Below are 55,969 nucleotides of genomic sequence, written 5' to 3' on the forward strand. Positions count from 1 at the left end.
GCTGTGCACCCTGCGTTTTTTACCTTCACTCATTCGCTGTCATCCTTTCGCGGACGACAGCTTAAACCACCGTCTCAGATTCGGGGTCCACTATAGACACCCGGCAGCCCGTGCGCTTCTACGTGTATGGCGATGGAAAGCTGTTGGCCGAAAGCGCGCCGGTGGCGTTTGGCGCCAGGGCGCCGCTGTTGAAGGCGGACGTGCGCGGCGTCAAGCTCATTGAACTCGTGGTGCGAGGATCACAGGCAGCCGATGCATCGCCTGTGGTGGCGACCTGGGGGGATGCCCGGTTGACGCATGCCGCCGGATCCCCGGCTACTGTCCAACGCAGATGATCCTGGTGTCGTATTCGTGGGCGTTGCCTTTCTTCCTGGCGGCCCAGTCGATGACTTCCTGAGCGTCGGCCACCGTCATGACGGTGGCCTTTTCTTTGTTTCTGATAAAGGACACGCCTTCGAACTTGCCCTCTTTGCTGCGCATTACCTTGGCGAATACGGGCGGCTTTCCTTCCTCGGTGCGTTTTTTTTGCTGGACGAGGTAACGCTGGTCGATGGTTTCCATGTGATGTTTTATACGTGGTGGATCAAGACCGCATTTTACGGCGTGTGGTTGGCGAGCGGCTGAAAGACCGGCGCCGTTAACGTCGATACTCCAGCGGTCACATCATGACGGACCATCGTTGCAACGTGTTCCGATGGCCCTGCCCTCCCCTCGCCCGTCCGCGACGGAGCAGCACATTTACACATTTTTGATAATGAGATATCATTCTCATTAAGGAGGCACATCGTCCTGACGGCCCTTGTGCGTCTCCGATTCCCGCATCCCGGCGCCCCGCCTTCACCATCACACCCCTATGATCAGAATCGACCACCTGACCAAACGCTACGGCGAGCGCACCGTCGTCAACGACCTCAATCTGCACGTGCGCGCGATTCCGCATGCCGTCATGCTCACCTGCGCGCTGGCCGCGCCGGCGCTGGCGGAAGACATGGCCGCCGCCGCATCCGCCGACCCGGCCCAGGTCGTCGAAGTCAAGGGGCAGCGCAGCGAGGACGAGCGCCTGGCGCCTGGCACCGGCGCCAGGTCGCTGCCCGGCGGCGTCACCACGGTGACGTCGGAAGACCTCGCCACGCTGGACATCGGACGCGATATTTCGAACGTGTTCCGGCGCGTGCCAGGCGTGGTCGCCAACAATATCGACCAGGGCGACACCGGCAACGGGTTTCGCATGCGCGGCTTCGCCACCCAGGGCACGCACGGCGCCGACACCGCGATCTACATCGACGGCGTGCCGCAGAACACCCCGTCCAGCCAGGGCGGCGCCGGCCACGGCCCGGCATTTCTCGAGTGGATGACCGGCGACATGATCGACACGATCGACGTCATCAAGGGACCGGTCTCGGCGCTGTTTGGCGACCAGAACCGCGCCGGCGCGGTGGCGATCCGCACCCGCGAAGGCGGCGCCGCCACGCCCTCGAGCGCCACGGTGACCGTGGAAAGCTATGGCGGGCGGCGTGGCTCGCTGGTGCTCTCGGGCGAGCATGGCAAGCTGCGCTCGCTGGTCGTGGCCGACCGCTACAGCCTCGATGGCTTCCGCCACGGCGCCTTTACCGATCGCAGCAACCTGTTCTGGAAACTGTCGACCACGATCGGCGACGGCGTCTACAGCCTGCGCGCCACGTACTACAAGTCCGACTCCGCCGGCGCCGGCTACCTGTCGCTGCCGGCCATGCAGGCCGGGCTCGATCCGCATTCGACGATGTACGACCTGCCCGGCTTCGGCGCCGCGCAGCGCAAGACCCTGGTGTTCAACCGCCGCCCGGCATCCGGGGAGGCCGGCTGGTTCGCCACCGCCTACGCCGAGGACTTCGAGCGCAGCCGCGCGATCCAGACCAGCACCACCCAGCACACCTACGGCTACGACGACCGCGGCATCTACGGCGCGCGCGGCGGCAACACCTGGGCCTTCGGCGACGCCGCCGTGCTGACGCTGGGCGCCGAGGCGCGCAAGGACAAGGGCGACGCGTATCGCCAGCAGTACCGCGAACGCCAGCCGACCGCCAACTACGTCAACAACCAGGACCTGGACCTGCTGACCTACGGCGTGTTCGTGCAGGGCCAGTACCGGGTACTGCCCACCGTCAAGCTGCATGGCGGCGCGCGTTACGACCGTTTCGACTACGACCTGGTCAACCTCAAGCTGCCGGCCGCGTCGACCGGCTACAAGGGTTCGGTGATCACGCCGAAGTACGGCGCGATCTGGATCGTCGCGCCCGACCTGGAACTGTACGCCAATATCGCGCAGGGCTTTCGCTCGCCGGCCGCCGAGCAGATCAGCACCAGCGGCAGCCTGGGACCGTTGGGCGCTGCGGGCGGACGCATCAACGCCGGCATCGATCCGAGCCGGGTCCGCTCGCACGATGTCGGGTTCAACGCCAGGCCGCTCGACGGCCTGAGCGTGTCCGGCGCGTTCTACACCATCCAGAACGACGACGAGATCGTCAACACCGCGCCCGACGTGTTCGTGGCCTCGGGCCAGACCACCCGCCGCGGCGTCGAACTCGACCTGCGCTACCAGTTCAGCAGCGCCTTCAGTACCTACCTGAACTATGGCCGCATCCTGCGCGCGCGCCTGGACAACCCGGCCCCCGGCGCCGGCGCCCGCCTGTCGGTGCCGGAGCATACCTGGAAGGCCGGCGTGCAGTACCGCAGCGCACTGGGACCGGGCCGCCTGACGCTGGCCGGCGACGTGTATGTCACGGCCGGCAATCCCTACTACATGGGCACGCCGCTATACGAACGCGATATGCCGACCTATGTGCGCTACGACGTCAAGGCGACCTACGACATCGGCAAGTTCCAGGGCGCGCTGTTCGCGACGCTGCAGCCGCACAGGTTCGCCAGCGACATCGCCTATGGCACGGCGGCCGGACTGGTGGTCACCACGGTGCCAGAGGCCAGCGGCGGTGCATCGCTGCGGTATTTCTTCTGACGCGGCGATAAAGAAGCGGGCGCGTGGCGGGCCGTAGCCCGGGTTCTGGCACATAAATTGCGTTCCGGGTTGGAGAACCCACCATTCCTCCGCCCATGAGCGCATCCGCCCCACACCCCGGCAAGCCGGGCGCCCAGCCGGTCCAGCGCATCGTCAAGATCCGGCGCGACTACAATACCTGGGTCGCCGACGAGACCATCGAGGATTATGCGTTGCGCTTTACCCCGCGCGCATTTCGCAAATGGTCGGTGTTCCGGGTCGCCAATACCGCCTTCGGCGCCATCTCCTTCCTGGTGCTCGAAGCGATCGGCGGCACCATCGCCCTGCAGTACGGTTTCATCAACGCCTTCTGGGCGATCCTGGCGGTGGGGCTGATCATCTTCCTGACCGGCCTGCCGATCAGCTACTATGCGGCGCGCCACGGCGTCGACATGGACCTGCTCACGCGCGGCGCCGGCTTCGGCTATATCGGCTCGACCGTCTCGTCCTTCGTCTACGCCTCGTTCACCTTCATCCTGTTCGCGCTGGAAGCGGCCATCATGGCCTATGCGCTCGAACTGTACTTCGGCCTGCCCCTGTGGCTCGGCTACCTGGCCAGCGCGCTGGTGGTGGTGCCGCTGGTGACGCATGGCGTGACCCTGATCAGCCGCATCCAGATGCTGACCCAGCCGCTCTGGCTCGGGCTGATGGCCCTGCCCTTCATCGCGATCCTGGTGAAGCGCCCGGAGTTGCCGGCCGAGCTGCTGCACTTCGGCGGTGCACAGGGCGGCCATGGCGGCTTCGACATGCTCGCTTTTGGTGCCGCGACCGCCGTCGGCGTGGCCTTGATCACCCAGATCGGCGAACAGGTCGACTTCCTGCGCTTCATGCCGCCTCAAAGCAAGCCCACACTCGGCTGGCACCTGGGCGTGCTGGTCGCCGGTCCCGGCTGGATCGTGCTCGGCATCCTCAAGATGCTGGCCGGAGCCCTGCTCGCCCTGCTGGCGATCGAGGGCGGCGCCAGCCTGGCCGATGCCGTCAATCCAACCCATATGTACCTGGCCGGATTCGGGGAGTTCTTCGACAGCCATGGCGCGGCGCTGCTGGCGACCGTGCTGTTCGTCGTGGTCTCGCAGATCAAGATCAACATGACCAACGCCTATGCCGGTTCGCTGGCCTGGTCGAACTTCTTCGCGCGCCTGACCCACAGCCATCCCGGGCGCGTGGTCTGGGCCTGCTTCAATGCCCTGATCGCGGTGCTGCTGATGGAGATGAACGTGTTCCAGGCGCTCGACCTGGTGCTGGCCCTGTTCTCGAACGTCGCCATCGCCTGGATCGCGGCGGTGGTGGCCGACCTGGTGATCAACAAGCCGCTCGGCGTGAGTCCGCCCGGCATCGAGTTCCGGCGCGCCTACCTGTACGACATCAATCCGGTCGGCGTCGGCGCCATGCTGCTGGCCTCCGTCCTGTCGATCGCCGCCTTCGGCGGCCTGTTCGGCGCCACCGCCCAGGCCTTCTCGGCCTTCATCGCCCTCGCCACCGCCTTCATCGCGGCACCTGTCATCGCCCACGCCACCCGCGGCCGCTACTACATGGCGCGCCAGCCGCACACCGACCCGCCGCGCAGCACCGTGTGCAGCATCTGCGAGAAGGAGTACGAACCGGAGGACATGGCGCAGTGCCCGGCCTACGGCGGCGCGATCTGCTCGCTGTGCTGCTGCCTCGATGCCCGCTGCGACGACGCCTGCAAGCCCCAGGCGCGCATCGCCGTGCAGTGGCAGGCGGCCATGCGCTGGCTGCTGCCGCGCGCCAGCTGGCCCTACCTGGGCGGCGGGCTCGGTCACTACCTGCTCTTGATGACGGTCACCGTGCTGTTCCTGGGCGCCCTCCTCGGCACGCTCTACCTGCACGAAGCCGCCGCCCTGACGAGGAGCGGCGACGTCCGCCTGCTGGCGCCGCTGCAGCTGGCGTTCGTGAAGCTGTTCGGCGCGCTGCTGCTGGTCAGCGCCATCATCGCCTGGTGGCTGGTGCTCAACAGCCAGAGCCGGCGCGTGGCGCAGGAAGAAGCGCAGCAGGCCAAGAAGCAGGCCGACCAGGCCAATCAGGCCAAGAGCCGCTACATCGCCGGCATCAGCCATGAGATCCGCACCCCGCTCAACAGCATCCTCGGCTACGCCCAGCTGCTCGACGACGACCCGTCCATTCCCGACCACCGCCGCCAGGCGATCCGGGTGATCCGCGGCAGCGGCGAACACCTGCTGTCGCTGATCGAGGGAACGCTCGATATCGCACGCATCGAGGGCGGCAAGCTCAGCATCGACATGCGCCCGCTCCGCTTCGACGCTTTCATCGGCCAACTGGTGCGCATGTTCGAGCAGCAGGCCGCCGGCAAGGGCCTGGCCTTCGTCCATGCATGCGACGGCGTGCTGCCGCCGCTGGTACGGGCCGACCGCAAGCGGCTCAGCCAGATCCTGATCAATCTCCTCGGTAACGCCGTCAAGTTCACGGCGCGCGGTGCGATCGTGTTCCGCCTGCGCTATGCGCGCGACATGGCGTACTTCGAGGTCGAGGATTCCGGGCCCGGCATCCTGCCCGAAGAGGTGGAAAGCATCTTCGAGCCGTTCACGCGCGGCAGCGCGGGCAATGCCGGCGACAGCGCCGGCACCGGACTGGGCCTGCCCATCAGCAAGCTGCTCACCGAGCTGATGGGCGGCGAACTGACGCTGCGCCCAAGCGCCGGCGGCGGCAGCGTGTTCGCGGTGCGCCTGCTCCTGCCGCGCGTGCATGGCGACGCGCACAGTCCTGCTACTGGTCAGACCGATGCGCCAGCGCGGCGCCACGGCTATGCCGGCGCCCGGCGCCGCATCCTGGTGGTGGACAACGAGCGCAACGATCGCGAATTCCTGGTCCAGTTGCTGGCGCCGCTGGGCTTCGTGGTCGGCCAGGCGGCATCGGGCGCCGAATGCCTGCAGCGCCAGGCCGGCTTCGCCCCCGACCTGATCCTGATGGACCTCGCCATGCCGGGCATCGACGGCTGGGAGACCAGCCACCTGCTGCGCACCGAGCACGGATGCCTGGCCCCGATCGCGATCGTCTCGGCCAACGCCTACGACAAGGGCTTGCCGAATCCGGCCGGCATCGGCGCCGACGATTTCTTCACCAAGCCGGTCCAGGTCGACGAGCTGCTCGACTGGATCGGACGGCGCCTGCGGCTCGACTGGCTCGGCGCCGCCCCTGCACCCGCACCCGCACCCGCGACCGCAGGCGCCCCGCCTCGCCCGCCTGCGCCTGGCGCACTGGCCGCGCTGCGCGCCCAGCTCGCGGCCGGCTACGTGCGCGGCGTGCGCGCCGAACTGGATCGCCTCGCCGCGCTCGGCGCGGCGCACCACGACTTCGTCGAGCTGATGCGCGGGCATGCGGCCCGCCTCGACCTCGACGCCATGACACGCCTGATCGACACCGGAGAATCCCATGCCGCAAACGATTGAACGACCACCGGGCCCGGTGGTGCTGGTGGTGGACGACGTCCCCGACAACCTCGCCGTGCTGCACGATGCGCTGGACGAATCGGGTTACGCGGTGGTGGTGGCCAACAACGGCGCCACCGCGCTGGAGCGGGCGCGCGCACTGCTGCCCGACATCGTGCTGCTCGACGCCGTGATGCCCGGCATGGATGGCTTCGAGGTCTGCCGCCAGCTCAAGGCCGACCTGCGCACGCGCGCCATTCCCGTGGTGTTCATGACCGGCCTCACCGAGGACGAACACATCCTCGCCGCATTCCAGGCCGGCGTCGCCGACTACGTGACCAAGCCGGTGCGCCAGAGCGAAGTGCTGGCCCGCATCGGCGCCCACATGCGCACCGCCAGCCTGGTCACCCAGGCGCGCAGTGCGCTCGACGCCTTCGGCCACGCGGTGCTGGTGGCCGGCCTGGACGGCCGCATCGCGTGGCAGACGCCGCTGGCGCGCCAGTGGCTGCAGGCCTGGTTCCCGGAGGGCGCCGGGGCCGGCATGCCGGCGCGCGTGGCGCTCTGGCTGCGCGAGGCCGTCGCCGCCCGCGAGCAGGGGCAGGAGCCGGCGCCGCTGGTGCTGGCGCAGGGCACGCGCCGCCTCGGCTTCGAACTGGCCGAAGCGCTCGAGGGCGGCTGCTACTCGATGGTGCTGCGCGAGGAGTCCGACGCCGCCCAGGTCCAGGGCCTGATGGCCGGATTCACGCTGACCCGGCGCGAAGCCGAGGTGCTGCACTGGGTCAGCAAGGGCAAGACCAACCGCGACATCGGCGACATCCTCGGCACCAGTCCGCGCACGGTCAACAAGCATCTCGAGCACGTATTCGCCAAGCTCGGCGTCGAGACGCGCACGGCGGCGGCCTCGCTCGCGATGTCGCGTCCGGCGGCGGCAGGACGGTCCGCTAGACCGCCAGGTGCCGCCTGACCTCGTCGCTGTCCATGGTCGCGCGCGCGCCGGCCGCGACCACCGCGCCGCGCGACAGCACCAGGTAGCGGTCGGCCAGCGCATGGGCGAAGTCGAAGTACTGCTCGCACAGCAGGATCGCCATGTCGCCGCGCGCGCGCAGCAGGCCTATCACGCGCTCGATGTCCTTGATGATCGACGGCTGGATGCCCTCGGTCGGCTCGTCGAGGATCAACAGGCGCGGGCGCTGCAGCAGCGCGCGCGCGATCGCCAGCTGCTGCTGCTGGCCGCCCGACAGGTCGCCCCCGCGCCGCCGCAGCATGTCCTTCAATACCGGAAACAGGACGTACACCTCGGGATCGATGTGGCGTGCCGCGCGGCCCGGCAGGCCGGCCATGCCCATGCGCAGGTTCTCTTCCACCGTCAGGCGCGCGAAGATCTCGCGGCCCTGCGGCACATAGGCGATGCCGGCGGCGGCGCGCGCATGCGGGCTGAGGCGCGTGATGTCGCGGCCGGCGAGCCGGACTCGTCCGGAGGCAACAGGCAGCACGCCCATCAGGCATTTGAGCAGCGTGGTCTTGCCCACGCCGTTGCGGCCCAGCAGGGCCAGGCACTGGCCCTGCGCGAGCGCCAGCGATACGCCGCGCAGGGTGTGCGAAGAGCCATAGTACTGGTTCAGGTCATCGGCTTGCAGCATCATGGTCAGCGTCCCAGGTAGACTTCGATCACACGTTCGTCGGCCTGCACTTCGTCCATGCGGCCCTCGGCCAGCACCGCGCCTTCGTGCAGCACCGTGACCTTGCCCTGGCGGGCGATCTCGGCGACGAAGCCCATGTCGTGCTCCACCACCATGATCGAGTGCCGTCCGCGCAGCTCGTCGAGCAGTTCGGCGGTGCGCGCGGTCTCGGCATCGGACATGCCGGCCACCGGCTCGTCGAGCAGTATCAACGCCGGCTCCTGGATCAGCAGCATGCCGATCTCGAGCCACTGCTTCTGGCCGTGCGACAGCAGGCCGGCCGCGCGCCAGGCGTGATCTTCGAGGCGGATCTGGCGCAGCACCGCGCCGATGCGGTCGCGCTGTTCGCCATCGAGGCGCGCGAACAGGCAGGCGCGCACCCGCTTGTCCATCCTGAGCGCCAGCTCCAGGTTCTCGAACACCGTATGCGATTCGAACACGGTCGGGCGCTGGAACTTGCGGCCGATGCCGGCGCGCGCGATCTGGTGTTCGCTGAGCAGGGCCAGGTCGTGGCGCTGGCCGAACCACACGCGCCCCGAACCCGGTCGCGTCTTGCCGGTGATGACGTCCATCATCGTCGTCTTGCCGGCGCCATTGGGACCGATGATGCAGCGCAGCTCGCCCACCGAGATGTCGAGCGTCAGCCGGTTCAGGGCGCGAAAGCCATCGAAGCTGACGCTCACATCCTCCAGGTACAGGATGGCGCCGTGGCTGGCGTCTAATGTGTCGTCATGGGCGACTCTCATGCCGCTTCCTCCAGTGTTGGCGCCTCGTGCGCGGCCGGCGCCGGCCGCCGGCGCGGAAGGCGCAGTCCGAGCAGGCCCTTCGGCATCAGGAGCGTGACCAGGATGAACAGCAGGCCGAGCGCGAACAGCCACAGGTCGGGAAAGGCGGCGGTGAACCAGCTCTTGAGGCCATTCACGGTGAATGCGCCCAGGATCGCCCCCAGCAGCGTGCCGCGGCCGCCCACCGCCACCCAGATCACCATCTCGATCGAGTTCGCCGGCGACATCTCGGACGGATTGACGATGCCGACCTGCGGCACGTACAGCGCGCCGGCGATGCCGCACAATACCGCCGACAGGGTCCACACGAACAGCTTGAACCACAAGGGGTCGTAGCCCAGGAACATCAGGCGCGGCTCGGCGTCGCGCACACCCTGCAATATGCGGCCCAGGCGCGAGGCGACCAGCCAGCGGCACAGGCACAGCGCGCCGACCATGAAGGCCAATGTGGCCAGGTACAGCGCGGCGCGGGTGCCTGGCGCCGTGATGTCGTAGCCCAGGATGCGGCGAAAGTCGGTGAAGCCGTTGTTGCCGCCGAAGCCGGTATCGTTGCGGAAGAACAGCAGCATGCCGGCATACGCCAGGGCCTGCGTGATTATCGAGAAATACACGCCCTTGATGCGCGAGCGGAAGGCGAAGTAGCCGAACACGAAGGCCAGCACACCCGGCGCCAGCACCACCAGCGCCATGCAGTACCAGAAGCTGTCGGTCATGGCCCAGAACCAGGGCAGTTCCTGCCAGTCGAGAAAGACCATGAAGTCGGGCAGCGCGCTGCCGTACACGCCGTCGCGGCCGATCGCGCGCATCAGGTACATGCCGTGGGCGTAGGCGCCCAGCGCGAAGAACAGCGCGTGGCCCAGCGACAGGATGCCGGTGTAGCCCCACACCAGGTCGAGCGCCAGCGCGGCCAGCGCGTAGCACATGAACTTGCCGACCAGCGCCAGCGTATAGCCGGAGACGTGCAGCGCATGCTCGGGCGGAAACGCCAGGTGCAGCAGCGGCAACAGCGCCGCCAGCAGCGCCAGCGCGGCGATCGATACGCCCGTGAAGGTCCTCGGCTTCGTCATTCCACGCTCCTTCCCTTGAGGGCGAACAGTCCCTGCGGCCGCAGCTGGATGAAGACGACGATGAACACCAGGATGCCGATCTTGGCCGGCACGGCGCCGGCGAGCGGCTCCAGCAGCTTGTTCAATTCGCCCAGGCCGAGCGCCGCGATCACGGTGCCGGCCAACTGGCCGACGCCGCCCAGCACCACCACCATGAACGAATCGATGATGTAGGCCTGGCCCAGGTCGGGACCGACGTTGCCCAGCTGCGACAGCGCCACGCCGCCCAGGCCGGCGATGCCGGAACCCAGGCCGAAGGTCAGCATGTCGATGCGCCCGGTGGGCACGCCGACGCAGTCGGCCATGCGCCGGTTCTGCATCACGGCGCGCACGAACAGCCCGAGCCGGGTGGCGTTGAGCAGCAGCCAGACGGCGGCCGTCACCAGGATCGCGAACACGATGATCGCGATGCGGTTGTAGGGCAGCACCAGCGAGCCGAGCACCGTCACCCCGCCCGACATCCAGGCCGGATTGGCCACCTCGACGTTCTGGGCCCCGAACAGCGTGCGCACACCCTGCATCAGCACCAGGCTGATGCCCCAGGTGGCGAGCAGGGTTTCCAGCGGACGGCCATACAGCCAGCGGATCACTGTGCGCTCGATCGCCATGCCGGCCAGGGCCGCCACCGCGAAAGCGGCCGGCAACGCCGCCAGCAGGTACAGATCGAGCGCGTCCGGCAGGTAGCGCCGGAACAGGGTCTGCACCAGCCAGGTCGTGTAGGCCCCGATCATCAGCAGTTCGCCATGCGCCATATTGATCACGCCCATCAGGCCGAAGGTGATGGCCAGCCCCAGCGCGGCCAGCAGCAGCACGCTGCCCAGCGACAGTCCCTGGAACAGGTGGCCGGCCAGGTCGGCGCGGCGCAGGCGGCCGTCGAGGACGGCCAGCGCCCGGGCCGCGGCGACCCGCACCGCATCAATCGGCTCGGCGCCCGGCTCCAGCAGCGCCTGCAGCAGCGGACGCTGGGCGGCGCCGCCGAGCTCTCCCAGCTGCTGCGCGGCGACGCGGCGTTGCGCCGGATCGTCCGCGCCCAGGCCGGCGCGCGCCACCAGCAGCGCCAGCAGCGCGCGCACCGCGTCATCGGTTTCCGCGGCCAGGGCGCGCCGCGCCAGCGGCAGCTGGGCCGGGTCGGGCTCGGCGGCGAGCATGGCGCGCGCCGCCGCCAGCCGCCGCGCGCCCTGCGGCGCCATCAGGTCCATTCCGGAGAGCGCCGCCGCGATGGCGGTGCGCAGGCGGTTGTTGACGACGATCGTCTCGGCGCCCTCGGGCATCTCGCCCTGCGGGCCGGCGATGCCGACCTGCCCGTCGGCGGTGGCGTACAGGGCGTCGTTTTGCAGCGCGCGCAGCAACTCCGCCGCCTGCGGCGTCGCCAGCGCGCCGAGCGCCGCCACCGCCTCGACCCGGGCGTCGGGATCGTCGCCGGCCAGCGGCTGCAGCAGCGCCGGCGCCACGCCGGCCGGCGCGGCCAGGGCGGCGCCGGCCGCCAGCCAGAGCCAGAATGCGGCAGCGCCCAGCAGTGCGCGTAGCAGGTGAACCATCATGCGGCTTCTCCCCGGTCTCGGCGTTGAAAGTCGGCGCCGGTCACAGCTTCTGTTTGCTCTCGTTGCCCTTGATATAGGGGCTCCAGGGCTGGGCGCGGATCGGCGCCTTGCTCTTCCAGACCACGTTGAACTGGCCGTCGGCCCTGATCTCGCCGATCATCACCGGCTTGTGCAGGTGATGGTTGCTCGCATCCATGGTCAGCGTGAACCCGGACGGCGCCTTGAACGACTGGCCCGCCATGGCCGCGATCACCTTGTCGGTGTCGACCGACTTCGCCTTCTCGACCGCCTGCGCCCACATGTGGATGCCGACATAGGTCGCTTCCATCGGGTCGTTGGTGACCGCCTTGTCCGCGTTCGGCAGCTTTTTGGCGGCCGCGTAGGCGCGCCACTTTCTGGTGAAGTCGGCGTTGACCGGGTTCTTCACCGACCCGAAGTAATTCCAGGCCGCCAGGTGGCCGACCAGCGGCCGGGTATCGACGCCGCGCAACTCTTCCTCGCCGACCGAGAACGCCACCACCGGCACCTCGGTCGCCTTCAGGCCGGCGTTGCCCAGCTCCTTGTAGAACGGGACGTTGGAGTCGCCGTTGATGGTCGAGATCACGGCGGTCTTGCCGCCCGCCGAGAACTTCTTGATGTTGGCGACGATCGTCTGGTAGTCGGCATGGCCGAACGGCGTATACGCTTCCTGGATGTCGCTGTCCTTCACCCCTTTGCTTTTCAGGAAAGCGCGCAGGATCTTGTTGGTGGTGCGCGGATACACATAGTCGGTGCCGAGCAGGACGAAGCGGCGCGCCCCGCCGCCGTCCTTGCTCATCAGGTATTCGACCGCGGGAATCGCCTGCTGGTTGGGCGCGGCGCCGGTGTAGAACACGTTCTTCTCGAGCTCTTCGCCTTCGTACTGCACGGGGTAGAACAGCAGGCCATTGAGTTCCTTGAACACCGGCAGCACCGACTTGCGCGACACCGAGGTCCAGCAGCCGAACACCGCGGCCACCTTGTCCTTGGCGATCAGCTGGCGCGCCTTCTCGGCGAACAGCGGCCAGTTCGAGGCCGGATCGACCACCACCGGCTCGAGCTTGCGGCCCAGCACCCCGCCCCTGGCGTTGATTTCCTCGATGGCCATCAGGGCCACGTCCTTGAGCGTGGTTTCCGAGATCGCCATGGTGCCGGACAGCGAATGCAGGATGCCGACCTTGATGGTGTCGGCGGCCACGGCCGGCAGGCTGCCGCCCAGCACGGCGGTGGCGGCGGCGATGCGGGTCAGGCTGGCGATGAAACGGCGGCGCTGTTGCATGGGGAGTGCTCCTGGTGGATGAGGAATGCGAAAAGCTTAGCGAGGCGCACCAGCCCCGCCCATACGTCAACTGACGTAGTGGCGCGACCGGCGCCGATCTACGTCACTTATCTACGTCACTTATCTACGTCACTTAGCGTATTGAGCCCGCGTGGCCGGCCCGGGATACTGACGAGGCAGCGCACAGCGTTCTCGCAACTGACCGCCAACCCCACAGGCATATCATGGACAAACACCCAAGCGCTCCTCCCCTTTCCACCGCGTTCTGGACGCTGGCCGATTGGGCCGCCGCCTACCGCAACGGCGCCGAGCCGGCCGCGCTGCTGGCGCCGCTGGTCGCCGCCCTGGACGACGCCGACCCGGCCTGGATCACACGCCTCGATCACGCCGCGCTCGCCGCGCGCCTGGAACGGCTGGCGCAGCAGCGTGAAGCGGCAGGGGACGACAGTCTTGCGCTGTACGGCGTGCCGTTCGCGGTAAAAGACAATATCGACGTGGCCGGCCTGCCGACCACCTGCGCCTGCCCCGATTTCGCCTACCTGCCCGAGGCCAGCGCCGCCGTCATCGAGCGCCTGGAAGCGGCCGGCGCGGTGGTGATCGGCAAGACCAACCTCGACCAGTTCGCCACCGGCCTGGTGGGCACCCGCTCGCCCCATGGCGCGGTGCCCAACGCCTTCGATCCGGCCTACATCAGCGGCGGCTCGAGTTCGGGCTCGGCCTCGGTCGTGGCGCGCGGCCTGGTGCCGTTCGCGCTCGGCACCGACACCGCCGGCTCGGGCCGGGTCCCAGCCGGCCACAACAACCTGGTGGGCTTGAAGCCGACGCGCGGACTGGTGTCCACCCGCGGCCTGGTCCCGGCCTGCCGCTCGCTCGACTGCATCACCGTGCTGGCCCTCGGCGTGGACGACGCCGCCGCGGCGCTGCGCATCATGGCCGGCTACGACGCCGACGATCCCTATTCGCGCCGCGCGCCGCCACGCCCGGCGGCGTGGCCGGCGCGGCCGGTGCTGGGCGTGCCGCTCGATCCCGACTGGTTCGGCGACAGCCACGCGCGCCAGGCGCACGAGGACGCGCTGCGGCGCCTCGAAGCCGATGGCGTGGAACTCAAGCCGGTCGACTTTAGCCCGCTGTTCGAGACGGCCGCGCTGCTCTACGAAGGGCCATGGGTGGGCGAGCGCTACGCCGCGATCGAAAGCCTGATGCAAGACCATCCCGAGTCGGTGCATCCGACCGTGCGCGCCATCGTCGCCGGGGCCACCGGTTTCAGCGCGGTCGACGCCTACCAGGCCGAGTACCGGCGCATGGCGCTGGCGCGCCAGGCCGAAGCCCTGATGGCGGGCCTCGACGGCCTGCTGGTGCCGACCGCGCCCACCATCCCCACGATCGAGGACGTGTTGGCCGACCCGGTGGCCCTGAATTCGCGCATGGGTGTGTACACCAACTTCGTCAACTTGCTGGACTGGAGCGCGATCGCGGTGCCGGCCGGGATGCGCGCCGACGGCCTGCCGGCCGGCCTCACCCTGATCGCCCCCGGCTGGCACGAGGCGCGCCTGCTGGAGTTCGGCCGGCGCTGGCAGGCGGCCTCGCCCTGGCTGCGCGGGGCGTCGAAGCGGCCGCTGCCCCTGCCGGCGGCGCCGGCGCCGGCGCTCGAAGGACAGGTCGTGGTCGCGGTGGTCGGCGCGCACCTGTCGGGCATGCCGCTCAACTGGCAACTGGCCGAACGCGGTGCGGTATTGCTGGAGACCGCCCACACCTCGCCCGCCTACCGCCTGTACGCGCTGCCCGGCACGGTCCCGCCCAAGCCGGGCCTGGTGCGCACCGGCGACGGCGCCCCGATCGCGCTCGAACTGTGGGCGATGCCGGTCGAACGCTTCGGCTCTTTCGTGGCCTCGATCCAGGCGCCGCTGGGCATCGGCACGCTGGAACTGGCCAATGGCCGCAGCGTGCAGGGCTTCGTGTGCGAAGCCTGGGCCACCGCCGGCGCCGAGGACATCACGGCGCTGGGCGGCTGGCGCGCCTATATCGCCCGCCGCTCACCCGCCGACCATCCGCCGCCACCCTGAACGGAGTACGCCACCATGTTCCATACTGTTTTGATCGCCAACCGCGGAGAAATCGCCGTGCGCATCGCCCGCACGCTCAAGAAAATGGGTATCCGCTCGGTTGCCGTCCATTCGGACGCCGACCGCGACAGCCTGCACGTCGCCGCCGCCGACGTGGCCGTCGCCCTGGGCGGCGACAGCGCCGCCGAGAGCTATCTGCGCGGCGAGCGCATCATCGAGATCGCACGCGCCACCGGCGCCCAGGCCATCATCCCGGGCTACGGCTTCCTGTCCGAGAACACCGCGTTCGCCGAACAGTGCGCGGCGGCCGGCATCGTGTTCGTCGGCCCGACGCCCGAGCAGGTGCGGCGCTTCGGCCTGAAGCACACCGCGCGCGAGATCGCGGCAGCCGCCGGGGTGCCGCTCGCGCCCGGCACCGGCCTGCTGCAGGACATCGAGCAAGCGCGCACGGCCGCCCTGGAGATCGGCTATCCGGTCATGCTCAAGAGCACCGCGGGGGGCGGCGGCATCGGCCTGTCGCGCTGCGACGACGAGGCGGAGCTGGAAGCGGCCTTCGCCTCGGTGCAGCGCCTGGGCCAGAACTTCTTCAAGGACAGCGGCGTATTCATCGAGCGCTTCGTCGCCGACGCCCGCCACGTCGAAGTGCAGATCTTCGGCGATGGCCGCGGCCGGGTCGTGGCGCTCGGCGAGCGCGATTGCTCGGTGCAGCGCCGCAACCAGAAAGTGATCGAGGAGACCCCGGCCCCGCACCTGCCGCCGGCCACCCGCGCCGCCATGCTGGACGCCGCCGTGCGCCTGGGCCAGGCGGTCGACTACGTCTCGGCCGGCACCGTCGAATTCATCTACGACGGCGCGCGCGACGCCTTCTACTTCCTGGAGGTGAACACCCGCCTGCAGGTCGAGCACCCGATCACCGAGGCCGTAACAAGCCTCGACCTGGTCGAATGGATGGTCCGCATCGCCGCCGGCGAGCCGCCTTCGTTAGACGACCTGGCGCCGCCGCAGGGCGCGGCGATCGAAGTGCGGGTGTATGCCGAGAACCCGGCGCGCGACTTCCAGCCGGCGCCGGGCGTGCTGACCGAGGTGGCTTTCCCGGAGCACGTGCGGGTCGACACCTGGGTACGCACCGGCACCGAGGTATCGGCGCACTACGACCCCATGATCGCCAAGATCATCGCCCATGGCGCCGACCGCGAGGATGCGCGCAAGAAGCTCCTGGCGGCGCTGGACGCCACCCGCCTGCACGGCAGCGCCACCAATCTCGACTACCTGCGCGGCATCCTGGCCAGCCGCGCCTTCATTGAAGGCCGGGTATCGACCGCCTTCCTCGACCGCTACACCCACGTCTCGCCCCTGGTCGAGGTGCTCAGCGGCGGCACCTACACCACGGTGCAGGACTACCCGGGCCGCGCCGGCTACTGGGACATCGGCGTGCCGCCCTCGGGCCCGATGGACGACCTGGCGTTTCGCCTGGCCAACCGCATCGTCGGCAATCCCGAAGATGCCGCCGGCCTCGAATGCACGCTGCAGGGCCCGACGCTGCGCTTCCACGGCGACGCGCTGATCGCGCTGACCGGCGCGCCGGCCGAGGCCACCCTCGACGACGGCGCCCCGCTGGCCTGGTGGCAGCCGATCGCGGTGCGCGCCGGCCAGGTGCTGCGCATGGGGCGCGCGGCGAGCGGCTGCCGCAGCTACATCGCCTTGCGCCACGGCCTCGACGTCCCCGACTACCTGGGCAGCAAGTCGACCTTCGTCCTCGGGAAATTCGGCGGCCACGCGGGGCGCACGCTGGGCGTGGGCGACGTGCTGCCGATCTGCCGGCCCGGGGCTGCGCCCCTGGACGCGCCGCGCGCGCTGGCGCCGGCGCTGGCGCCGGCCTACGGCAGCCACTGGGACATCGGGGTGCTGTACGGCCCGCACGGCGCGCCGGATTTTTTCACCGAGGACAGCATCGCGACCTTCTTCGCCACCGACTACGAGGTGCACTACAACTCGAACCGGCTGGGCGTGCGCCTGCTCGGCCCGAAGCCGGAATGGACGCGCAGCGACGGCGGCGAGGCCGGCCTGCACCCGTCGAACGTGCACGACTGCGTGTACGCGATCGGCAGCGTCAACTTCACGGGCGACACGCCGGTGATCCTCACCTGCGACGGGCCGAGCCTGGGCGGCTTCGTGTGCCCGGTCACGATCGCCCGCGCCGAGCTGTGGAAGGTGGGCCAGGTCAAGCCGGGCGACACGATCCGCTTCCGGCGTATCGGTTTCGACGACGCGCTCGCGCTGGAACTGGCCATGGATAGCGCGATTCGCGACCTTGGCCCCCTGCCCGGCCTGCCCGTGCAAGCGCCGGCCGCCATGTCGAGCTGCATACTGGCCACGCTACCGGCCAGCGGCACGCGCCCGGCGGTGGCCTACCGCCAGGCCGGCGACAAGTACATCCTGCTCGAATACGGCCCGAACGTGCTGGACCTGCGCGCGCGGCTGCGCGTGCACCTGCTGATGGAGGCGCTGACCGCCCTGCGCCTGCCGGGCGTGCGGGAGCTGTCGCCCGGCGTGCGCTCGGTGCAGATCCACTACGACAGCCGGGTGCTGGCGCAGGCCGCGCTGCTGGGTCACCTGATGGCGCTGGAGACGCAACTGCCCGACGTCGCCGGCCTGCGGGTGCCGAGCCGCATCGTGCACCTGCCGCTGGCGTTCGAGGATTCGGCGACGCTCGGCGCCGTCGCGCGCTACCGCGAAACGGTCAAGGCCGAGGCGCCCTGGCTGCCGAACAACGTCGATTTCATCCAGCGCATCAATGGGCTGGACAGCCGCGACATGGTGCGCGACGCGATATTCGACGCCAGCTACATGGTGATGGGCCTGGGCGACGTCTACCTGGGCGCCCCATGCGCGGTGCCGCTCGACCCGCGCCACCGCCTGCTGACCTCCAAGTACAACCCGGCGCGCACCCATACCGCCGAAGGCACGGTGGGAATCGGCGGCATCTATATGTGCATCTACGGGATGGATTCGCCCGGCGGCTACCAGCTGGTCGGACGCACGGTGCCGATCTGGAATAAATTTTTGCACAACCGCCAGTTCGGCAACGAGCCGTGGCTGCTGCGCTTCTTTGACCGGGTGCGCTTCTATCCGGTGAGCGAGGCCGAGCTCGAGCGACTCCGCGACGACTTCCGTGCAGGGCGCGCCCAGGTGCGGATCGAAGACGCGCTGTTCGACCTGGATGAACACGAGCGCCGGCTGGCGGCGGATGCCGGCGCCATCGAGGCCTTCAGGGCGCGGCAGCAAGCTGCGTTCGCGGCCGAGGTGGCGCTGTGGCATGGCGACGTGGGCGCCGGCGCGGCGCATGAGGACGAGAACCAGCCTGAATCGACCGATGGTGCGGGATCCACGGTCGCCGCGGAAATGTCGGGGAATGTGTGGAAGCTGATGGTGGAACCAGGCCAGGCGGTGCGGGCCGGAGAAGTGGTGGCCATCCTCGAGGCGATGAAGATGGAGTTTTCGGTGCAGGCGCCGCACGCGGGGACGGTCACCGCCGTGTATTGCCGGGCCGGCAGGATGGTGCATGCGGGGCAGGCGCTGTTCGCGCTCGATCCGGTCGATGCCTGTGCGGGGGTGGCGGCGTGACCCGGTGGCGCCAACCTCACCCTCGACATGGCGGATCCAAGAAGGGACAAGGCTGACGTGTTCAGAGAGGCGAGCAAGATGTTTTTCAGGGTGCGGCCTGCTCAAGGGCTTGCCGCTCCAGGGGGGGCATCTCGAGACATTCTCGACATGTTTCTGCAGTGCCCGCGCGCGACCGATATCGAGCGCCGGCGCGCGGCAAGTCTTCGGTACTACTTCGGCACTACAGATCCAGTTCCCACGTCTCGTTGATCATGGCCTTGCCGAAGGCATGCACGGGTTCTTCAGCGACAAGCACATAGCCTTTGTTGCGGTAGATATGGCGCGCGTCCTCTTGATGGTTGGTCGTCCAGAGACGCATCCGTCTGTAGCCAGCATTCCGGGCGAACTCGTGACATGTATCAACCAGATGCGCGCCCAATCCCGAGCCACGCGCCTGCTCCGCCACCAGAAGCAAACGTAGCTTTGCGACGCCCGCCTCTCCACTGCGCGTTATCGCAATCGAACCGACGCGCTCTCCCCCCATTTCGGCAATCCAACAGCGCTCGGCTGCCGGGTCGAAATCGTGCTCCAGATCACCACAAATCTGTTCCACCATTGTTTCAAAGCTGCTGTCCCAACCCTGCTGCTCTACATAGAATTCACCGTGGCGCCGGGCAATCCACGCCAAGTCCCCGGGCTGATGGGTGCGCACGACAAAAGGTTGAGCAAATTTCATGACCCCTTTTTTCTCTAGCAGCGTCTGGATCGTGGCCATGGCATCGAGCAAGCGTTGCTGATCAGCCTCGTCAAAACGCGCCAGCATGTCCCCCACTTCTTCGCAGGAACGGCGATCCAGTGGTTCGTAGACCGCGCGGCCATGGTCCGTCAGGTGAAGCAGCTTGGCGCGGCCGTCGACCGCAGAAGCGATCTTGGCGACCATTCCCGCGGACTCGAATCTCCCGACAATACGACTCAAATAGCCGCGATCCAGACCGAGCTGGCGGCAAAGGGCTGCTGGTTGTTGGTCGCCGTGATGCGCCAGCTCATACAGTACACGCAGCTCCGTCAAGGTGAATTCGGTTTGCAGGAGTCTTTCGCTGAGCACACCGATGTGGCGCGTGAAGAATCGGTTGTACGAGCGGACTAGCGCAATTTTTTCAGAGTTTGGCGAGGCGGGCATCGATGCTCCAGCATAGGAAACACGCCGATTGTGCGCGATATTGCTGACTCAGTCAACAAAATGGCCGAATCAGGTCGCTGGCGACCGGGTTCGGCGCGATCCTCGGGGGATGAGGTGGTCTATGACGTAAGCGTGGAAAACTCGCAACAATGTTAAAAAACGAATCGTGCGCGTAAAAAAAATTCTTCGCTTGTCTTACTATGTTCCATTAACAATTTTTTAACAACCAAGGAACAAGTTTAATGAAGACCGTCTCGCTCCGCCTCCTGTCCAGCCTGGTCCTGATGGCCGCTTCGTTCTCGGCCTCGGCCGGTCCTCACGTGGTCAAGGCGCTTGAAATCAAGGGCGTGTTCAATGAAAAAGTTGGCCCTGCGCCGCAATGTGCGTCCACCCTCGGCGGCAAGCTCGCCGGCCACGGCGAGACGGCCGAAGGAACGCCGGTCGCGTTCGTCGGCGGAGATTGCTTCGCCCAGTCTGGCACCACATTCACCTTCAGCAATGGCAAGTTCGTCCTGCTGTATCCAAACGGCGACCAGATTTTCGCCAACTACGGTGGCCAGTTCGTCCCCACCGGCGCAGGCACTGCCTACGTCATGAACGGCGGCACCTTCACCATCACCGGCGGCACCGGCACCTATGCTCGCGCAACCGGCGGCGGCTACCTGACCGGCACCGAAGACTTGTCCAACGGCGCCGGCACGATCGGGTTATCGGGTCGTGTTTACTACAAGCAGAAGTGATCGCTGAAACAGCGCCAAGCCGCGCTGATACTGCGTCGTGACGGACAAGGTAAAAAGAGCGGGATGTATCGCGCTCTTTTTACATCCAGCTCGTTTTTTGAATAGCCACTCATTGGCTTGCAAGATAGCTGGGACGATTGCATGGCGCAGACCGCGCTGTCGTCAGAACTGCACCCCGCGCGTGAGCCCGCCGTCGACCAGCAGATTGGTGCCGGTCGTGAATCCCGCCGCCGGGCTGGCAAGAAATACCGTGGCGCGCGCCACCTCGTCGGGCGTCGCCATGCGGCCGAGCGGATTCGCGGCCAGGCAGGCGGCGAAGGTTTCCGGCTGATTGCGCTCGATGTCACCCCATACCCCATCGGCGAAATACACATTTCCAGGCGAAACCGTATTGACACGGATGCCATCGGCGGCGTGCCGCGTCGACAGCGTCTTTCCGTAATGGGTCAGCGCTGCCTTCAGCACCCCGTATGGTTCGGCAAACATGTCGATCTCACGTCCCGACACGCTCGAGATCAGCACGATCGAGGCCGCGTCCGACTCCTGCAGATGCGGCAGCGCCGCCTTGACCATCGCCGCGGTGCCGAGCAGGTCGGTCTCGAAGGCGCGCCGCCAGGTGGCCAGGTCGTCGCCGCCGGCCAGCGCGCTGACGTTCGGCACCACGATGTCCAGCCCGCCCATGCGGCGCGCCGCCTCCCCGACCCAGGCCGTCACCTGGGCCGCATCGGTGACGTCGACCGCCGCGCCGCAAGCGCGCGCGCCGAAGGCGTCCTGCGCCGCCGCCACACCGCCGGCATTGCGCGCGCAGAACGCGACCTGCGCGCCCTCGGCCAGAAAGCATTCGACGATCGCGCGTCCAATGCCGCGCGAGCCGCCGCTGACCAGTACCTTGCGTCCTTGCAGTCCGAGATCCATGAGAGTGTCCTTTCTGAAGTGAAAAAGGCCAGTCGGATGACTGGCCTGATGGCGCCCCGCTGGCTTACTTGCGCAGCTTGTAGGCGATGATGGCGTCGCTGTTGCCGGTTTCCATGAAGGCGTGACCGGTGGCGGCGATCAGGATGTATTGCTCGCCGTTGATCTCATAGGCGATCGGGTTGGCCTGGCCGCCGGCCGGCAGCACGTCGGTCCAGACGGTCTTGCCGGTGCGGATGTCGATCGCGCGGAACAGGTTGTCGGTGGCGGCGCCGATGAACACCAGGCCGCCGGCCGTCACCACCGAACCGCCGTTGTTGGGCAGGCCGATGTCGAACGGGATGTACGACGGGATACCCCATGGGCCGTTGCGGCGCGCCGTGCCGAGCGGGCCGTCCCACAAGGTCTCACCCGTGTCCAGGCTGACGGCGCGGATGCCGCCGTACGGCGGCGCCGTGCATGGCACGCCGGTGCCGATATTGCGCCAGCCCGCATTCACGCTGATGGCGTACGGCGCATTGATCTGCGGGTACACCGAGGAACCGCCCTCGCCCTTGCCGGCCGCCTTGGCGTTGGCGTCCTTGCTGGCGTAGATCGGCTGCACGCCCATCCTGTTGGCCTGTTCGCGCGGAATCAGCTGGCTGCGGTTCGGCACGTCGTTGTAGTTAGCGATCAGGATGCGGCGCACCGGGTCGATCGCGACCGAACCCCAGTCCGAGCCGCCGTTGTAGCCGGGGTACTGGATCCACGGCTTGTCGCTCGACGGCGGGGTCAGGTAGCCGGCGTAGTTCGACTGGCGGAACTGGATCCGGCACATCAGCTGGTCGACCGGCGAGAAGCCCCACATGTCGGCTTCAGTCTTTGGGTCCTTGCGCAGGCTGTGCCAGAGCGACGTCGGCTGGGTGTCGGCCACGAAGTCCGGCTCCACCGAACCGAGCTTGGGCGCCTTGACGCTGCCGATCGGGATCAAGGGCTTGCCGGTGGCGCGGTCGAAGATGTACATATCGCCCTGCTTGGTCGGCAGCAGGATGGCGGCGACCGGCTTGCCGTCGGGGCCGGGATAATCCAGCAGGCTCGGCTGGCTGCCGAGGTCGTAGTCCCACAGGTCGCGCTGCAGCGCCTGGAAGTGCCAGACGTCGCGGCCGGTGGTCACGTCCACCGCCACCAGCGAATCGGAGTATGTGTTCTCGGCCTCGCTGCGGTTGCCGCCGAAGTAGTCGATCGACGAATTACTGATCGGCAGGTAGACCAGGCCGAGCGCCTCGTCGCCGACCGCCGTGGTCCACATATTCGGGGTGCCGCGGGTGTACGTCTGGCCCGCCGCAGGACCCTTGACATTGTCCGGATTGCCCAGGTCCCAGGCCCAGGCCAGCTGGCCGGTGACGGCGTCGTAGCCGCGGATCACGCCCGACGGCGCGTCTTCGTCCTGGCCGTCGCGCACCTGGGCGCCGGTGACGATCACGCCGCGCACCACGGTCGGCGCCGCCGTCGGCGAATACCAGCCCGGCACCTTCTTGCCGAGATCCTGCCACAGGTCGACCTGGCCCGGCTTGCCGCCGGCGCCGCCGAAGTCGGCGCACGGTTTGCCGTCGCGCAGGTCGACTGCGACGATGCGGGCATCCAGCGTGGTGCTGATCACGCGCGTCTTGCAGGCGGCATCGTCAGCCAGCTGGGGCGCGGTGTACACCGCCACGCCGCGGCAGACGGCGGCGTGGGCGATGCCTTCGCCCGGCACCTGCGGATCGTAGCGCCAGCGCTGTTCTCCCGTTGCGGCGTTGACGGCGAACAGGATGTTCTTGGCCGAGCACACCAGGAGGTCGTTGCCGATCTTGAGCGGCGTGTTGGCCGGCGAATAGCGCTCGCCCTTGGCCGGCAGGTCGCCGGTATGGAACACGAAGGCGCGCTCCAGGCGGCCGACGTTATCCGGCGTGATCTGCGACAGCGCGCTGTAGCGCTGGGCGCTGGCGTCGCCGCCATAGGTCGGCCAATCGGCCGTGGTGCCGCCGACCGCGCCGGCCAGGACGGCCGGGAACTGCGCGGATTCGACGCTGCGCACGCCTTCGCGCGCGACCAGCACGCCGAGGATCGCCAGCACGGCGATCGCCGCCAGCGCCGCAGCGGTCTGCAGTGGGTCGAGCGCCCGCCGGCGCGCGCCGACGGCTGGTGACCGCGAAGGCATCTGCGACAACATCGGCGACATCATCGGCGACAGCGCGAGCGCCAGCATGAACAGCACCGTGACGCCGACCACGCGCGGCACCAGGCCCCAGCCATTGAAGCCGACTTCCCACACGGCCCAGGCCAGCGTGGCCAGCCAGGCGATGCCGATCACGGCCTGGCCACCGCGCTTCCTGCGCGCCAGCAGCACGGCCCCGGCCAGCAGGGCGGCGCCGGCCAGCGCATAGTAGGGGCTGCCGCCGACGGCGATCAGCCAGATTCCGCCACCCAGCATGGCCAGGCCGAACAGGCCGATGAACAGGGGAATGACGACGAGGGCGATGCGCCAGCCCGTGCCGGCCGCTGGCGCGGACGGCTGGGCGGGGTTGCCCCTCTTGTTGGTAGTACTCATGGTGCTCCAGTTTTCACGACGATAAAGATGAACAGGTCTTGCGACAGCGCTTTCAGCCCACCGGGCGGCGCGCTCCGAAGACCGAGAGGGCCGCGCCGACGATCAGCAGGATGCCGACCACGGCGAAGGCGGCGGCAAACCCGCCGGTGCCCGCCACCACGTAGCCGGTGACGATCGGCGCCAGCAGGCCGAACAGGTTGCCGACGGCGGTGACGAAGCCGGCGGCGGTGCCCACGTCCTGGTTCGAGCGCAGCAGGTCGTTGACCAGGGACAGGTTGAGCGAGATGGCCGAGGCGCAGGTGGCCAGCGACAGCGTGATGACCAAGAGGATGGCCCAGGTCTCGGCCAGCATCGGCACCAGCAGGATCACGGACGATCCGAGCAGCACGGCGCCGACCACCAGCCGGCGGCCGCCACGTTGCGCCGCGGCCGGGCTCACCACCAGGTCGCTGACGCGGCCGACCACGATCGCCAGCACCGCCGCGCCGAGGTAGGGAATCGCCGTGTACATCGAACTCGTCATCACCGACAGGCCCTTTTCCGCCTGCAGGTAAGAAGGCAGCCAGGTCAGGAAGAAATAGGTCGCATACACGGCGCAGCCGTGCGACAGGCCGATGGCCCACATGGTGCGCGAGCGGGCCAGGCCACGGATGCCGAGCGGCGCGACCGCGGTGGCGCCAACGGTGGCGTTTGCGGCGTCGCCATCGGTGATCTCGCGCAGCTCTGCCGCACTCAGCCACGGCGCCTTGCTCGGGTGGCGGTACCATTTGAGCCAGGCCGCCAGCCAGATGAAGCCGGTCGCACCGGCTACCACGAAGGCGATGCGCCAGCCGACCGTGGTGATCAGCCAGCCGAAGCCGATCGCGCCGACCGCAGGCCCGACCAGGCTGCCGCTGTGGAATACCGCCGTGGCCATGCCGCGCTCCTTGAGCGGCATCCAGTCGCGCACCACGCGCGCCCCGGCCGGGTAGGTGGTCGCTTCGCCGGCGCCCATCACCAGGCGCGCCGCCAGCAGCGAATAGAAGCCGGTGGCGAAGGCGGTGCACACGGTGGCGACCGACCACACGCCGATGCCATAGGTGTTGACCTGCCTGGGTCCGTAGCGCCCGACCAGGTAGCCCATCGGGATCAGGGCGATGAAGTACAGCCACACGAAGGACGACAGCAGGTAGCCCATGGCCACCGGCGAGATGCCGAATTCTTCCTTGAGGGCGGTGGAGGCGACCGACAGCGAGATCCGGTCGATGTAGTTGATCAGTGTTAGCGTGAAGAGGAAAACGTAAATCCAGATACGTTTCCGGGGTCCTGCCGCGGGCGTGGATGGCGTGGCCACCGCTTGGTCGATGTGCATCTCCGAATTCCTTGTCGTTTTTATCGTGGGGTGCCCGGCAAGAAAGGCGCCGCGTCTCGACGGCGCCTGCCTGCCAGCCAGCCGGGCCTGGCATTCGCGCTGGCGTCAGCCCAGCCAGGCGCGGACGTCGGCCGCCATCGCCTCGAGCGAGATGCGGTAGCGGTCGTGCAGCGTCGGCAGCGCGCCGGCGTCGAGAAACGCGTCCGGCAGCGCCACGTGGCGCAACTCGGGCTGGACCCGCGCGTGCAGCAGGGCCAGCGCGATCGCTTCGCCCAGGCCGCCGACCACGCTGTGGTTCTCGGCCACCACGACCAGCCGCCCTGCGCGCCGGCATTGCGCCACGATGGTATCGACGTCGAGCGGCTTGATGGTGGCCACATGCAGCACCGCCACCTCGATGCGATCCTGCGCCAGCTTGTCCGCCACTTCGAGCGCGCGCATCGTCATCAGGCCGCTGGAGATCACCAGCACGTCCTTGCCATCGCGCAGCAGCCTGGCCTTGCCGATCTCGAACTGGCCATCGTAGTCGTCCAGGACCAGCGGCACCCGGCCGCGCGACAGGCGCATGTAGACCGGGCCTTCATGGCGCGCGATCGCGGCCACGCACTGGCTGGTCTCGAGCGCGTCGCAGGGGTCGATCACGGTCATGTTCGGGATCGCACGCATCAGGGCCAGGTCTTCGGTGGCCTGGTGGCTGGGGCCGTAGCCGGTGGTCAGGCCCGGCAGCGCGGCGCAGATCTTGACGTTCAGGTTTTCTTCCGCGATCACCTGGTGGATGAAGTCATAGGCGCGGCGGGTGGCGAACACGGCGTAGGTGGTGGCGAACGGGATGAACCCCTCCTTCGCCATGCCGCCGGCGGCCGCCATCAGCAACTGCTCGGCCATGCCCATCTGCACGAAGCGCTCCGGATATTCACGGGCGAAGATGTGCAGGTCGGTGTACTTGGCCAGGTCGGCGGTCAGTCCGACGATGCGCGGATCGCGCTTGCCCGCCTCGATCAGCGCATGGCCGAACGGGGCCGGCTGGGTGCGCTGTCCTTCGGAGGCGATCGAGGCGATCATCGCCGAGGTGGTCAGGCGCGGCTTGGCCGGCTTGCCGTGTTCTGCGGTCGGGACGGGATTCATGCACGGCTCCATTCGGCGTAGGTGGCATCGAGGTCGGCCAGGGCCCGCTGCCACTCGTCGGCCTCGACCCGGATGAAATGGTTCTTTTCGCGCTGCTCCAGGAACGGCACGCCCTTGCCCATCAGCGTGTCGCACAGGATCACGCGTGGCTGCTCGCCCTCGAAGGCGAGCGCGGTGTCGAAGGCGGCGATCACCGCCGCCAGGTCGTTGCCGTCGACCCGCTGCACGTGCCAGCCGAAGGCTTGCCACTTGTCCACCAGCGGCTCGAACTGCAGGATGTCGTGCGACGGACCGTCGGCCTGCTGGCGGTTGATGTCGACCAGGTTGATCAGGTTGGACAGCTTGTGGTGCGCGGCCGACATGGCCGCTTCCCACACGGCGCCCTCGTCCAGTTCGCCATCGGACATCGAATTGAACACGCGTGCGCTGCTGCCCTTCATGCGCAGCGCCAGCGCCTGGCCGACGCCGATCGCCAGGCCCTGGCCGAGCGAACCACCCGAGATTTCCATCCCCGGCGTATAGGTGGCCATGCCCGACATCGGCAGGCGGCTATCGTCCGAGCCATAGGTTTCGAGTTCGTCCTCGTGCAGCACGCCCGCCTCGAACAGCGCGGCGTACAGGGCGATGGCGTAGTGGCCGTGCGACAGCAGGAAGCGGTCGCGCCCTTCCCACTCTGGTTCGGCCGGGCGCAGGTTCATGGCGTGGCAATATGCCACGGCCAGCACGTCGGCCCAGCCGAGGGCCTGGCCGACGTAGCCCTGGCCCTGCACTTCGCCCATGCGCAGGGCGAAGCGGCGCATGCGCCAGGCATGGGCGCGGATTGTCTGGAATGCGGTAGATGCGACCTGGTCGCCGGAATCGGGCATGGTCTCCCCTGATCAAAAAGTGGATAAGAAGGCGCTGGACTCGGCGATTTCATGCAAAATGTTCACCGATGCGCGCCTTTCTTGTTGAAGGCTGATCTTTATTTTCACGCAAAACAGATGACTGCCACAAAGGAAATATTTACGCCGGATGGTGAATCCAATTCACTAATCAAGCAGTTTCGCCGGGTGCCGTTGACGGCCTTGCGGGTGTTCGAGTCGGCTGGCCGCACGGGTTCGTTCGCCGCCGCCGCACGCGAAGTCGACCTGTCGCCGAGCGCCGTCAGCCACGCGATCCGCAAGCTCGAGGACAGCGCGGGCATGACGCTGTTCGTGCGCACCACGCGCTCCCTGGAACTGACGCGCGAAGGCCGGCTGCTGCTCGAGCACGTGCAGCGCGGATTCGAGGAAATGCGGCGCGGCTTCCAGCGCGCCCAGCCCGAGCAGCGGGTGGCGCCGCTGCGCCTGCACACCGCGCCGACCTTCGCGGTGCAGTGGCTGATGCCGCGCCTGACCGGTTTCATGGCTGCCCATCCCGGCATCGCCCTGCAGGTGTCGGCCGACACCGACTACGCGACCTTCGAGGACGACCGCCACGACATCGACATCGTGTACGGCGTCCCGCAGCCGTCGCGCCACGCGCAGATTCCGCTGGTGGTCGAAGAACTCACGCCGTTGTGCAGCCCGGCGCTGGCGGCGACGATCGGGTCAGTGCGCGACCTGTACCAGGCGCCGCTGATCCAGAGCGACGGCCAGTCGGTGCAATGGGGCGGCTGGTTCAGCGCCAACGGGCTGGCCACGCCGGGCGACTTCGCGCTCGCGTTCGACCGCAGCTCGATGTCGATCGCGGCGGCGGTCGACGGCCTCGGGGTGGCGCTGGAATCGACCCTGCTGGCCGAGCGCGAACTGGCCACCGGCCGGCTGGTGGCGCCGCTGATCGGTCGCAGCACCACGGTACGCTACGTGGCGCACTACCTGGTGCATCCGCACAGCCTCGAACAGGATACCGCCACCGCCCTGTTCAAGCGCTGGCTGCTCGGCGAGCTGGCGCGCGGCGCGCCACATATGGCCGCGACCGGCGCCGGCGCCTCAGAATGAATGGCGCACGCCGAGCGAACTGGCGCGGTCGCCGCTGCCCGACTCGCTGGCGTTGCCGACCGTGTAGCCGGCGCCGTTGCGGTTGACGATGCGCGAGTGCACCGCATACAGCTCGGTGCGCCTGGACAGCGCGTAACGCAGGCCGAGCGCGTACTGGCGCGCATCCTGGTCGGCCTCGCCGCGGTCGTCCTTGTCGATCAGCGACGCCATCAGCGCGTATGAGCCGAACGGCAGCAGCAGGCCGATCAGCCGGTCGACGCTGTCGCGGGAGGCCGCGGGCGCCCGCGCGCGCCCGAACGGGTTGGCCGTGTTGCGCAGCACGGAGCTGTTCAGGCCGCGATTGCGCCCGAAGGCGGCGTACAGTGTCACGATCCCGGCGTCGTAGTTCGCGCCCAGCAGCGTGTTGCGTCCGTTGGCGCCGGCGCTGCCGTTGTCGCGGTCGTGGTGGCCGAGGCGCAGGCGCAGCGCGCCGGCGCGCCAATCGAGCGCCGCACCCAGCTGGCGCCCGCCAGCGGCGCCGGATTCACCCGGCGCCGCCGCCAGTTCGACCGTGACGCCCTGGGCCTTGAACGGCGACAGGTACTTGACGGTATTGTCCATGCGGCTGAAGGCATTCCCGCTCGTGGCCACCAGGTTCTTGCTGTCGGCAACATAGCCGGAACCGAAAGGATCGGCCATCACCGCGGTCGCGTATTGCGGCGTGTACTGGCGCCCAACCAGCACGCTGCCGAACGGCCCCTGTAGTCCGACCCAGGCCTGGCGGCCGAACAATGTGCCTCCCTGCCCGACCTCTCCGGTGTCGGCCTGGAAGCCGTTCTCGAGCAGGAACAAGGCCTTGACGCCGCGGCCCAGCTCCTCGCTGCCACCAAAGCCGAGGCGCGAGCCCATGGGCACGCCGCTGGTGAGCCTGGTCAGGGCGCCGTCCTTGCCGCCCGCCTCGCGCACCAGCGCCATGTCGATCACGCCATAAATAGACATTGCCTCATCGGCGAATGCCGGAAATGCCAGTGCACAAAGAAGCGGCACTGCGATCGTTGTTTTTTTCACGAACAGCCTGTTGTTGTCGATGCCAGGCGTTCCCCCGCGCGCGTCTCCACCCGCGCAGGAATTTCATCGATGGCGCGCCGGCAGGTGATGAAGAATACGGCATTCTCCATATCGCGCTCACCGGTGACAAACGATATGTTTACATGAGCTGGTGAATCCAGGTCATGAATGACGACGCCGATCCCGGCTTCGCTCAATGGCCGAGGCCAGAACGGCATCCAGCGCCTCCGGCATGGCCGGCTTGAGCAGATGGGCGTCGAAGCCGGCGGCGCGTGTCCGCGCCCGATCCTCTTGCGCACCCCAGCCGGTCAAGGCCACCAGCCTGGCTTCAGCAAGCGCGGGCAGCGCGCGCAGGGCGCGCGCCGTTTCGTAGCCGTCGATGTGAGGCATGCCGGGATCGAGAAAGACAAGGTCCGGCACGATGGAGGTTCCCATTCGCACGGCGTCCTCTCCGCCATACGCCACATGCACCTCATGCCCTTTTTCGCGCAGCACCAATGACAGGGTGTCCGCGGCATCCGCATTGTCGTCGGCCACGAGTATGCGCAGCTGGACGGCATTCGCCGCGACGCCCGGTGGCTCTGCGACTGAAACTGGCGTGCCTGCCGGGGCGGCTGACATGCACGGCAGGCGAATGGTGAACGTGCTGCCATGGCCAGCGCCCGCACTGGATGCGCTGACGCTCCCGCCGTGAAGAGACACCAGGCGGCGCACCAGGGACAGGCCGATGCCGAGCCCACCTTTCGATATCCCGATGCTGTGGGGCGCCTGGGAGAACATGTCGAACACCCGCTCCAGATCATGGGTCGCGATCCCGATGCCGGTATCCGACACGTCGATGACCACGGCGTCGCCACTGATACGCGCCGAAATGCCGATCCGGCCATGCTGGGGCGTGTACTTGCTCGCGTTCGACAAGAGGTTGCTGAGCACCTGGCTCAGGCGCACCGTATCGACATCGACCCAGATCGCAGCATCCGGCAGGTCGAGCGCGAGTTCGTGTCCCCCTGCCTCGATCAGGGGAAGGCTGGTTTCGACTGCGCTCGCGATGACCGACTGCATGTCGACGCGCTCGATCTGCAGGACCATCTTGCCGCTGGAAATGCGTGCGATATCCAGCAAATCATTGATGAGATGGACCATCTGGTCGACCTGGCGCTCCATCGTGCCGCGCACTCTTTCCAGCATCGCCGGCTTGTCCCCGCTCAGGCGCAGCAATTCGAGCGCATTGCGGATCGGGGCGAGCGGATTGCGCAACTCGTGCGCCAGGGTGGCCAGGAATTCGGATTTGCGTCGGTCGGCTTCGCGCAACGCCTCCATCGAGCGCACCCGTTCGATGTGGGCCCAGCAGCGGTCGACCACGGTCTCCACCAGCGCCACATCGTCCGCGCTCCAGGTACGCGGCCGCTCCTGGTGCACCGCCATCATGGCCACGAGCCGGCCCTGCTTGACCAGGGGGCAGCAGATAATCGCCTTGATGCCGATCTGGTTGAACATGTTCGCCCCGTCGTCCGCCGTCAACTCACGATCGACATCATCGATCATGAGCGTGCGGCCGATGCGCAGATTGGACGTGGCGCGCGAACCGAACAGGTCGAGCGAATAAACGCCCACCGTGCTGATCGCTCCTTCGACCCGCCAGTCGTGGCGGATGGTGAAGCGATCGTTGTCCGGCTCCAGGTCGGCATAGGCGACCCGGGTCACCTTCAGGTACTCGCCGAGCAGCCGCGTGCTGTGTTCCATGATGGCCTGCGGCTCGTCGGCGAGGCGGGTCGCTTCGCCGATCACGTCGAGTAATCGCAGGCGTTCCTGTTGCGAGCGGATCTTCCCGGTGGTCTCGCTGCACACGCAGAACACCCCTGCGATGTCACCAGCCTCGGCACGGATCGGGCTGGTCGAAAAGCTCGCGAAGACCTGCTCCACGAAGCCATTGCGCGTGAGCGCGAATTCCTGGTCTTCGAACCACAAGGTTTCACCTTCCATCGTCGCCGCCAGCATGGGCCCGACCAGGTCCCATACTTCGCGCCAGACCTGCTCGAACGGCTTGCCCAACACCTGCCGCGGGTCCGACGCCTTCGCGCCAAGAATGTCACGATAGCCATCGTTATAGAGCAGAAGCAGATCGGGGCCCCAGGCGATATACATGGGGTGACGCGCGTTGAGCAGGATGCTGACTGCGGTTCGAAGCGATTGTGGCCACGCTTCCAGGGCGCCAAGCGGCGTGGACGCCCAATCGAAGCCCCGGAATACCCCTCCCATCGTTCCGCCCCCCGCCAGGAAGCGGGCGCTTGGAGCAGGTGGTTGAATTCGCGTGATAGCTTGCATCAAAGGAAGTGGATGATGTGGGCAGCCAGTAAAGCAAGACAATAGCATCTTGTTAGCTCGATCGGACGACAAGGCCGGTCTTTCGTTCGACATTTCAAACCGGCTGGTTCAGGTTCCCGGCGCTGCCCTGGAGCGTGTCGAATATCAGGCAGCCGATTCCGACCGTACACAATGCATGGCATCGGCGCACCGATCGAACTCGGCCGGTCGCTGCGTGAGGACATCGATGCTACCTCCCATGTGATGACCGATCGGCCGCCAGGGCCGTGATAGGGCCTTGTCCACTTGTGCCAGTCGTCCGTCAGGAAGGACCATTGGTGGAATGTTACTCATCAGCTAGCAATTCAAAACGTTGATGTTTCCATCAAGTACTTATGTCCCTTGCGGGCGCTTGCACCGGGAGCTAACCTAGGATCTGAAATCTCACCAATTCTCACGGCCACCGACCATGCAAGCAGCATCATCCAATCAGCTGGCAAGAATGTCATCAACGTTTCGACATATGCGTGGACGGCAGGTTGCGCACATGCTCAATGGCGTCACTGCCGAAGGCATCAGGATCGACCATTGCGATATGACTATGATCAATGCGTATGCAAGAGGCGAGGTATCCGGGCGGGACTTATTGGCCCATGTGTGTCAGTTCACGACCCTGACATCATATCAAGAGTGGTTAAAAACGGGCTTCGACAGGCATGGCAGCAGTCGGAAGACCTCTGTCTCGGTCGAACAGAACGTGGCCGAGGTCGCGGCCTATATCAGGCGCAAATACCTGAAAAATGATCCGACAGCGAAGAGTGGATCGTAATGCCTTGCGAGATTCCGACCGGCTATCCGGACCTGAATCGCACTGAGCGCCCTCGACGGAACCCGGGCGATCGGGTGGCCTAGTAGCACTATTGACGCGTGCACTGGTCGCTTCATCATTGGTTCGAGATGAAGCCTATAAACGAAACGGGCCTCGAATGAGGCCAGTGCGTTTATTATCCGGAGGCCAGGACGCGATTCGAATCCGTATGCGTCTGCGAGTGGCGACGCGTCCGGGCGTGACATATTGGGCCAGGCCAGCGCAATGTGGAAAGGCTGGCCACGCGCTGGGCACTGCATGCGATGCTGCGCCCGTCGGTCGACAAGAAGTGGAATCAACTGCCAGGCTGCCGATATTTCCGGCGATCGGACAATATCGAAGAAAACAGAACTGTGCCAGCGCCGATTTCAGTGCTTACAGCGGAGGAATCATTCCGTTCATGTATTTTTCACCACTGAGTTCGATACCGCGGCGCAGGCTGGCGCAGGCGGCACGAAATACACGACGTAAATTTCCCAGGAGGCTGGATAACAAACCAGAGGAGGAAACAGCTTTGGTAACGATAACTTTCATGATGACTCCAGTGCATTCAACGACCTATGTCGAGAAATACAGGATACGTGCAGTCCAGTTATAAATCCAATTTCTGTTTCAGATTTCCGAGATAACTCCAGCGAATAACATCGCAGAGATTTCACATTTGTTTATCAATCGATAGCATGTGAATCGCCAGTCGGATATATCGAGGCGACATATCGTGGGCTTCCCGATTTGTCGCCCTGACTGCCTGCATGCTCTCCAGACGCATGCCTCGCTTGTCAACTGGCCGCGACGGTGTGGCCGTCAGGCTTCGATTTCTGGGAACGCGCCAGGAGCAGGGTCGTCACTGCCGACACCACGAGCAGGGCGGCGACGAAATAGAGCCCGCCCTCGAAACTGCCGGTTTCGTCCTTGATCCAGCCGATCATGGCAGGCCCCACGAATCCGCCAAGGTTACCCAGCGAATTGATGGTCGCAATCCCCGTCGCGGCGGCAGCCCCGCTCAGGAACATCGTCGGCATGCTCCACAGCGGCGGTTTTGCGCAGCTGATGCCGATATTCACGATCGTCAGCGCAAGGATCAGACCAAGCAGCCCCTGCGTGCCTGCGGCGATCACCAGGCCGAACGCCGCGACCGCGCACGCGATTATGACGTGCCAGGTCCGCTCGCGGGTGCGGTCCGAATGGCGCGACCACAGCACCATGGCGACCACCGAAATGGCAGGTGGAATCGCATTCAGCAGTCCGACCGTCATGGATGAAACGCCGAGTTGCTGGATGATCTGCGGCGCCCAGATGCCGAGCGTGTACAAACCGGCCGACGTCCCGAAATAGATGAGCGCGAGGGCAAGCACCTGCGGATTCAGCATTCCCTTGAGGATGCTGTGGTTGCCGGCCGACGCCTTCCTGGCCGCCTCCATTTTCATCGCATTGACGAGCCATGCTTTTTCGTCTTCCTTCAGCCAGTTGGCGTTTTCGGGCCGATCGGTCATGTAGAAGAACACGACAACGCCGAGAATGACGGCAGGAAGCGCTTCGAGTACGAACATCCACTGCCAGCCATGATAACCCATGAAACCGTCCATCTGCAGCAAGGCGGCAGAGATCGGAGAGCCGAGCGCCGTCGAGATCGGCGCTGCGGCCATGAATAGCGCCGTCACGCCGGCGCGCCGCCCCGCAGGGAACCAGTAACTGAGATACAGGATGATTCCCGGGAAGAAGCCGGCCTCTGCGGCCCCGAGCAGGAAGCGCACGATATAGAAACTGGTCGGGGTGGTGACGAACGCCATGCACGCGGAGATGATCCCCCATGTGACCATGACGCGGGCGATCCAGAGGCGCGCACCCACCTTGTGCAGGATGATATTTGAAGGAACTTCGAACAGAAAATATCCCCAGAAGAAAATACCGGCGCCAAAGCCGAGTATCGATGCAGTGAAACCAAGATCCCCCTTCATCGACATTGCCGCGAATCCGATATTCACACGATCGAGATAGGCGATGAAATACAAGAGCATAATGAACGGCACGATACGCCAGGTGATCTTGCGAATTGTGCGCTTTTCGATATCTGATTCCATGTACGTCTCCACTATTGATTATTTTCCGCTGATAAGAACTGACTAAGTTCGACTGCTTGTTTCTACGAACGCAGCCTCTCGTTCGCTGGACGCATCGCCGAGCTGCGCGATCCGTAACAGGTTGGTCGTGCCGGAAGTACCGAACGGCATGCCGGCGGCGATGACGATGGTCTGTCCCGAGATCGCGAGCCCTTCGCGCATGGCGGTTGCGCAGGCGAAATCGGTCATTTCCGACACGCCGGCGACGTCATGCGTCAGGACTGCATGCACGCCCCAGACGAGCGCCAGGCTGCGGGCGGTGGCAAGCTTCGGCGTCATGCCGATGATGGGGACCTGGGGACGCTCGCGCGCCATTCTCAGGGCGGAATGGCCGGAACTGGTATAGGCGACCGTTGCCGCGACGTCGAGCAGCTCGGCGACGTTGCGCATCGCCAGTCCGATGGCGTCCGCGATCTCCGCCTGGGCCTGCCCGCGGTGCACGGTCAGGCTTTCGGCATGAAAGGGGTCGGACTCGGTCTGCACGATGATGTCGTTCATCATCGTGACCGCTTCGACCGGGTATTTTCCCGAGGCGGATTCCGCCGACAACATGACGGCGTCCACCCCATCATAGATGGCCGTCGCGACGTCGGACGCCTCGGCGCGCGTCGGCACGGGCGCCGACACCATGGATTCGAGCATCTGCGTCGCGACGATCACCGGCTTGCCGAGGCGACGGCACACGCGCACGATGCGCTTCTGGATCGCCGGCACCTGTTCCGCCGGCATCTCCACGCCCAGGTCGCCGCGCGCGACCATGACGGCGTCCGCTTCCCGGATGATCGGTTCGAGCTGGCCGATCGCCGCCGGCTTTTCGAGTTTGGCGACGACGCTGGCGCGCCCCTGGATGATTTCCTTGATCTCCAGGATGTCTTCCACCCGCTGGACGAAGGACAACGCAATCCAGTCGACTCCCAGGGTGAGCGCGAACGCCAGGTCCTTGCGGTCCTTGTCGGTCAATGCCGACAGCGGCAGCACCACGCCCGGCACGTTGACGCCCTTGCGATCCGACAGCACGCCGCCGTTGATGACCGTCGTTTCCGCCGTCTCGGCGGTGTAGCGCACGACCTCCAGCTCGATGCGCCCATCGTCCAGCAGCAGTCGCGTGCCGCGCTGGAGCGCAGCAAAGATCTCGGGATGCGGCAGGGCGACGCGCGCCTGGTCTCCAGAGCGGGTGGCGTCCAGGCCGAGCCGGAATGGCGCGCCGGCCGCGAGGGTGATCGCGCCTTCCGAGAACGTGCCGATGCGCAGTTTCGGCCCTTGCAGGTCGACCAGCACCCCCACCGGCCTGCCCAGTTCGCGCTCCAGCGCGCGCAACTTCTCGAGCCGGGCCTTGTGGTCGTCATGGCTGCCGTGACTGAAGTTGAGCCGGAACACGTCGGCGCCGGCGCGAAACATGGATTCGATGGTTGCGGCGTCGGTGCTGGCCGGGCCCAGCGTGGCGACTATTTTTGCTTTGCGGTGTCGGTGCATGTGCATTCCTTTCGACAAACGTGACTGGCAAGCGGCTGGTTGCCCGGCCGCTCAGAATGAGTGGCGGATGCCCAGGTTGTAGGCGGTGCTGCCGGAACCGGATTCCGAATTGTTCGCCACCGTGTAGCCGGCGCCGTTGTGATTCCGGATATGGCCATAAGCCGCATACAGCTCGGTACGCTTCGACAGCGGGTACAGGTAACCGAGGCCGACCGCACCGGCATCCTGGTCGAACGCGGTGCGGTCGTTCTTGTACATCAGGGAGAACATCAGCGTGCCGGGGCCGAAGGGGGCTTTCAGGCCGAGCAGGACGTTGCGGCTGTCCGTGGACGGGGTCGCCCGCAATCCTCCGTAGGCGTTGGCGTTGGGCAGCGGCGCGCTGTCGAAACCCTTGTCGATGCCATAGCCGGCATACAGCCTGACCCAGCCGAAGTCATAGTTCGCGCCCAGCAGGATATTGCGTCCAAGGTCATGGTCGACGGGCGACGCGCCCGAGACCACATCCGAGTTCCTGGCGTTGTAGGCCAGCCGCACGGTCAACGGTCCCTGCGCATAGCCGATGGCGCCGCCGTACTGGCGGCCGGCCGATGAATCGCTTTGTTCGCCGAGGCTGTAGGCCAGCTGCATGTCGACGCCGTGGAGCGTTGGCGAGGCATAGGTAATGGTGTTGCTGGTGCGGACGTTGCTTCCGTTGGCGGGAAACAGGCTCTTGGACGAGCCGGCATAACCCGCGCCGAACGGATCGACGACGCCGGAGATCGCCAGGTAATACGGGGTGTACTGGCGACCGAGCGCGACCGAGCCGGCGCTGCTCTTCAGGCCGACGAGCGCCTGGCGATTGAACAGCGTGTTGTCCGCGTCGAGCGCGCCGGTGTCGATCCTGGTTCCCGTTTCGAGCGTGAAAAAGGCGGAAAGGTCGCCGCCCAGCCTCTCGGCGCCCCGGAAGCCGATCCGCGAGGTCGATGCGGCGCCGCTGGTGATTTTATTGACGCGCCCGCCACTGCCGCCGCTTTCCACGACGAATGCCGCATCGACGATGCCGTAGACGCTGACGCTGACGCTGCGCTGCGCGTGCGCGACCCCTGCGAAGAGTCCCGCAATGAAGAATGCAATCGCTTTCAATCTTGTCTCCTGGATGATCATCATGCGGTCCGCGGTACGTGGCCTGACGGACTTCTACATGCGCTCGCCTGCTTGTTCCTGGTTGCTGGCGAATATCTCTATGCTGCTGTTCCGGCCTGGCGCTCCTTAACGTCCTCCGACGAAGATGATCCGCAGGTCATTCACGTTGGTCAGCGTGGGGCCGGTGATCACGCCATCGCCGAGCGCCTCGAAGAATCCGTGCGCGTCGTTGTCCGCCAGGCTGGCCGGCGGATGGATGCCCTGGCGGCGCGCCCGTGCGAGGCTGTCGGGCCGCACGATCGCGCCGGCGATTTCCTCCAACCCGTCCACGCCATCGGTATCTCCGGCGAGCGCAACGATATTCGGTTCGCCGTTCAGGGCGATGCCCAGGGAGAGGAGGAATTCGACATTGCGTCCGCCGCGCCCTTCCCCGCGCACCGTCACCGTCGTTTCGCCGCCCGACAGCAGGATGCATGGCGGCTTGAAGGGCTGGCCCCGGCCGTTCACGTGGCGCGCCAGCGCCGCCATCACCTTGCCGACTTCGCGCGCTTCGCCTTCCACGGCGTCGCCGAGCACATGGACGTCGACGCCTGCCGCGCGGCCGACCTCGGCGGCTGCCTCGAGCGACAGGAGCGGGGTGGCGATGAGATGCGATTCGATCCGTGCAAGCCGGGGGTCGCCAGGCTTCATCGATTCGGCGCGCCCGGTCTCGAGCATGTCCATCACGGGCGCAGGGACCTCGATGCCGTAGCGGCGCAGCACCGCCAGCGCGTCGGCGCAGGTGCTGGGATCGGGCACCGTGGGGCCGGAGGCGACGTCGCTGAAGCTGTCGGCCGGGACGTCCGACATGATCAGGTTGACCACCCTGGCGGGATGGCAGGCGGCGGCAAGACGCCCGCCCTTGATGGCCGACAGATGGCGGCGTACGCAATTCATTTCGGAGATGCTGGCCCCGCTGGCGAGCAATGCGCGGTTGATCGCCTGCTTCTGTTCAAGCGTCACGCCGTTGAGGGGCAGCGGCAGCAGCGCGGAGCCGCCGCCGGAGATCAGGCACAGCACGACATCGTCCGCACTCAGGCCGCTGACACGCTGCAGCATGCGCTGCGCGGCCACCTGACCGTTCGCATCGGGAACCGGGTGGCCCGCCTCGATGATCTCGATGCGCCGGCACGGCACGGCATGGCCGTAGCGCGTGACGACGACACCCTCGAGCGGACCATCCCAATTGTCCTCGACCGCCCGCGCCATGGCGGCGGAAGCCTTGCCGGCGCCGATCACAATCAGCCGCCCCTTCGGCGCAGGGGGCAGGAAGCGCGGCACGCGCACCGCCGGCTGCGCGCTGGCGACGCCGGCGTCGAACATCTCCCTCAACAAGCGGTCGATCGCCGCGGCAGATGCATTGAACATACTGTCTCCAACTTTTTTATAGGCGCCGATGGCCGGTCCGGCCGGCCTTGCGGCGTGACTTACGTGACTAACGTGACTTATGCGACTTGCCGCTGGTCGGCTTGCGCGCCGCGCGCCAGGAATTCGCACACGGCGGCGGTCACTTGCACGGTCGTGGCCTTGCCCCCCAGGTCGCCGGTATGCAGGGCCTTGTCCGCAGTGACGCTCTCCACGGCCTTCATGACGCGTTGCGCCGCTTCGTGCTCGCCGAGATGCTCGAGCAGCATCACGACCGACCAGAACGTGCCGATCGGATTCGCGAGCCCTTTGCCCATGATGTCGAAAGCGGAACCGTGGATCGGCTCGAACATCGACGGATACCGGCGCTCAGGGTCGATATTGCCGGTGGGCGCAATGCCGAGGCTGCCGGCCAGGGCCGCAGCCAGGTCGCTCAGGATGTCGGCGTGCAGATTCGTCGCGACGATGGTGTCGAGCGTGGCCGGGCGATTGACCATGCGCGCGGTCGCCGCATCGACCAGCTCCTTGTCCCATTTGACGTCCGGGAATTCCTTGGATACCTGCACGGCGATCTCGTCCCACATCACCATCGCGTGGCGCTGGGCATTACTCTTGGTAATGACGGTCAGCTGCTTGCGTGGCCGGGACTGCGCCAGCCTGAACGCGAAGCGCAGGATGCGCTCGACGCCCACCCGGGTCATCATGCACACGTCGGTCGCCGCCTCGATCGGATGCCCCTGGTGCACACGGCCGCCGACGCCCGAGTACTCCCCTTCGGAGTTCTCGCGCACGATGACCCAGTTCAGGTCTTCCGGCCCGCAGCGCTTGAGCGGACCGTCGATGCCGGGCAGGATGCGCGTCGGACGCACGTTGGCGTACTGGTCGAAGCCCTGGCAGATCTTCAGGCGCAGGCCCCACAGCGTGATGTGATCGGGAATGTCGGGATCGCCGGCGGAACCGAACAGGATGGCGTCCTTGCCGCGCAATGCGTCCAGCCCGTCGGCAGGCATCATCACCCCGTGCTTGCGATAGTAGTCGCCGCCCCAGTCGAAATCTTCGAACGAAAAATCGAAGCCAGCGCCGGTCGCGGCCAGTGCTTCAAGGACCAGGCGTCCTGCGGGAACCACTTCCTTGCCGATGCCATCGCCCGGTATCGTCGCGATCTGATACGTCTTCATTGCCTTGTCTCCTGTGTGATAAAAATCGGTGTCGTGATTGCTCCGACCAGGATTACTGTAGGCCATGGACTAGCATTAAAATTATGGCTACACTTAAACCTTCTTTAAATTCAGCTTAACAATCGTGATGAGTACTGGAGTGCAGCCTGGCGAACTGAGCTTTTTCGTCCTGCTGGCGACGTGCGGCAGCATGAGCAGCGCGGCGCGCGAGCTCGGCATCAGCACCGCGGCCGTTAGCCAGCGGCTGGCGCACATGGAAAGCCGGCTCGGCATACCGCTGGTGAACCGCACGACGCGCCGCATGAGCCTGACGCCGGACGGCGAGACGCTGTTCGAGCACGCCCGCCGCATCCTTGGCGAGATCGCCGATCTGGACCAGTTGCTGAGCATGTCCAAAGGCCGCCCGACCGGCCTGCTAAGAGTCAATGCCACGCTGGGATTCGGCCGCCTGCACGTGGCCCCGGCGATTTCGCAATACGTCTTGAGCTATCCCGAGGTCGACGTGCAGTTGCAGCTGTCGGTCAACCCGCCTGCGCTGACCGACGATCAGTTCGACGTGTGCATCCGGTTCGGCGAACCCAGCGATACCCGCGTGATCGCAAAAAAACTCGCCACCAACCGCCGGGTGCTGTGCGCATCGCCGAAATACCTCGATGCCAATGGCGTCCCGACCCAGCCCGCGGATCTCGCACGGCACAAGTGCATCTGCATTCGTCAGGGGGACGAAGCCTACGGCACTTGGCGCCTGCAGCGCTTTCGCGACAGCAGCGGGCGCGGCGAATCGGTGAAGGTGCGCGGCAATCTGACCACGAACGACGGCGAGATCGCCGTCAATTGGGCGCTCGACGGGCATGGCATCCTGATGCGGGCCGAGTGGGACGTCAGGCGCTACATCGACAGCGGACGCCTGGTCGAGGTGCTGCCGCAGTTCCGCACGCCGGATGCCGACATCTACGCCGTCTACCCGCAGCACCAGCATCAATCGGCGCGCGTTCGCACCTTCGTCGATTTCCTGGGCAGCGCCTTCGAACGCTTCGTCGCCTCGAACGACCGGCACTGAGCCGCCGCATGGCACCTATCCTCCTCCAGGGCCAAGCACAGGCTTGACCGCAAGGCAATCGCGGGACATGAACGCCAAGAATCTCGCCAAGCAATTAACCAACTAGTTAGTTATACTTCGTTTGCGGCATGTCGCCGTAGCGCCAACTCAGGAAGGGCGGACGGCAACGCCGCCCCCTGAAGCCATGCTTGCAAGTCGTTTCAATCGAGCCTGTCGCCACTTCACCGCAAGATTCGTTCTCGGAGAGATTTTTCAAATGACCACACATAAAACCCTTCCTGCGGCGACGCTCAGGGCCGGGTGTATCCTGCTTGGCCTGGCCTTGCTGGCCACCGGCCTGTTCTTCGTCGTCGGGGGCGTCAAACTGGCGCTTCTACACGGCAGCCTGTACTTTCTGATCGCGGGCATCGTCATCATCGCCTCCGCCATCCTGTTCATGCGGCTCAAGTCATCGGCCGTCATCGTCTATGGTGCGGCCTTTGCCGGCACCGTGGCCTGGGCCTTGATCGATGCCGGCGTCGACTTCTGGCCGCTGGTGTCGCGCCTCATGCTGCCCGCCGGCCTGATGCTGCTGGCGCTGCTGGCCTGGCCGGCGCTGCGCAGGAACGAGACCGGAATCCCTGCGAGCAAGACCGCCTACGCCCTGGCCGCCGTGCTGGCGCTGGGAATGGGCATCGCTTTCGTCCAGATGTTCCAGCCGCACCCGACCGTCGCGGCCCAGGGCACGCCGGTCCCGCTCGTTCCCGTTGCCCCCGGCCAGGAGCAGAAGAACTGGAGCAGCTACGGCAACACGCCGGGCGGCAACCGCTTTGCCGCGATCGACCAGATCACGCGCGACAACGTGAAAGACCTGAAGGTCGCCTGGACCTTCCGCACCGGCGACACGCCGATCAGCCCCACCGGCAATGGCGCCGAGGACCAGCAAACGCCGCTCCAGGTCGGCGACCGAGTCTACCTGTGCACGCCGCATAACAATGTGATCGCCGTCGATGCCGACAGCGGCAAGAAGCTGTGGGAGCGTGACTTCAATGCCCAGGCGCAGGTCTGGAACCGCTGCCGCGGTCTCGCCTACTTCGATGCCGCCGAGCCGCTCGTCCAGCCGACCGTGGCGGGCGCCACGCCGGTCGCGCCGGCCACGCTCTCCCCTGGCGCCAACTGCCTGCGGCGCATCCTGATGAACACCATCGACGCGCGCCTCGTCGCCATCGACGCCGACAGCGGCGCCATGTGCGAAGGCTTCGGCGACAAGGGCATCGTCGACCTGAAAGCGGGCCTTGGCGCCGCTGCCGATCCCCTGTACCAGCTGACCTCCGCCCCGACCGTCGCCGGGACCACCGTGGTGGTGGGCGGCCGGGTGGCGGACAACGTCCAGACCGACATGCCGGGCGGCGTGCTGCGCGGCTTCGACGTGATGACCGGCCAGATGCGCTGGGCCTTCGATCCCGGCCAGGACGATCCGAACGCGCGCCTGGAGCCGGGCAAGACCTACACCCGCAGCACGCCCAACTCGTGGGCGCCGATGTCCTACGACGCGGCCATGAACACGGTGTTCATCCCGATGGGCAGTTCCTCGGTCGACCTGTGGGGCGGCAACCGCACGCCGCTGGACCATCGCTACGCCACCTCGATCCTCGCCCTGGATGCGACGACCGGCAAGGAGAAGTGGGTGTACCAGACGGTTCATAACGACTTGTGGGACTTCGACGTGCCGATGCAGCCAAGCCTGGTCGATTTCCCCGGCAAGGACGGGTCGACCACGCCCGCCGTGGTGTTCGGCTCGAAGTCCGGCCAGATCTTCGTGCTCGACCGCATGACAGGCAAACCGCTCACGCGCGTCGAGGAGCGCCAGGTGAAGACGGCCGGCATCTTCAAGGAGCAGTATTCGCAGACCCAGCCGTTCTCGGTCGGCATGCCGCAGATTGGCGCCGACACCCTGACCGAATCCGATATGTGGGGCGCGACGCCGTTCGACCAACTGGCCTGCCGCATCAGTTTCAAGTCGATGCGCTACGAAGGCCTGTTCACGGCGCCCGGGACGGACGTTTCGCTGAGCTTCCCCGGTTCGCTGGGCGGCATGAACTGGGGCAGCCTGTCGCTCGATCCGAACAACCACGTCATCTTCGTCAACGACATGCGCCTGGGACTGTGGGTGCAGATGATTCCGCAGCAGACCGACAGCGGTCCGGCCAGCAACGGCGGCGAGGCGGTCAACGCCGGCATGGGTGCGGTGCCGCTGAAGGGCACGCCGTATGCGGTCAACAAGAACCGCTTCATGTCGCCGCTGGGCATTCCATGCCAGAAGCCGCCGTTCGGCTCCCTGTCGGCTGTGGACCTGAAGACCCGGAAAGTGCTGTGGCAAGTCCCTGTTGGCACCGTTCAGGATACGGGCCCGTTCGGCGTCAAGATGGGCATGAAGATGCCGGTCGGGATGCCGACCCTCGGCGGCACCCTCGCCACCCAGGGCGGGCTGGTGTTCATCGCCGGCACCCAGGACTATTACCTGCGCGCCTACGACAGCGCGACCGGCAAGGAAGTCTGGAAAGCGCGCCTGCCAGTGGGCAGCCAGGGCGGGCCGATGAGTTATGTGTCGCCCAGGACCGGCAAGCAGTACGTGCTGATTTCGGCCGGCGGTGCCCGCCAGTCGCCGGACCGCGGCGACTATGTGATTGCCTATGCGCTGGAGCGCTGATCGATTGAACGAGCTTGAAACGACAAATGAAACTTGATCCTGCATTGCGGTTATCGATGAGCGCCGGCCTGCTGGCCGTCATGGCGCTCGGCCCGGCGCATGCCCTGGCGCAGAGCAAGGTAGCACCGGCGGCGGTCGCTGCCGTGGCACCCGGCGCCGCCTCCACCCTCACCGGCGACTGGGGCGGCGCACGCACGGCCTACGCCAGGGCCGGCGTGAACTTCCGGGGCGACTATGTCTCCGAGACCTATGCCAACGTCGCCGGCGGGCAGCGGCGCGGAAGCGCCTACGCCCAGCAACTGCGCGTGGGCGTGGACTTCGACATGGAGCGCCTCGCCGGCTGGTCCGGCGCCACCGTCCACTTCACCGTCAACGACCGCCGCGGCACCGGCATCTCTTCCGATTACATCGGCAACCGGCTGCCGGTCCAGGAAGTCTACGGCGGCTTGTATACCCGTCTGAGCGAGGCCAGCGTCGAACAGAACCTGCTGGGCGGCCGGCTCAACCTGCGCCTTGGTTATTTCGCCATGGGCAATGATCTGGGCGGCATGGCGATTGGATGCCAGCTGGTGAACGCAGCCTTCTGCGCCCATCCGCTCTCCATGTCGGGCAATAGCGGCTGGTACAACTACCCGAATGCGCGCTGGGGCGCCGCCGTGCGCTACAAGCTGCTGCCGGAGCTGCTGCTGCGCAGCGGCGCCTTCCAGAACAATCCGCGTCTGGGCGACGAGCACAATGCCTTCAAGCCGTTCGCGTCCGGCACCGTGGGCGTGCTGCTGCCGCTGGAACTTGAATATGCGCCCGGCAGCGCGCCGGGCAGCGCCGCGCTGCCCGGCCACTACAAGCTGGGCGTGTTCCATGACTCGGCGCGCGCGCCGCGCCAGGGCCAGGCCGGCACGGTCGGGCAGCGCTACGGCATCTACCTGCTGGCCGACCAGATGATCGCTCGCGACGCCGCCAACGGCCGCGGCGTGGCCGTGTTCGGCCAGTTCACCGCCAATCCGCGCGAGTCGGCCCAGATCACGCGCTGGTATTCGGCCGGCCTGGTCAAGACCGGCACGTTCGCGGGAAGGGATGCCGATACGCTGGCGCTGGGCCTGGTGCATGCCGAGCTCAATCCGCGCTTGCGCGAATTTGCCGCCGCCTCGAATCCGGAGACAGCCGGTTATGTATCGCTGCCGGCGGGCGAATCCGTGGTCGAACTGACTTACGGCCTGCAGCCGCGGCGCTGGCTGGGGGTGAGGGTCGGCGTGCAGTACATCGTCGATCCGGGCGCGTTCAGCTACCGCTCGACCCACGATGCGATCGCGCTCGGCAGCCAGTTGCGCATCGCGTTCTAAGAACCTGTCCCGGTAGGTGGCGGGAAGCTGGTGGCGATGCATGGCGAGCGTGGGCAAGGCGCGAGGAGGCCGCATGGCTAGCCATGCAACGACGAGTAACGCAGCACACGTTCGTCAGGCGCGCCGAAAGCGACTGCCATCTATCGGGATAGGTTCTAAGCCCGCACGGCGCGCAGGATCGTGTCGACCACGGACGCGCGGCGAGCGGCGTGCACCTGTTGCGCCCCGAGGTCGCGGTCGAAGATATAGCTGAAGGTGTGGCGATTCGACACGTTGTAGAACGACAGTGCGCTGATCGACATGTGCAGGTCGACCGGATCGACGTCGGGGCGGAACACGCCCTCCTCCACGCCGCGCCGGCACAGCCGTTCCAGCACGGTGATGGCCGAGCGGTTGACCGCGCGCAGATCCGGAATCTTGCGGATGTATTCGCCCTGGTTGATGTTCTCGCCCATCACCATCCGGATGAATTCCGGGTGGGCCGCATGGAAATCGAAGCTGCTGGCCACCAGCCTGCGCAATGCGGCCTCCGGCGCCAGTTCCTCCTCGATCTGCAGTTCGCCCTCGATCTGCCGGAAGCGCCGATAGCTTTCCTCGAGCGCGGCAACGTACAGCTCTTCCTTGCTGCCGAAATGGTAGTAGATCATGGCCTTGTTGAGCCCACTTTCGGCCGCGATCGCGTCGATGCGGGCGCCGCTCAGTCCCAGCCGGGAAAACTCATGGAGGGCGACATCCAGTATTCGGGCGCGGGTGCTGTCCCGCTCTGTTTTCATGGACGCGGTATTCGATCTGCTAGCTTTAGTCATCGGTCAATTCTAAACGATCACGCCCGTATGCCCTGCAACGCCGGCGCCACGGGGTGACGCGATTGCAGTTGGCCTAGGGAAGCACCGGTGGCGTGACCTGCCATCGTCACTCAATGAATCGCCACAGCGCTTCCAGACACGCGAGAGCCGTTGGAAATACTGCGTTTCATATTCGACCGGCGACAAGTCATCGCTGTCGCTGCGCCGGCGCCAGGAATTGTGGAACATCTCGATATGGTCGAGGATGTCCTGCCTGACCTCGTCTCGGGTAACGTAGATTCGACGTCGAACACGCTCCCGGGGTCGAAATGTAGACGCCCAAGCGAGCGCGCACGCTCGCCGACATCGGAACGCTACCACATGCCCGGCGAGCCAGCCTGATGGAAGTGAGGGAACTGATCGAGCGCGAACGCCTGTTCGGACTTGGGTATGGTTTGGTGGACCTGACGCTGTTGGCATCGACAATGCTGACGACAGGAGCACGACTATGGCCCCTGGATCAGCGCTTGGCCTCTTGGCTGAGCGATTCCAAATCGCGTATCTGCCGACAAGGCATTGAACCTGCCTAGAAAAAGTTGTTAAGACTACCAGACAAACCAGTGCCCGCGAAAGCTGGAGCGGCTCAGTGTACAGGTTGTGAATGCTTACCCCGAGGCATGCCGTCACTTCGCTGTGTACCGTTTCCCACTCATACTTTCTGCTTCTGCCCAGAATTATGGCTAAGGAGTGTGTACGATTGTCGCGGCGATTCAGAATGCGTGGAACTGATGTTGTTGAGCTCAGGACGAACGAGCGGGAGGACGCGCGCAGAGCCCGATCCGATGAAGGCCTCCATTGAGATTGGGCAAAGCGACTCCCGGGCATTCATCTAATGCAGGCAACTGCGCTTGTGCAGATACATTTCCCGGTCCGCCAACTGCACATAGTCGAGCAACGCCGTTCCGCTGCCCGGATCGCATTTCACCGCACCGGCGCTCACTGCGAGCAGGTAGGTGCGTTCCTGCATCAGGTTGAACGCGCGCAGATTGTCCTGAAGCCGCGCCAGGATCGCGCTCGGATGCGCATCGTCGAGTGCGAACGCGACGAACTCGTCGCCCCCGAACCGTGCCAGCACGTCGCTGTCGCGCAGGGATTCGCGCAGCACGCTGGCCGCGTCCTGGATCAACTGGTCGCCGACGGCATGGCCGAGCTGATCGTTCACCAGCTTCAGGCCATCGATATCGGCGTAAATCACGGCGCAACCGGCCTGCTTGCGCCGCGCCAGCTTGAACATGTGCTCGGCCTGGACGAAGAAGCCGCGCCGGTTGTTCAGTCCGGTCAGGACGTCGGTCAGCGCGAGCGCGCGCGCCTCGCCTTCGGATTCGTCGCGGCGGGCCAGTTCATCGGCATGTGCCAGCGCGGTGCCCGCCATCTGTTCGTATTGAATCGACACCAGGGCCTCGAGCGAGGTACGCGCCGAGATCCGGCCCAGGGTCGCGATGGCCAATTCCAGAATCGTGCTGAGCAGGCGGCGCCGTACGTCCCAGGTCTCTGGCGCCGCATCGCCGGTCCAACCGGCGGCCAGCACGGCCATGGTGTGCCGGGTCGGCACGCCCACCAGCATCGTGCACGGGTCCACCATTGCAGGCTCGTCCGCTCCGCTGTCCAGCCGGGCCAACGCCATGCGGTACCGATCGTGGCCGGACGCCCCCTTGGTCGGTGTGCCCGCATGGTCGAAAGCGATGCACTCGTTGATCTCGCCGCGCACCAGCAGCAAGGCACTGTCGATGTGCGTCAGTTCCGCCATGGCCCGGCCTGCCAGCGCGAGCGCAGTGAAGGGCTTGTCGGCTTGCATCAATTCACGCGACATGGTGAGCAAGGCGCGCAATTGCCGCGCTTCCAGGTCAAGGTCCCGTTCGGTCATGTGTGTCATTGGTAGCTCTCTGCTGGCGTCTGGTCCGCGGCCACGGCTGCGGGCTATTGATCGTCCGGTGACGACGGGGTGATCGCTTCCGAGACCGCTTGTCCCGCGCTCTCGCGGCGGCGCAGGGAAGGATGGCCGAGTACGCGCGCAATCACATGCTCAGGAACATGCTTGTGCCGCATATAGCGTCTGGCGATTTCGGCATTGCGCGCTGCCAGGATGTTCAGCCCGCGTGCGACGGCATCCGCCGCCGGCCCGTCGCGGCGCCGCTGACGCTCGTTGATCAGCATCGATTCTCCATCACAATACGCTGAAACCGGGCGACACATCGGAATGATGCTTGCCATTGTTTCAAACGGCGGTGCGATTCATCATACGCGCCGCACCACCAGGGGACCAGCGCTTTTCGTGGCGGCGCATGGCGCATGCGCTCTTCCACCGCTGCGTGCGGTTGGCGCGCCGTGGCCAGCCGAGCGTCAGCCGAGCCGACGGGCGGCTGCGGTCGGGCCTCAGGCCACATGCAACAGCACGGCGGTGTAGTGGCAAATACTGCCGGCCAGGACGAACAGATGCCAGATCCCGTGACCATGGCGCACCTTGTGGTCGGTGGCATAAAAGACGATGCCGGCCGTGTACAACAAGCCGCCCGCCGCCAGCCAGGCAAAGCCGGCGCGACCGAGCGAATCGACCAGGGGTCCGATACAGACGACGGCGAGCCAGCCCATCACGACGTAGATGACGAGCGACAGGACCCGCCCGCGCCTCGCATACAGGAGCTCCTGCACGATCCCGAGCACGGCCAGGGCCCAGACCACGCCGAACATCGTCCAGCCGATGGGCCCGCGCAGCGTCACCAGCGTGAACGGCGTATACGTGCCCGCGATCAGGAGGTAGATGGCGCAATGGTCCATCTTGCGCAGCACATCCTTGGTTGCGCCGCGCAAGCCATGGTACAGGGTGGAGGTCAGGTAAAGCAGCAGCAGCGTGACCGCATAGATGCTGAAGCTGACGATTTTCCAGGCATCGCCGCTGCGCGCCGCCACACCCACCAGCAGCACACCGCTCAGGACGGAGGCCACCGCCCCCACGGCATGCGTGATGCTGTTGAAGCGTTCACCGTGAACCATGCGCCGCCTTTCACTGGAAAGGCTCGGCCTGCGTGCGGACAGCCCGCGTGGCCGGCCAAGGTGCGTCACTCGGGTACCCGATGCCCGAAAACAGCGATCCCGCTGCGCGCGACGCGACGCCGCCATGGGCGGGTCGGCACGCGCAGCGCCACCTCCGGCGAAACGTGATTCCTCGCCAGCGCCTGGGCTGCGGATCGGATGCCGCGTGCGCGATGATTGCTCACGATAGCATCGATTGATATGGCATTCAGGCGGTCGATACGGGTACGCATTCGCCAGTCTAGAATCAGGCCGATGAACACAAAAATTATATTTTTTGCCAGATGCAGCAGGTATCTGGTTTCGTGCTACTGTGGCTTCGTGACCAAGGAGCATTCCATGCACGCCGAGTCAAAATCGCATTACAAAGGCTATACCATCGTGGCGAATCCGGTCGAGACGATCCGCAGACGTTTCATGGCCATTTTCACGATCTATGAAAGCGAACATGCGACCTTCCCACTTTGCCATCACCAGGCGACCGGGACCAAGGGATTCCTGACCGCCGAAGAAGCCGTCAGCAATTCCTTCGACAATGCGCGCAAGTGGATCGACAATCGACACATTCCGAATATTCATTGAAGCGCGAGCATTCTTTCGCATGCTCGCGCGTTCTGCCATTCCCACACCGACAGCGGCATGGCTACCATCCAGCGCCACTTTCACTTACGGCCGGCAGCAGTGCGCTTTCATCGGCGCGATGCGCACGTCCGACTCGCACAGCATTCGTCAACATTCGAGCAATCATGGAAAACCGCGCTGACACAAACACCATGGAATTCACAATGCTCGACGAGCCATACCTTGGCTACATGATCGAGTGGGCGACTACGCCGTCGCAGAATCAGCCCACGATGTGGTTGGGACACTTCCATGCGTTCAAGGAAGGCGAGCACCCAGTCAGAGGTTCCCTGGTCAATTTACAACGCAGCGCTGCGGACGCGCACCTGAGCGTGATCCGCATCGCAAAAGCCAGAATCGATGCGGCACTTCTCCGACAGTCCCCGCGCCCTTCCGACTGAATCCTGGACCAGCCAGCGCTTCACGAATCGGGGAAAGGATCGGCCCGGTCCAGGTCTCTCCCGCCATCGAGGACCACGGCCGCCCGCTCCATGTCCATGCTGCCCGAAAGCGAGCGGCGGTCTTCCTGGTCGGTTTCTGGCGGGTCCAGCATGTCTGCGAGCATCGCCTGCAACTCCGGCGTATCCCAGGGCAGGCCACTACGCTCCCTGGCATGAATGTAATGCCTGATCTCGCTGTCGTGCTCCGAGGTCAAGGGCAGGCCGCGAAATGTGTTCGCGGGTTCGGGCGTCTTCATGTTTTCTCCCAGGATCTGGTGACCGGCATGTCCAGCCTACGCGCATTGCCAGAAGGCGGGCGCGCTGTTGGCCGGGCGCCGCGACAGGCGACCGGCCGTCCCGGGTCGCCCGGCCCGGCTCAGGCAACCGTCGCGTCGAGCACCACCGGCAGCACGAATTTCGGGCGCATGCCCTGCCCCCGCCCGGCGCTGTCGGCAGACACCGTGCCCCCATGTGCCCGGCGCACGCTGCGCGGGATCGCCAGGCCGAGTCCCGTTCCCGATGCAGCGCGGCCGGGATGCATGGCGAACGTGCAAAACGGCTGGAGCAGCAGCGATAGTTCGGCTTGCTCGACGCCGAACCTGACGCCGCTCAGGCATCCATGCAGCCGATAAGGAAGCGCAACATCTCCTGGCTGGCATTCGGTCCGCATGCATCGGTGTAGCTGCCACGCGCGTCACCACCCGACCAGGCGTGGCCAGCCCCGTGCACGGTCCACTCCTCGGCCACTATGCCGCCCGTGCGTTCGCGATGCACGTGGCGGGTAAATGCGCGCCAGCCGCTGCGTCCCGTCTCTGCCACCACGGCGACGCCGGCATCCGCCGCGCGCCGGTGCTGCGTATGGCTGTCGAGAAACTGGCGTATCACGCTGCCGCTGTTCGTGCGATGGACCGTTGCATCGGCATCCCCATGGAAGACGATGACGGGCACGGCGCCGTGCGCGCAGGGCGCCGCTGGTGGCGACGGAGCGGCGCCGGTGCGCATCGCCAGCAGCGCGTCGGCGTCACTGCTGGCGCTGCCATGCGCCAGTCCCGAGTGACAGCCGACCGCGCTGAACAGGTCGGGATAGGTACGCCCCAGAATGACTGCCATGGCGCCGCCAGCGGACAGGCCCGCGACCGCGACGCGTCCGGGATCGACAGCATGCTCGGCCATGATGCGATGGGTGAGTCCCGCGATCAGTGCCGGCTCGCCCTCGCCACGCCGGTGATGGGTCCGGTCATACCAGTTCCAGCACTTGTTCCAGTGCGCGCTGCACGACTGTTCCGGATACAGGACCAGGCAACCCTGCTCGTCGGCGAGCGCATTCATGCCGGTGCCCGCGGCGAAATCGGCGGCGTCCTGGCCGCAACCGTGCAGCATGACGACCATCGGCATGGGGCCCCGCTCGCCGCCGGGAATGAACAGGCGGTAGTGCAGCGCACGCTTACCGTCGTCGTGCAATCCGTGAACGAACCGGCTGCCGGAAACGCCCGGGACGGGCGCGCCGGTCCAGGGCAAGGCCATCGATGACCAGGCATCGAGAAAGGCGTTGAACATGGTTTGATTGCCCAATGAGGTGATCCAAAAAAGCCGTGCACATGCAAGCGGCGGCGCGACCGCATGGTCGGCGCCGCCGCAAGGCCTGCCCCCGGGGCCGGGGGAGGATGGGAGATCAGCGTGGCGGCGACTCCGCCATGTTGTCGGCCTGGCTGTTGCCGCCTTGCCCGTTGCCGGGGTTGCGCGGCGGGCCGGCCTGGCAATCGGGCGTCGCCCCTGCGGCTTCGCCCTGGAGCTGGTTCAGGTAATGGGCGCCGATGCTGGCGCCGCGCTGCGCCTCTTGCAAGAACGCGTCGCGCGAATTCTTGACGGTTTCCTCCTGCTGGCGCAGGCCCTTGTCGGCTTCCCCGGCCGACATGCGGGTAACTTCATCGGCCAGCGTGCGCGCGGTACGCGAGGTCTCCTGCACATGCTGCCCGCTCGCGCGGCTCAGGTCGACCTGGGTGGCGGCGGCAACTGGCGACAGTTGCTGCTGGTACGAGCGCAGCTTGTCGGTGGCGGGCTGGGCGTGCGAGGCCGCCGCCGACAGGGCGTCGGCGGGACGATCGGCGCTCAGCATGCGCTGGGCCGCGCCAGTGGCCTCCTCGAGCAGGGTCTGGCCCAGCTGCATATTGAGCTGGAAGAGCTGCTGGAAAGAGCGCAGCACTGTTTGCGACAGCTCGTTCATGAATGCGGTCCGGGCCTCGATATGCGAACGCAGGGCGGGATTGACGGATTGGGGAAACGGATACATGGCGTACCTTTCAAGGCATGAAGATCGAATGGGATTGGATGCAAGCGCCGGACGCAATGCGTTGACAAGTCTGGCGGGAATGGCAGCGTGGCAGGTGCCCGCTGGGAGAGAACGATCAGGTCGGATCGCGTTTGACCTCCACACTATGCGCTCTTTTCTCGCGTCCATGTGGCCGATTCGCCCATGTATTTTCAGACCATGTCAGGCGGCAAGACCTTGCTCGGGAATACACCCGGAATGGATGGTCACATGCGGGCGCGGCAGCGCCGTTGACAGTCCCACGGAGTACTGCTGCGCTATTTATTTTTGTTAATTTGACAATAAAATGCCGGCCGCTATAATGTGTTTTGCTCCACATCGGCCCATGCGAAGCAGGTTGTAGGATGCGCGATGAGGTTACCCACCGATGCCAGCCGGAGACGCCATGTCTTATCGAGTGCTCATCCTCTCTCCCGATGCGAACGACGTCCGCATCCTGCGCCAGGCGCTGGGCAATGCACGCGATGGGCCCTTCGTACTGGAAGACGCCGCCACCCTGGCAGATGGACTGCGCCGCATCCAGGGCGGCCAGATCGATGCGATCCTGGTCGATCTGCTGCTCCCGGACAGCCAGGGCCTGGATTGCTTCGACCGCTTGTACGCAGCAGCACGTCATACACCGATCCTCACACTATGCGGACTCGACAACGAGGCCGATGCCGTCGAAGCGGTCCAGCGCGGGGCGCAGGGCTGGTTGTCAAAGGGTTTCTTCGACAATTATCTGGTGCCGCAGTCGCTGCGCAACATCATCGAACGCATGAAGGTGGAGCGGGGTTGGTACCTTGCCCAGGCACGTGCCGAAATCACGCTGAACTCGATCGGCGATGCCGTTGTCTCGGTCGACATGGCCGGGCGCGTGGATTACCTGAATGTTGCGGCCGAACTGGCCTGCGGCTGGTCGCGTGTAGAGGCACGCGGACGGCCCGTCGCGGAAGTGATCGATCTGGTCGACGCGGACAGCGGACGCACGATCACCAGCCCCGCCGACGCCATCTTGCATACCAACCAGCCCGCGAACCTGAGCGGCAACGCGATACTCGTTTCACGTCAGGGCCTGCGCATTCCGATCGAAGACTCCGCCGCACCCATCCACGACTGGGATCGGCAGCTCGTTGGCGCCGTGATGGTGTTCCGGAATATCTCCGAGGCCGTGGCACTGACGGCCAAGATGCGGCACCTGGCGCAGCACGATTTCCTCACCAACCTGCCCAACCGCGCCCTCCTGAACGACCGCATCACCCAGGCCATCGCCATGTCAAGGCGCAACGACACCTCACCGGTGCTGCTGTTCCTGGACCTGGACAAATTCAAGCACGTCAACGACTCCCTGGGACACTCGGTCGGCGACCGCTTGCTGCAGGCGGTATCGCAGCGCCTGGTCGCCTGCGTTCGTACGTCCGACACGGTCAGCCGCCATGGCGGAGACGAGTTCGTGATCCTTCTGGCAAATTAACGGCGTGCGCGCGATGCGGCGTCGGCGGCCGACAAGATCCTGCTGGCACTGTCGGCGCCATTCGTGATCGGCGCGCACGAACTGCATACCTCGACCAGTATCGGCATCAGCACTTTTCCGCTCGACGGGACCGATGCCGCCACCCTGATCAAGAACGCCGACACCGCCATGTACCACGCCAAGGACCTGGGGCGCAATAACTACCAGTTTTTCCGCCAGGACATGAACACCCGCGCCGTCGAGCGGCAACTGATCGAGACCAGCTTGCGCCGGGCGCTGGAACGCGGCGAATTCACGCTGCACTACCAGCCCAAGATCGACCTGCAAACCGATTGCATAACCGGTGTCGAAGCCCTGCTGCGCTGGGAGCACCCGGAATGGGGACTGGTCATGCCGGAGCGTTTCGTATCGATTGCCGAGGAATGCGGCCTGATCGTTCCAATCGGACGCTGGGTATTGAGTGAAGCATGCGCGCAGCTGGTACGCTGGCGCGACATTGGAATCTCGAACATTTCGCTCGCGGTGAACATCTCTGCTGTGGAATTTCGCCATCGGGATTTTTTCGCTCACGCGCTCGCGATCTTCGATGCCACCGGCGTGGACCGGGCCCATATCCAGCTCGAACTGACCGAGAGCGTGCTGATGCACGATGTCGCCGCCAGCGCCCTCCTGCTGGCCAGGTTCAAGGCAATGGGCCTACAGATCGCGGTCGACGACTTCGGCACCGGGTACTCCAGCCTCAGTTACCTGCATGAATTCCCGATCGACGTACTGAAGATCGACCAGTCGTTCGTCAAGGCGATCGAGTCGGGAACGGGCGCGGGACGCAACGGCGCGATCGTCATCGCGGTCATCGACATGGGCAAGAACCTGAACCAGCGCGTGATCGCCGAGGGTGTCGAGGACGAGGCGCAGCTCGCTTTTCTCAAGGACCACAACTGCAACGAAGGCCAGGGCTACCTGTTCAGCCAACCGGTGAACGCGGTGCAGATGCAGGCAATGCTCGACAACGGAGGGTGTGGCTGAGCGCCCTGCACTGCGCCATGTCACGGTGTCGATGCCATGGCATCGTCCACTGCCGCCGGCAAGCGCGCAAACTCGTACCGGCGTTTTTGCAACCCCGAACGAGGTGCGCGGTTCTTGTCGAGGCAACCTCTACCGGCGATGATTTCGCCATAAGGTCTTATTGCTGGCGCAATTTCTCCGCTTTCTTTATTTTCTTGTCCGCCTTTTTTTCCTTTGGCGTCTTGGCAGGTTCTTTTTTGGTGGTTTTCTTTGCTTCCTGACTTTTGCTCATGATCTTCTCCGTTTGAATATGGCTATATCGCCATGTGTGATCGAACATTTAATGTCCGGGAATTCGGTCGGAAATCGCTGGCGAGTAAAACAAAGGTGCAGCCCAAGGTCAGGCAAGCAACGCATGGACACGCCACCATCGGCGCTTCGGCATCCATCAGGCCGACCGGACCTGGCCAAATCGTCCTGCAGCCAGATCGCGTTCGAACGTCTCAACCCATGCCGTGCCGTCCCCGGTCGGATATTGCCTGCGTTGCGCAGTCGAATTGCGACGGATGTCGACATAACCCTTGATAGGGTACAACTCGTCACTACACGGATCGGTGATATCCACTTCATGCAGTTCAAAACCTGCAGGGTCGCAAGACCATGCTCTCAGAACCTGCCCATATCGCACCATCTCGTCAGGCTCGATCAGTTCCATGGCAGATCCCCGATAGTGGTAACAATGAATCCCATGCTAGCACGATGCAGGAATCGCCGTCTGCGCCTGCGAGGCATGCGCCCGCAGCCGCCCTGGTCGCGAGCCTGATCGATGCGCGCAAGGGCCGGCGGCAGCCAGAGCCGCGCGGACCACGGAACAACAACGTGTCACGCCTGGGTGACCGGGGGATGCATCGGCTAGAATCGCGCCGCTGCCGGCTTTATCCGCGCGCGGTACGAGACGCCTGGAGACCGCCAGCCCAGGCACCATGGCCCGCGCCCTCTGCTGATATTTTCCGGTAGCTTTGTCGGTATCACTACTGGAGGAACGATGACGAAAATTGTTGTTATCGGCGGGTCAGCCGGCGCGCTCGACGCACTCAAAATCATTTTGCCTATGTTGCCGCATGACTTTCCTTCGGCCATTCTCATTGTCACGCACATCGGTTCGCAAAAAAGCATCATTCCTGACATTCTGGGTCGCCCCCGGTGTCAGAATAGTTGTCGCGTCACCTGATGAAGTAAATACCAACCGGGGACGGGCAAGAGAGATCGTGTGAAGCAGTATTCAGCAGAA

At 66.0% G+C, this 55,969-nt stretch carries 43 protein-coding genes and 2 pseudogenes; 16 read left to right on the top strand and 29 right to left on the bottom strand.

Translation table 11 applies throughout. The features are described from left to right. Positions 1 to 110 precede the first annotated feature (110 nt). Positions 111 to 335 (top strand): NPCBM/NEW2 domain-containing protein, encoded by a 225-nt coding sequence (locus ABIB42_RS23875; protein WP_429249099.1) that lies wholly within the window; start codon positions 111 to 113, stop codon positions 333 to 335. Here the strand turns inward: ABIB42_RS23875 and ABIB42_RS23880 are convergent. Continuing rightward, positions 316 to 561 (bottom strand): hypothetical protein, encoded by a 246-nt coding sequence (locus ABIB42_RS23880; RefSeq protein ID WP_005667085.1) that lies wholly within the window; start codon positions 559 to 561, stop codon positions 316 to 318. The two genes, ABIB42_RS23875 and ABIB42_RS23880, sit on opposite strands and share 20 nt — an antisense overlap. 292 nt (positions 562 to 853) lie before the next feature. On the opposite strand from ABIB42_RS23880, the gene ABIB42_RS23885 reads away from it, so the two are divergent. From ABIB42_RS23885 to ABIB42_RS23895, 3 genes are all read left to right on the top strand, one after another. Beyond that, positions 854 to 2,992, top strand: a complete 2,139-nt coding sequence (locus ABIB42_RS23885) for a TonB-dependent receptor domain-containing protein (RefSeq protein WP_429249100.1) — start codon at positions 854 to 856, stop codon at positions 2,990 to 2,992. A gap of 95 nt (positions 2,993 to 3,087) precedes the next feature. Further along, positions 3,088 to 6,459, top strand: coding sequence for an ATP-binding protein (locus tag ABIB42_RS23890; RefSeq protein WP_429249101.1), 3,372 nt, complete (start codon positions 3,088 to 3,090; stop codon positions 6,457 to 6,459). Next, positions 6,443 to 7,402 (top strand): response regulator transcription factor, encoded by a 960-nt coding sequence (locus ABIB42_RS23895; RefSeq protein ID WP_005667082.1) that lies wholly within the window; start codon positions 6,443 to 6,445, stop codon positions 7,400 to 7,402. The genes ABIB42_RS23890 and ABIB42_RS23895 overlap by 17 nt, the downstream gene beginning before the upstream one ends. Here ABIB42_RS23895 and urtE read toward each other — a convergent pair. Genes urtE through urtA form a run of 5 tightly spaced genes read right to left on the bottom strand, consistent with a single transcriptional unit; the run spans position 7,380 to position 12,846 of the window. Further along, positions 7,380 to 8,078, bottom strand: coding sequence for an urea ABC transporter ATP-binding subunit UrtE (urtE, locus tag ABIB42_RS23900; RefSeq protein WP_040776624.1), 699 nt, complete (start codon positions 8,076 to 8,078; stop codon positions 7,380 to 7,382). The two genes, ABIB42_RS23895 and urtE, sit on opposite strands and share 23 nt — an antisense overlap. A gap of 5 nt (positions 8,079 to 8,083) precedes the next feature. Continuing rightward, positions 8,084 to 8,863 (bottom strand): urea ABC transporter ATP-binding protein UrtD, encoded by a 780-nt coding sequence (urtD, locus tag ABIB42_RS23905; RefSeq protein WP_005667080.1) that lies wholly within the window; start codon positions 8,861 to 8,863, stop codon positions 8,084 to 8,086. Then, on the bottom strand, positions 8,860 to 9,969 hold the full coding sequence (urtC, locus tag ABIB42_RS23910) for an urea ABC transporter permease subunit UrtC (RefSeq protein ID WP_429249102.1): 1,110 nt from the start codon (positions 9,967 to 9,969) through the stop codon (positions 8,860 to 8,862). The genes urtD and urtC overlap by 4 nt, the downstream gene beginning before the upstream one ends. Then, positions 9,966 to 11,546, bottom strand: coding sequence for an urea ABC transporter permease subunit UrtB (gene urtB, locus ABIB42_RS23915; RefSeq protein WP_429249115.1), 1,581 nt, complete (start codon positions 11,544 to 11,546; stop codon positions 9,966 to 9,968). The genes urtC and urtB overlap by 4 nt, the downstream gene beginning before the upstream one ends. Before the next feature lie 43 nt (positions 11,547 to 11,589). Continuing rightward, positions 11,590 to 12,846: an urea ABC transporter substrate-binding protein gene (gene urtA, locus ABIB42_RS23920; protein WP_429249103.1), complete on the bottom strand. Its 1,257-nt coding sequence runs from the start codon at positions 12,844 to 12,846 to the stop codon at positions 11,590 to 11,592. A 224-nt stretch (positions 12,847 to 13,070) separates the two neighbouring features. Here urtA and atzF point away from each other — a divergent pair, with 224 nt between their 5' ends. Together atzF and uca are read left to right on the top strand one after the other, a co-directional pair. Continuing rightward, on the top strand, positions 13,071 to 14,909 hold the full coding sequence (gene atzF, locus ABIB42_RS23925) for an allophanate hydrolase (protein WP_429249104.1): 1,839 nt from the start codon (positions 13,071 to 13,073) through the stop codon (positions 14,907 to 14,909). A gap of 15 nt (positions 14,910 to 14,924) precedes the next feature. Next, positions 14,925 to 18,533, top strand: coding sequence for an urea carboxylase (gene uca, locus ABIB42_RS23930; RefSeq protein WP_429249105.1), 3,609 nt, complete (start codon positions 14,925 to 14,927; stop codon positions 18,531 to 18,533). A 220-nt stretch (positions 18,534 to 18,753) separates the two neighbouring features. Here the strand turns inward: uca and ABIB42_RS23935 are convergent, their stop codons facing one another. Continuing rightward, a complete protein-coding gene (locus tag ABIB42_RS23935) occupies positions 18,754 to 19,692 on the bottom strand; it encodes a bifunctional helix-turn-helix transcriptional regulator/GNAT family N-acetyltransferase (RefSeq protein WP_429249106.1) in 939 nt (312 codons plus the stop codon). Between the two features lie 242 nt (positions 19,693 to 19,934). Between ABIB42_RS23935 and ABIB42_RS23940 the strand changes: the two genes are divergently transcribed. Then, positions 19,935 to 20,432, top strand: a complete 498-nt coding sequence (locus tag ABIB42_RS23940; RefSeq protein ID WP_273029383.1) for a hypothetical protein — start codon at positions 19,935 to 19,937, stop codon at positions 20,430 to 20,432. A gap of 162 nt (positions 20,433 to 20,594) precedes the next feature. Here the strand turns inward: ABIB42_RS23940 and ABIB42_RS23945 are convergent, their stop codons facing one another. The 5 genes from ABIB42_RS23945 to ABIB42_RS23965 all read right to left on the bottom strand — a co-directional run bounded on the left by ABIB42_RS23945 (position 20,595) and on the right by ABIB42_RS23965 (position 27,255). Then, positions 20,595 to 21,347: an SDR family oxidoreductase gene (locus tag ABIB42_RS23945; RefSeq protein ID WP_184238885.1), complete on the bottom strand. Its 753-nt coding sequence runs from the start codon at positions 21,345 to 21,347 to the stop codon at positions 20,595 to 20,597. Between the two features lie 64 nt (positions 21,348 to 21,411). Then, positions 21,412 to 23,913 (bottom strand): pyrroloquinoline quinone-dependent dehydrogenase, encoded by a 2,502-nt coding sequence (locus ABIB42_RS23950; protein WP_429249107.1) that lies wholly within the window; start codon positions 23,911 to 23,913, stop codon positions 21,412 to 21,414. Positions 23,914 to 23,965: 52 nt separating this feature from the next. Next, positions 23,966 to 25,264, bottom strand: coding sequence for an MFS transporter (locus ABIB42_RS23955; protein WP_005667064.1), 1,299 nt, complete (start codon positions 25,262 to 25,264; stop codon positions 23,966 to 23,968). Between the two features lie 105 nt (positions 25,265 to 25,369). Next, complete coding sequence (locus ABIB42_RS23960) at positions 25,370 to 26,389, bottom strand: transketolase family protein (protein ID WP_071362259.1); 1,020 nt, start codon at positions 26,387 to 26,389, stop codon at positions 25,370 to 25,372. After that, entirely contained in the window at positions 26,386 to 27,255 is an 870-nt protein-coding gene (locus tag ABIB42_RS23965; RefSeq protein WP_071362258.1) for a transketolase, read from the bottom strand. Before ABIB42_RS23965 ends, ABIB42_RS23960 begins: the two co-directional genes overlap by 4 nt. Before the next feature lie 117 nt (positions 27,256 to 27,372). Here ABIB42_RS23965 and ABIB42_RS23970 point away from each other — a divergent pair, with 117 nt between their 5' ends. Next, the gene (locus ABIB42_RS23970) at positions 27,373 to 28,350 is read left to right on the top strand and encodes a LysR substrate-binding domain-containing protein (protein ID WP_429249108.1); all 978 of its coding nucleotides are present in this window, start codon (positions 27,373 to 27,375) and stop codon (positions 28,348 to 28,350) included. Here ABIB42_RS23970 and ABIB42_RS23975 read toward each other — a convergent pair. Both ABIB42_RS23975 and ABIB42_RS23980 read right to left on the bottom strand, forming a co-directional pair. After that, entirely contained in the window at positions 28,342 to 29,397 is a 1,056-nt protein-coding gene (locus tag ABIB42_RS23975) for a porin (RefSeq protein ID WP_429249109.1), read from the bottom strand. The two genes, ABIB42_RS23970 and ABIB42_RS23975, sit on opposite strands and share 9 nt — an antisense overlap. Positions 29,398 to 29,559: 162 nt before the next feature. Continuing rightward, entirely contained in the window at positions 29,560 to 31,542 is a 1,983-nt protein-coding gene (locus ABIB42_RS23980; protein ID WP_429249110.1) for an ATP-binding protein, read from the bottom strand. Positions 31,543 to 32,170: 628 nt separating this feature from the next. Between ABIB42_RS23980 and ABIB42_RS23985 the strand changes: the two genes are divergently transcribed. Then, positions 32,171 to 32,530, top strand: a complete 360-nt coding sequence (locus ABIB42_RS23985; RefSeq protein ID WP_429249111.1) for a hypothetical protein — start codon at positions 32,171 to 32,173, stop codon at positions 32,528 to 32,530. Positions 32,531 to 32,944: 414 nt separating this feature from the next. On the opposite strand, the gene ABIB42_RS23990 is transcribed toward ABIB42_RS23985, so the two are convergent. The 6 genes from ABIB42_RS23990 to ABIB42_RS24015 form a co-directional block, all read right to left on the bottom strand. Then, the gene (locus tag ABIB42_RS23990) at positions 32,945 to 33,103 is read right to left on the bottom strand and encodes a hypothetical protein (protein ID WP_157225564.1); all 159 of its coding nucleotides are present in this window, start codon (positions 33,101 to 33,103) and stop codon (positions 32,945 to 32,947) included. 245 nt (positions 33,104 to 33,348) lie between these two features. Then, a complete protein-coding gene (locus ABIB42_RS23995; protein ID WP_184238889.1) occupies positions 33,349 to 34,650 on the bottom strand; it encodes an MFS transporter in 1,302 nt (433 codons plus the stop codon). Positions 34,651 to 34,692: 42 nt separating this feature from the next. Next, entirely contained in the window at positions 34,693 to 36,162 is a 1,470-nt protein-coding gene (gene pyk / locus ABIB42_RS24000) for a pyruvate kinase (protein WP_429249112.1), read from the bottom strand. Between the two features lie 51 nt (positions 36,163 to 36,213). Next, positions 36,214 to 37,305 carry a porin gene (locus tag ABIB42_RS24005; protein WP_005667045.1) on the bottom strand — a complete coding sequence of 364 codons (1,092 nt, stop codon included), beginning with the start codon at positions 37,303 to 37,305 and terminating at the stop codon, positions 36,214 to 36,216. Between the two features lie 105 nt (positions 37,306 to 37,410). Next, on the bottom strand, positions 37,411 to 38,691 hold the full coding sequence (locus tag ABIB42_RS24010; protein WP_005667043.1) for a glycerate kinase type-2 family protein: 1,281 nt from the start codon (positions 38,689 to 38,691) through the stop codon (positions 37,411 to 37,413). 77 nt (positions 38,692 to 38,768) lie between these two features. Next, positions 38,769 to 39,866 carry a tartrate dehydrogenase gene (locus ABIB42_RS24015; RefSeq protein ID WP_005667042.1) on the bottom strand — a complete coding sequence of 366 codons (1,098 nt, stop codon included), beginning with the start codon at positions 39,864 to 39,866 and terminating at the stop codon, positions 38,769 to 38,771. 127 nt (positions 39,867 to 39,993) lie between these two features. Between ABIB42_RS24015 and ABIB42_RS24020 the strand changes: the two genes are divergently transcribed. From ABIB42_RS24020 to ABIB42_RS24030, 3 genes are all read left to right on the top strand, one after another. After that, on the top strand, positions 39,994 to 40,926 hold the full coding sequence (locus tag ABIB42_RS24020; protein WP_005667040.1) for a LysR family transcriptional regulator: 933 nt from the start codon (positions 39,994 to 39,996) through the stop codon (positions 40,924 to 40,926). Between the two features lie 256 nt (positions 40,927 to 41,182). Then, complete coding sequence (locus ABIB42_RS24025) at positions 41,183 to 43,615, top strand: membrane-bound PQQ-dependent dehydrogenase, glucose/quinate/shikimate family (RefSeq protein WP_184238890.1); 2,433 nt, start codon at positions 41,183 to 41,185, stop codon at positions 43,613 to 43,615. A 26-nt stretch (positions 43,616 to 43,641) separates the two neighbouring features. Further along, entirely contained in the window at positions 43,642 to 44,955 is a 1,314-nt protein-coding gene (locus tag ABIB42_RS24030) for a carbohydrate porin (protein ID WP_157225563.1), read from the top strand. Between the two features lie 155 nt (positions 44,956 to 45,110). Here the strand turns inward: ABIB42_RS24030 and ABIB42_RS24035 are convergent, their stop codons facing one another. The 5 genes and pseudogenes from ABIB42_RS24035 to trhA all read right to left on the bottom strand — a co-directional run bounded on the left by ABIB42_RS24035 (position 45,111) and on the right by trhA (position 48,791). After that, positions 45,111 to 45,728, bottom strand: coding sequence for a TetR/AcrR family transcriptional regulator (locus tag ABIB42_RS24035; RefSeq protein ID WP_005667034.1), 618 nt, complete (start codon positions 45,726 to 45,728; stop codon positions 45,111 to 45,113). A gap of 189 nt (positions 45,729 to 45,917) precedes the next feature. Continuing rightward, positions 45,918 to 46,061, bottom strand: a pseudogene (locus ABIB42_RS24040) (IS3 family transposase); the annotation flags it as partial. Between the two features lie 568 nt (positions 46,062 to 46,629). After that, positions 46,630 to 47,664, bottom strand: a complete 1,035-nt coding sequence (locus ABIB42_RS24045) for a GGDEF domain-containing protein (RefSeq protein ID WP_040776214.1) — start codon at positions 47,662 to 47,664, stop codon at positions 46,630 to 46,632. 53 nt (positions 47,665 to 47,717) lie between these two features. Then, on the bottom strand, positions 47,718 to 47,954 hold the full coding sequence (locus ABIB42_RS24050; protein WP_005667029.1) for a hypothetical protein: 237 nt from the start codon (positions 47,952 to 47,954) through the stop codon (positions 47,718 to 47,720). Between the two features lie 219 nt (positions 47,955 to 48,173). Further along, positions 48,174 to 48,791, bottom strand: a complete 618-nt coding sequence (gene trhA / locus ABIB42_RS24055; protein WP_005667027.1) for a PAQR family membrane homeostasis protein TrhA — start codon at positions 48,789 to 48,791, stop codon at positions 48,174 to 48,176. Between the two features lie 378 nt (positions 48,792 to 49,169). Here trhA and ABIB42_RS24060 point away from each other — a divergent pair, with 378 nt between their 5' ends. Both ABIB42_RS24060 and ABIB42_RS24065 read left to right on the top strand, forming a co-directional pair. Next, positions 49,170 to 49,412 carry a hypothetical protein gene (locus ABIB42_RS24060; protein ID WP_005667024.1) on the top strand — a complete coding sequence of 81 codons (243 nt, stop codon included), beginning with the start codon at positions 49,170 to 49,172 and terminating at the stop codon, positions 49,410 to 49,412. Positions 49,413 to 49,576: 164 nt separating this feature from the next. Further along, entirely contained in the window at positions 49,577 to 49,852 is a 276-nt protein-coding gene (locus ABIB42_RS24065) for a hypothetical protein (protein ID WP_005667021.1), read from the top strand. Between the two features lie 20 nt (positions 49,853 to 49,872). On the opposite strand, the gene ABIB42_RS24070 is transcribed toward ABIB42_RS24065, so the two are convergent. The 3 genes from ABIB42_RS24070 to phaP form a co-directional block, all read right to left on the bottom strand. Further along, positions 49,873 to 50,148 (bottom strand): hypothetical protein, encoded by a 276-nt coding sequence (locus ABIB42_RS24070; RefSeq protein WP_005667020.1) that lies wholly within the window; start codon positions 50,146 to 50,148, stop codon positions 49,873 to 49,875. Between the two features lie 352 nt (positions 50,149 to 50,500). Further along, positions 50,501 to 51,463, bottom strand: a complete 963-nt coding sequence (locus ABIB42_RS24075) for an extracellular catalytic domain type 1 short-chain-length polyhydroxyalkanoate depolymerase (protein WP_229409790.1) — start codon at positions 51,461 to 51,463, stop codon at positions 50,501 to 50,503. A 100-nt stretch (positions 51,464 to 51,563) separates the two neighbouring features. After that, positions 51,564 to 52,181 (bottom strand): TIGR01841 family phasin, encoded by a 618-nt coding sequence (gene phaP / locus ABIB42_RS24080; protein ID WP_429249113.1) that lies wholly within the window; start codon positions 52,179 to 52,181, stop codon positions 51,564 to 51,566. A gap of 424 nt (positions 52,182 to 52,605) precedes the next feature. On the opposite strand from phaP, the pseudogene ABIB42_RS24085 reads away from it, so the two are divergent. Next, positions 52,606 to 54,699: pseudogene (locus tag ABIB42_RS24085) on the top strand (putative bifunctional diguanylate cyclase/phosphodiesterase). 427 nt (positions 54,700 to 55,126) lie between these two features. On the opposite strand, the gene ABIB42_RS24090 reads toward ABIB42_RS24085, so the two are convergent. Next, positions 55,127 to 55,393 carry a transcriptional regulator gene (locus tag ABIB42_RS24090; RefSeq protein ID WP_157225561.1) on the bottom strand — a complete coding sequence of 89 codons (267 nt, stop codon included), beginning with the start codon at positions 55,391 to 55,393 and terminating at the stop codon, positions 55,127 to 55,129. A gap of 330 nt (positions 55,394 to 55,723) precedes the next feature. Here ABIB42_RS24090 and ABIB42_RS24095 point away from each other — a divergent pair, with 330 nt between their 5' ends. Continuing rightward, a complete protein-coding gene (locus ABIB42_RS24095; RefSeq protein ID WP_429249114.1) occupies positions 55,724 to 55,909 on the top strand; it encodes a chemotaxis protein CheB in 186 nt (61 codons plus the stop codon). Positions 55,910 to 55,969: the final 60 nt, after the last annotated feature.

The organism is Massilia sp. UYP32 (assembly GCF_050434365.1).
Taxonomy (GTDB): Bacteria; Pseudomonadota; Gammaproteobacteria; order Burkholderiales; family Burkholderiaceae_D; genus Telluria; species Telluria timonae.

What these genes read in the sequence shown, in the direction of transcription:
- ABIB42_RS23880 (WP_005667085.1), bottom strand. Translation starts at nt 561, where the DNA reads ATGGAAACCATCGACCAGCGTTACCTCGTCCAGCAAAAAAAACGCACC.
- ABIB42_RS23885 (WP_429249100.1), top strand. Translation starts at nt 854, where the DNA reads ATGATCAGAATCGACCACCTGACCAAACGCTACGGCGAGCGCACCGTC.
- ABIB42_RS23890 (WP_429249101.1), top strand. Translation starts at nt 3,088, where the DNA reads ATGAGCGCATCCGCCCCACACCCCGGCAAGCCGGGCGCCCAGCCGGTC.
- ABIB42_RS23895 (WP_005667082.1), top strand. Translation starts at nt 6,443, where the DNA reads ATGCCGCAAACGATTGAACGACCACCGGGCCCGGTGGTGCTGGTGGTG.
- urtE (WP_040776624.1), bottom strand. Translation starts at nt 8,078, where the DNA reads ATGCTGCAAGCCGATGACCTGAACCAGTACTATGGCTCTTCGCACACC.
- urtD (WP_005667080.1), bottom strand. Translation starts at nt 8,863, where the DNA reads ATGAGAGTCGCCCATGACGACACATTAGACGCCAGCCACGGCGCCATC.
- urtC (WP_429249102.1), bottom strand. Translation starts at nt 9,969, where the DNA reads ATGACGAAGCCGAGGACCTTCACGGGCGTATCGATCGCCGCGCTGGCG.
- urtB (WP_429249115.1), bottom strand. Translation starts at nt 11,546, where the DNA reads ATGGTTCACCTGCTACGCGCACTGCTGGGCGCTGCCGCATTCTGGCTC.
- urtA (WP_429249103.1), bottom strand. Translation starts at nt 12,846, where the DNA reads ATGCAACAGCGCCGCCGTTTCATCGCCAGCCTGACCCGCATCGCCGCC.
- atzF (WP_429249104.1), top strand. Translation starts at nt 13,071, where the DNA reads ATGGACAAACACCCAAGCGCTCCTCCCCTTTCCACCGCGTTCTGGACG.
- uca (WP_429249105.1), top strand. Translation starts at nt 14,925, where the DNA reads ATGTTCCATACTGTTTTGATCGCCAACCGCGGAGAAATCGCCGTGCGC.
- ABIB42_RS23935 (WP_429249106.1), bottom strand. Translation starts at nt 19,692, where the DNA reads ATGCCCGCCTCGCCAAACTCTGAAAAAATTGCGCTAGTCCGCTCGTAC.
- ABIB42_RS23940 (WP_273029383.1), top strand. Translation starts at nt 19,935, where the DNA reads ATGAAGACCGTCTCGCTCCGCCTCCTGTCCAGCCTGGTCCTGATGGCC.
- ABIB42_RS23945 (WP_184238885.1), bottom strand. Translation starts at nt 21,347, where the DNA reads ATGGATCTCGGACTGCAAGGACGCAAGGTACTGGTCAGCGGCGGCTCG.
- ABIB42_RS23950 (WP_429249107.1), bottom strand. Translation starts at nt 23,913, where the DNA reads ATGAGTACTACCAACAAGAGGGGCAACCCCGCCCAGCCGTCCGCGCCA.
- ABIB42_RS23955 (WP_005667064.1), bottom strand. Translation starts at nt 25,264, where the DNA reads ATGCACATCGACCAAGCGGTGGCCACGCCATCCACGCCCGCGGCAGGA.
- ABIB42_RS23960 (WP_071362259.1), bottom strand. Translation starts at nt 26,389, where the DNA reads ATGAATCCCGTCCCGACCGCAGAACACGGCAAGCCGGCCAAGCCGCGC.
- ABIB42_RS23965 (WP_071362258.1), bottom strand. Translation starts at nt 27,255, where the DNA reads ATGCCCGATTCCGGCGACCAGGTCGCATCTACCGCATTCCAGACAATC.
- ABIB42_RS23970 (WP_429249108.1), top strand. Translation starts at nt 27,373, where the DNA reads ATGACTGCCACAAAGGAAATATTTACGCCGGATGGTGAATCCAATTCA.
- ABIB42_RS23980 (WP_429249110.1), bottom strand. Translation starts at nt 31,542, where the DNA reads ATGTATATCGCCTGGGGCCCCGATCTGCTTCTGCTCTATAACGATGGC.
- ABIB42_RS23985 (WP_429249111.1), top strand. Translation starts at nt 32,171, where the DNA reads ATGCAAGCAGCATCATCCAATCAGCTGGCAAGAATGTCATCAACGTTT.
- ABIB42_RS23990 (WP_157225564.1), bottom strand. Translation starts at nt 33,103, where the DNA reads ATGAAAGTTATCGTTACCAAAGCTGTTTCCTCCTCTGGTTTGTTATCC.
- ABIB42_RS23995 (WP_184238889.1), bottom strand. Translation starts at nt 34,650, where the DNA reads ATGGAATCAGATATCGAAAAGCGCACAATTCGCAAGATCACCTGGCGT.
- pyk (WP_429249112.1), bottom strand. Translation starts at nt 36,162, where the DNA reads ATGCACCGACACCGCAAAGCAAAAATAGTCGCCACGCTGGGCCCGGCC.
- ABIB42_RS24005 (WP_005667045.1), bottom strand. Translation starts at nt 37,305, where the DNA reads ATGATCATCCAGGAGACAAGATTGAAAGCGATTGCATTCTTCATTGCG.
- ABIB42_RS24010 (WP_005667043.1), bottom strand. Translation starts at nt 38,691, where the DNA reads ATGTTCAATGCATCTGCCGCGGCGATCGACCGCTTGTTGAGGGAGATG.
- ABIB42_RS24015 (WP_005667042.1), bottom strand. Translation starts at nt 39,866, where the DNA reads ATGAAGACGTATCAGATCGCGACGATACCGGGCGATGGCATCGGCAAG.
- ABIB42_RS24020 (WP_005667040.1), top strand. Translation starts at nt 39,994, where the DNA reads ATGAGTACTGGAGTGCAGCCTGGCGAACTGAGCTTTTTCGTCCTGCTG.
- ABIB42_RS24025 (WP_184238890.1), top strand. Translation starts at nt 41,183, where the DNA reads ATGACCACACATAAAACCCTTCCTGCGGCGACGCTCAGGGCCGGGTGT.
- ABIB42_RS24030 (WP_157225563.1), top strand. Translation starts at nt 43,642, where the DNA reads ATGAAACTTGATCCTGCATTGCGGTTATCGATGAGCGCCGGCCTGCTG.
- ABIB42_RS24035 (WP_005667034.1), bottom strand. Translation starts at nt 45,728, where the DNA reads ATGAAAACAGAGCGGGACAGCACCCGCGCCCGAATACTGGATGTCGCC.
- ABIB42_RS24045 (WP_040776214.1), bottom strand. Translation starts at nt 47,664, where the DNA reads ATGACCGAACGGGACCTTGACCTGGAAGCGCGGCAATTGCGCGCCTTG.
- ABIB42_RS24050 (WP_005667029.1), bottom strand. Translation starts at nt 47,954, where the DNA reads ATGCTGATCAACGAGCGTCAGCGGCGCCGCGACGGGCCGGCGGCGGAT.
- trhA (WP_005667027.1), bottom strand. Translation starts at nt 48,791, where the DNA reads ATGGTTCACGGTGAACGCTTCAACAGCATCACGCATGCCGTGGGGGCG.
- ABIB42_RS24060 (WP_005667024.1), top strand. Translation starts at nt 49,170, where the DNA reads ATGCACGCCGAGTCAAAATCGCATTACAAAGGCTATACCATCGTGGCG.
- ABIB42_RS24065 (WP_005667021.1), top strand. Translation starts at nt 49,577, where the DNA reads ATGGAAAACCGCGCTGACACAAACACCATGGAATTCACAATGCTCGAC.
- ABIB42_RS24070 (WP_005667020.1), bottom strand. Translation starts at nt 50,148, where the DNA reads ATGAAGACGCCCGAACCCGCGAACACATTTCGCGGCCTGCCCTTGACC.
- phaP (WP_429249113.1), bottom strand. Translation starts at nt 52,181, where the DNA reads ATGTATCCGTTTCCCCAATCCGTCAATCCCGCCCTGCGTTCGCATATC.
- ABIB42_RS24090 (WP_157225561.1), bottom strand. Translation starts at nt 55,393, where the DNA reads ATGGAACTGATCGAGCCTGACGAGATGGTGCGATATGGGCAGGTTCTG.
- ABIB42_RS24095 (WP_429249114.1), top strand. Translation starts at nt 55,724, where the DNA reads ATGACGAAAATTGTTGTTATCGGCGGGTCAGCCGGCGCGCTCGACGCA.